The following is a 57,320-nucleotide window of genomic DNA, read 5'->3' on the forward strand; positions in this document are numbered from 1 at the left end:
CGAAATCCGAAAGGGCAAAAGTGGACGACTTTTACGCCGCCCGCGACAACACTATGCCGTCGCTACCGTGGCCGAGTATTGCTCCGCCGTTCACATGCAGAGCAAATCGCCAACTATGACGTTAACCGCAAGAAGTTGGCCCAGACAATGCAGGATTATCTCGTTGCGAATGGTCTCACACCCCATGAGGCGCTCAACGGTCTTCTGGCATGACCCTTTGAAATCGAGGTTTTGACAGTGGTTGAGGTCGGTAGGATGATCAGGTCATCAGAAGACGGGTTCAATTTAACGATGACCCGGACCCATCGACAGCATTTATGATCTGCACCAACCCAACGTCTGAACTACGTGTCATTGTTTTCTCACGCTTAACACAAAGCGTCCGAAACCTCCCCTCCAGCGTATCAGCGAGAGACCATCTGGCGGATTTTTCTTACGGGTGAGGTGAGCCGCCAGGATGTCGAGGTCAGAATCTCGATGATCTGGTGACGGAGACCTGCGTTTTCTTCAGTGAGGTCCGCGATCCGTTGTTGCAGGCTGTCGCGGTCTTTCTTGATCTGCGCAATCTCTGGTGTCAGCAGCATCTTGCTTGATTGCAAGCTCAGAGCCTGCTGTTCGGCGCGTTTCAGCCGCGCCTCCAGGTCCCGCGCACGTGCCTCGGCGTGCTGCGCCCGTGTCGTGGCCTCCCAGGCGGTGCTGCGCAGCAGTTCCAGCCAGCGCTCGCGCTCTGACACGGCACGCTCGCCCGTGCTCACACGCTCTTGCAGCGCGCGCGCCTGATCCAGCACCAAGACGAGATGCTGTGGTTGCAGGCAGGTCGGGGCCGCCTGCGTCACGCCAATCCGTTCCAGCGCGCTCTGAATCTCTGTCAGATCTTTGCTTTGCTGAAAAAGCGCTTGGGCAATGATCGCAGGCAATCCGATTTCAGGCGCGGAAGGGCGCAGAGACGGCACAGTATCGACATCGCCCAAAATGGTGGCAAGGATAGTCTTGGCCTCAGCCGTTGCATCCGTTTCAAGACATATCCGATGCTCAGGATTGACAGAGATCAGATCGACGATCCTTTGCCCCTCCGCGGCCCAAATCTCGGCTTCGACGTCGAGCGGCTTGCCCACTTGTACGGCACATTCAGTCAGGCGTCGCACAAGGCTGTCATAGAGAACGAGCACCTTGCTGTCCTGGTCAGGCATATCCTCGACCGGCACAAGTTTTATGGCTTGGCGCGGCAGCAGCGCCCCCGCCCAGCCCAGAACATCCTGATCTGTCACCGACGACAGATTGACGAGCCTCACGAGATCCTGACCCATATCACATATCCCTTGGCCGCATCATTTCTCCGTGCCACATTCCGTTCCAGTCAAAGATCACAATATGCACAGCTTTGTTCCATAGTTAATCGCAGTGGATCGAGCAATACCAAGCCTCGGAAACTTGGACGCCCATACCCCGACGGCTGGCTTAACCCTTTGGGTATTGCAGGGATCAAAAAATATCAGGATCTCGCGTAGATATCTTCATATCTTATGATGTCATCCTCGCCGAGATAACTTCCGGTTTGCACTTCGATCAGGACCATCGGCACCTTGCCCGGGTTCTCCATACGGTGAACGGCGCCTAGCGGGATATAGACCGATTGGTTTTCACTCACCAGCTTGACCTCGTCATCAACGGTGACGCGGGCGGTTCCCTCGACCACGATCCAATGTTCCGAACGATGATGATGGCTCTGCAGGCTGAGCGCCGCGCCGGGGTGGACATGGATGCGCTTGACCTGAAACCGTGTGCCCACCACGAGGCTCTCGAACCAGCCCCAAGGGCGGTAGTCGCGCGGTAGGATCTCCGCTTGGACCGCACCCTTGGCCTTGAGAGCGGCCACAGCCCGTTTCACATCCTGCGCGCGATCCTTATGCGCGACCAAGACTGCATCGGGCATGGCCACCGCAATGATATCCGTCAGGCCGATCCCGACCAAGGCCTGCTGACCGTCCTCGGCCCGTAACAGGGTGTCGGTGCATTCGAGCGCCGTTGCCGGACCCGAGGTCACAACGCCATCCGCGTCCGGCCCGCCCTCGCGCCAGACCGCGTCCCAGCCCCCCAGATCAGACCATCCGCCGCCATAGGGCACCACGGTCAGATTGGCGGCCTTTTCCATGACCGCATAGTCAATCGAGATATCGGCGCAATCCCTCCAAGGCTTTGCCGCCAAACGCAGAAAACCGAGGTCCTTTTCTGCACCATCAAGCGATGCCTGCACCGACGCCAACAGCGTTGGCTGATGGGTCTCAAAGGCGGCCAGAATTGCATCGGTCGAGAATAGGAAAATCCCGGCATTCCAGAGATGCATCCCCCCTGAAAGCAGCTTTTGCGCAGTGACCGTATCCGGCTTTTCAACAAAACCCTGCAAAGGTTGCGGCACAGGCGCAAAGGCCGCCCCCGGCGCACTTGACAGGGCCAGCCAGCCATAGCCCGTCTCGGCGCGCTCCGGACGGATGCCAAAGGTCACAAGCTGCCCCGCTTCCGCCGCCGGAACTGCCGCCAACACAGCCGCGCGAAAGGCCTCGGCATCGGGGATGACGTGATCCGACGGTGCCACCAGCATAAGCGCTCCGGGCGCGCGCGCGTGCAGTTCCAGCGCTCCTGCCAGAACAGCAGGTGCAGTATTGCGCCCCTCCGGCTCAATCAGCGTGGTGGCAGCCGCGATTTCGACACCGGCCAGTTGCTCCAACACCACAAAACGGTAGTCCGAGGCTGTTATGACCATCGGCGCGGCAAAACCCGCCCCCGATAGCCGCCGAGCCGAGGCCTGAAACAAGCTCTCTTCGCCGGTCAGCTTGGTGAATTGCTTGGGATAGCTCTTGCGAGACAAGGGCCAGAGCCGGGTGCCAGAACCGCCGCAGAGCAAGAGCGGGTAAATATCCTGTGGCATGGTCAAAACCTCCCTTAATCCGCGTCAACCGCGAAAATCACCCTGATGCTCCAGAAACCAATGATAAGTGTCTGTGAGTCCCGCTTCCAGCCCTATCCGTGCCCGCCAGCCCATCTGTGCCAGACGGCTGACATCCATCAGTTTGCGCATCGTTCCATCCGGTTTGCTCGGGTCAGTGACGATCCGGCCCTGATAACCCGTGACGCGCGCCACCATCTGCGCCAGTTCCAAGATGCTCACATCGCTGCCGGTTCCCACGTTGATATGGCTCAGCATCGGCTCCGTGTTGGCGTCATAGGTCGGCTTGTCGAGGTCCAGCACGAAAAGCGCGGCCTCAGCCATGTCATCGACATGCAGCAACTCTCGCATCGGCTTGCCTGATCCCCAGATCGTGACCTCCTCGCGCCTCTCTTGCGTCGCCTCATGAAAGCGGCGGATGAGGGCAGGCAGGACATGGCTATTCTCGGGATGAAAATTATCGCCCGGACCATAAAGATTGGTGGGCATGACCGAGCGGTAATCGGTGCCATGCTGGCGATTGTAGCTCTCACAGAGCTTGATGCCCGCGATCTTGGCGATGGCATAGGGCTCGTTGGTGGGTTCGAGCACGCCTGTCAAGAGCGCATCCTCGCGCATCGGCTGCGGCACCGCCTTGGGGTAAATGCAGCTCGATCCGAGCTGCAACAGCCGTCGCACCCCGGCGGCAAAGGCCTGATGGATCACGTTGCATTCGATCATCAGGTTGTCATAGATAAAATCCGCCGGATAACTGTTGTTGGCATGAATCCCGCCAACCCGAGCAGCCGCCAGAACCACCACATCTGGGCGTTCCCTTTGCATGAAATTCTGCACTGCCGCCTGATTGGTCAGGTCCAATTCGGCATGGGTGGCGGTCACTAGGGTCAGGTCTTCTCCCGTCTCCTGCCGCAGCTTGAGGCGCCTCAGGATCGCGCCGCCCACCATGCCCCTATGCCCTGCCACATAGACACGCATGGCGCTCATCCGTTCTCGAAGCTGACCGGAAGGTCCATGCCATGCTCTTTCAAGAGCGCATGCCGTCGTGCGGTCCTCAGATCCTCCGCTACCATTTCGGCACACATTTGTTGTGCGGTGATTTCGGGCACCCAGCCCAGTTTTTCCTTGGCTTTGCTTGGGTCGCCAAGCAGCGTTTCGACCTCTGCCGGTCGGAAATAGCGCGGGTCGATCCGCATGATCACATCGCCCGGTTTGATCGCTGGGGCCATAGCACCTGTTATCGCCGTGACAGTGGCGGTCTCGGTCACGCCCTCACCGGTAAACTCGAGTTCAATGCCCAATTCCCGCGCACTCCAGATGATGAACTCGCGCACCGAATATTGCACGCCCGTCGCGATCACGAAGTCGTCTGGCGCCTCTTGTTGCAGCATCATCCACTGCATACGCACGTAATCCTTGGCATGGCCCCAATCGCGCAAACTGTCGATATTGCCCATATATAGACAATCCTCGAGGCCCTGCGCTATATTTGCCAATCCACGGGTAATCTTGCGGGTCACAAAGGTCTCGCCGCGCCGGGGGCTCTCGTGGTTGAAGAGGATGCCGTTGCAGGCATAGATGCCATAGGCTTCACGGTAATTGACCGTAATCCAATAGGCATACATCTTGGCCACCGCATAGGGGCTGCGCGGGTGGAATGGGGTTGTCTCACGTTGTGGAATCTCTTGCACTAACCCGTAAAGTTCCGAGGTTGACGCTTGATAGAACCGCGTTTTTTGCTCGAGCCCCAGAAATCGGATTGCTTCCAACAAGCGCAAAGCGCCCATGGCATCCACATCCGCTGTATACTCGGGTGCCTCGAAGCTGACCGCGACATGGCTCTGCGCGCCGAGGTTGTAAACCTCGTCTGGCTGCACCTCGCTCAGGATGCGGGTCAGGTTGGAACTATCTGTCAAGTCACCGTAATGTAAGCGAAAATTACCGTTCCCAACATGCGGATCCTGATAGATATGGTCCAGACGCTGGGTGTTAAACAGGGAGGCGCGGCGTTTGATGCCGTGGACTTCGTAGCCTTTTTCCAGCAAAAACTCTGCCAGATAGGAGCCATCCTGACCCGTCACTCCGGTGATGAGCGCTCTCTTCATCCCGTCATCTCTCCGCTTTCCAGACAACCAAACCTGCTTTGGACAGGGACCTTACAGCATATAGAGCAGGCCACATCAAGCGCCCAATGCGGCGGGATTGGACACCTTAAGGTTCGTACGTTGTGTACGTGGATTCCTTACAAGAGTTGCGTACCATCCGCGCCAAGGACCGTGCCCGGAGAAGCCGACCCCCCTGATGCCCTCCGTCACGACCAGAAATTGCCGCGCTCGATGCGGATTTTTCGCGTTGCGGCAGACACACGAATTTGCGAGGTTCTGACGGATTGAATTCGGAAGGGAACTCGAAGATGACCGAACGTCCGAGAATAATCCTACACGCTGGCCTACCGAAATGTGCCACATCCAGCTTGCAAAGATTATTTTGTGTGGATGGTCACAAGATCGCTAGGTCTTTGGACGTTGTCTGGATTGGTCGAGGGATTAAGTTGTGGTCGAATGGCGCGCCCGCGACAGAAATAATGTACGATCAAGAGGGCTCTCTAGCGAACCTTGAGCAGTTAGGTCTTGAGGTAAATAGAACCTACTTCATGTCGTCCGAAGCACTGAGTCGATATACGTACATGCTTGAAGCCTTGTCGCGTCGATTTGAGATCAGTCATATAGTTTTGACGGTAAGAATGCCGGTGCCGATGACGCTATCAGCCTATTGTTGGAGCGGGTGGCTATATCGCCCACCGAGTAAGGTCCGACACACAGACCGAAGCGATATAATGGCGCGAACTATTGAAAGCTTACAGACTTTTGCACCGGTAACGCTTTGTCCAATCGAGGCACCGCATCTCGCAACCCGTTTTTGTGAGGCGGTAGCAGGCAAGAGATTAATTGAGGTCGAACAAATTGCGAAGTATTCTGGCGACGTTAACGTGTCTATTCCTCCTTCACTTGCGGAAGCGCTGAATGACGTCCTATTGCAATTTTCAACCGAGGCAGTTCCGGGACCAATGCGGCGTTACTTCGTGAATACGGCGATGGAAAACCGTGGGGCCGAAGAGTTCAAGAACTATATGCCACTCGCCTTTCATAACGTGTACAACGACACGCAGTTCGTTGAATCTGAAATGAAAAAATACAGTGACCTCCTTTTGCAGTCCGGACTAATGTCAGACGTTCGAGAAGAGGCAATTGATGCTAGCAGAGCGCGGTTAAAGGATTTGGCGAATATTCCGGTTGTAGATGACAAAATAAAGAAGCCTTTGAGAGATCATGCAACGTACATTCTTAAGAAGGTGCGTGAATTGCACCCAGACGCATTGCCCGGATAGTGCGTCGACTGGGCCCGTTATGTTTGTTCTTATGAGAATAGAAGTTTGAACTTGCTAACAATTTCAGATTGATAGTGAGGGCGCTGAGAAAGGAGTATGCCTAGTCGTAGTTCCTCATTCCAACCGCAAACTGCTTTACACAAGTTTCCATATGGTTCATCCCGTTCCAGCGAGATTAATGAAGAGAATGGCAACCCGGAGTAGATACATGAAAAGCATCATGGCCCTTTCCATGCACAAAGCGGGCAGCACAGTTGCCAATTACATCTTTGTCGAGTTCTTGAAGGAGAAGGGCTACGCCGTAGATGAGATATCCAAGCAGGTCTTGGGATCACCCCTGCCAGAAGCGCAAATCTACGTGGACTATCAGAGTAAAATGTCCCTTGAGGGCACATATTACGGCATGGCACGCTCGCCGGGCGCTCACAAGATGGATATCCTCAAAGACATGCGCCTGATTTTACAAGTCAGAGACCCGCGCGATTGCATCACGTCCTCTTATTTTTCAATGGCCGCAAGCCACAGACTTCCAGATGATCCTGAGAAAAAGAAAGCCTTTTTGGAGCAACGCAGCAAGGCTGCGGAAACCAAGATCGACGACTATGCATTGGCTGCCGTCTCTGGATACGTCGAGCGGCTAAAGATACTCCAAGAGATCGTGGATGTTCATGGAGACTTTCTGTTGTTGAAGTACGAGGATATGGTCGAAGATACGCCAAAATGGCTGAACGATGTCGCAACCTTTGTCGATCAGGACATAACCCCGGCGCTGCGAGAGCAGATCAAGCGCTTTATAAATTTCAACGTGCCGAATGAGGATGCCAACCGGCACAAGCGGCAGGTGAAACCCGGAGACCATCTGCGCAAGTTGCAACCGGACACCATTGCGGCGATGAACGCCAAGTTTGGCGATCTGTTGGGTACCTTTGGTTACGCCGCCTAGGCGACACTCTGCATTCAGCGCCCTCCGGCGTTGATCCTCACAGCCCGGATCGGTATGGCTAGGCTCAGGCTATCGGGAGCCGGAGGGGTGGGGTTGATGATCAAGGTTCATGCCTTCGGGGAGTATGCGCACCGCCAGCCCCTGGCCTATGCGCCGATCCGCGAGGCCGTTGCGGCGACGGTTCAGGTCTGCGAGGCCTTTGACGAGGCCGATATCATCCTCTTGGCCCATAGCAAGGATCTGAGCCGATATGCCGAAACGCTGGGGGCACGGATGGGGGTGGGTCAGCGCCTGGTTCTGCTCTCGGAAGAGCCATTCTGGGACAGTGTCTGGGCTGACGACCCTCTGACGCGCGAGCAGAGCGTCGAGACCGCATTGGGGTCTTTGCCGTTCGTGTTTCTCAACCATGTCACGTCAGACATTTATGCGTTTGAGCGGATTCCCTATTTCCTGCTGACAGATTACGCCTATGCGACCCGCTTTGCCTGTTGGTTCAAGGACAATGCCCGGCTCTCGGCCGGGGACTGGGCGCGGCGGTTTGCGGCCGCAGAGTGGGATCTGGCGTTTGTCGCGGAATATCGCAATGAGCCGCGGTTCGATGTGGCCTATCCAGAGGCGGGGCTGACTGGTCTGGGGCGGTGGCGGACCCGTCTGGCACTGGGCTGCAATGACGGCAGGGTGCTGCGCATGGGGGCGGGGTGGAACACGCTGCCGCGCAGGCAGACCCTGCCCGACTGGCATCTGGAGAAATATCTCGATCTCAACGGTCGCTGCGCCGTGCTCTCGGCCGTCGAGAACACCTATCATCGCTGCTACATCACGGAAAAGGTGTTCGACAGCCTCGCGATCGGTGCGATGCCGCTCTATGTGGCCGGGCCGGACCACAGGATCCGGGAGCTGGTGCCGGAGGGGGCCTTTTTCGATCTGCACGGCATGACGCCGGAGGATGCGGCGGCGCGGGTCAGCGGCTACCGCGCCGACACGGCGGATCTCTCTGCCTATTGCGAGGCGCAGGCGCGGATGTCGGGCCTGTTCAACGCACCGTCAATCTTGCGTGCGGAATATGACCGTTTGGCGCAGGCGCTGACGCGCAACCTTGCGGCTCTTGTCTAAGGGTCGCGCCTATCTGAGACGTTCGAGCAGGCGGCGCAGCGGCGTGGTCAGTCGCCAACTGCGCGAGGTGAGGATCGCCGTGAGCTGCGCCTGAGCATCGGCCAATTGCAGTTCGAGCGTTTCGAGGCGTGTGGCATAAGCCGCGACATCCGCCTCCTGCTTGTGGCGGGCGGCATATTGCGCCTCGAGCGCGCGCTGGACCTGATGCAATTGCGCGAGCAACAGGCGCTCATTGGGGGTGGCGTGAGCGGACTGCGCCACATCTTCGGTCGTTTTGTGCATGCCCTCTCCTGTCCGTCACGCCCGACTTTAGCCCGCGGCACAAGTGGCTGTCCATTGGCATGATCACGGGTGGGTCATGCGGGTCGCAGAGGGCGAGATTGGCCGCCGGTTACTCTGTGATCCCATAGCCCAGAAACCGGATCATCGTGTCGCCATAGCGCCGCTCTTCCAGCAAGCGCACTCCGTCTGGAGGGGTGATTGCGGCGCTTTCCTCCCAGAGGATCAGCGCACCCTTGGCGATCCATCCCCCCGCGCAGGCCGCCGTCAGCGCCTCTTCTCCCAAGCCCTTGGCATAGGGCGGATCGAGAAAGACCAGGTCATGCGGGGGGCCGGGATTCTTGCCGGGTTTGCGGGCATCCAAGGGGAAAATCCGCGTCTCTCCCTCTGCCCGGCAGAGCCCGATATTCTGCCGGAGCAGCGACAGCGCCTTGCGCCCGCTTTCGATGAAGCTGACCGCCTCTGCGCCACGCGACAGCGCCTCGAGCCCGAGCGCGCCGGTACCGGCGAAGATGTCGAGCACCCGGACGCCTGTGACGGGATCGCCGTAGCCACCCGCCAAGACGTTGAAGAGGCTCTCGCGCACCCGGTCGGAGGTGGGACGCAGATGGGCTGCCACATCCCCCTTGCCGAGACTGGCGAGCGCTCGCCCGCGATGCGTGCCGCCAATGATCCTCACGGTTTCAGCAGCGGCTTCAGATCGGTGCCCGCATCCGCCACGAGGACGGGGTCGGCGGATTTGCCCGCATCAATCAGCCGCTTGCCTACCATATAGGCGCGTGGGTCGTTCATGGCGTCCACGGCCAAGAGGTGATCCCCCTTGTAATACCAGAATGACACGGCCTCGCCCCCGTCGCGGGTCACGATCCGGTCATAGCCGGTGCTGAGCCCGGCGATTTGCAGTTTGACATCGTATTGATCCGACCAGAACCACGGTTTGGGCACATAGGGCGTCTGCGCCCCCATGATATTGCCCGCCACACATTCGGCCATGTCGATGGCATTCGGCACGCTCTCAAGGCGCAGACGATCCGCCTGATGCGGAAAGGAGGCACAATCGCCCACTGCCCAGATCGCCGGATCGGAGGTGCGCCCCTGGGCATCCACGGCGATTCCGTTGTCGAGCGCCAGCCCTGCGGCTTGGGCCAGAGTGGTATCCGGCACGATGCCCACGCCGACGATGACCATATCGATGGCCAGATCGGTCCCATCGGTCAGCCGCGCACCGCGCACCTGTTCATCCCCCAAGAGCCGCTCCAGACCGACGCCCTCACGGATATCGACCCCGTGTCGGCGATGCAGGGCGCGGAAGTAATCCGAGGTTTCCTTGGCCGCCACCCGTTGCAATATCCGCTCTGCCATCTCGACCAACACCACCTGCAGGCCACGCGACGCCGCCACCGCCGCCGCCTCGAGCCCGATATAACCGCCGCCGACGATGAGTACCCTCGCCCCCTGCTGAAATCCCGGCGCCATGGCATCGACATCCGCCAGCGTGCGCACCACATGCACGCCGTCCAAATCGCCGCCAATCGCCGCAGGCAGGCGACGTGGCACCGATCCGGTGGCCAGCACAAGATGCGTATAGGGCAGACGCTCTTGATCCATCACCACCTCCTGGGCGGCCCGGTCGATCGCGGTCACACGGGTATCGAGGCGCAGATCAATCCCGGCCTCTGCATAATAGCTCTCGGGGCGCAGATAGAGCCGCTCCAGAGCCATTTCGCCCAAAAGGTATTTCTTGGACAGGGGCGGGCGTTGATAGGGGGGGGCCGGCTCTTCGCCGATCAGCGTGACTGAACCCTCGTAGTTCTCATTGCGCAGCTTTGCCACCAGCGACGCGCCTGCCTGTCCGGCCCCGATCACCACAACCCCTGTCATCTCGTTCTCCTGACTTTCCCGTGGTCACTTGCCTATCATCCGCCTATACCTACATCCATCTCGAAACCACCTGATAGACAAGGAACGACCATGACCCTTTCCACTGGCGACAAACTGCCCGATGCGACCCTGCTGCGCATGGGTGAAAAAGGCCCCGAAGGTGTAAATCTCAAGAGCCTCACCGCTGGCCGCAAAGTCGTGATCTTTGCCGTGCCCGGTGCTTATACGCCGACATGCTCTTCGGCACATGTCCCGAGTTTTGTGCGGACCAAGGCAGAGTTCGACGCCAAGGGCGTGGATGAGATCGTCTGTCTCAGCGTGAATGACCCCTTTGTGATGAAGGCCTGGGGCGAGGCGACCGGAGCGACAGAGGCGGGTCTGACCATGCTGGCCGACCCGGAAAGTGTCTTCACCAAGTCCATCGGCATGGAGTTTGACGCGCCCCCCGCTGGCCTTCTGGGGCGGTCCAAGCGGTATGCGATGGTTGTCGAAGACGGCACTGTTACAGTGTTGCATGCCGAGGCAAGCCCCGGCACCTGCGAGATCACAGCCGGCGAGTCCCTGCTCGCGGCGATGTAAGACGTGATACCGGATGCGAGGGGCAAGCCCCCTCGCGTTCCGCACTGAATTGGGCCAGTTCGACCCCGACACGGCCCACCGGCATCGGATCAGGCGCTTTGCGGCGTCAGGATGTGCCGCAAGAGCGCCAGTGGATGACTGCGCAGGCTGAGCCGCAGGGCGATATAATCCTCAACCACCTCCTCTCCGAGGCTCATGCGGGGCAAATGCGCCGCAGGTTCCGCGATCATCTCACCATCCATATCCTGTGCAAAGAGCGGTAGCGGGGTGTCGGCCTGCATGGCCCGCGCCTGCCAGAGCGCATCGCGGCGGGAGAGGCCAAGTGCGGCAAAGGCATCCGCCTCTGCCAGCCGGGTCAGCGCCGCAGAGGGCACGCCCGCGCGGCGCCAGACCTCCTCTGGGCCGGTATAGCCGTTGCCACGCGCCGCAGCGATCCAGTCTGCCTCATCCTGCGCGATGCCCTTGATCTGTCGAAATCCGAGGCGCAAGGCCAAGCGACCCTGACGGTCCGGCTCTATTGTATTGTCCCAGTAGGAGGCATTGATGCACACAGGCTGCACGGTCACGCCATGGTCGCGCGCATCCCGCACGATCTGGGCGGGGGCATAGAACCCCATCGGCTGCGAGTTCAGCAGCGCGCAGGCGAAAATCGCCGGGTGATGGCATTTGATCCATGCGCTCGCATAGACCAGATGCGCGAAACTGGCGGCGTGGCTCTCGGGAAAGCCATAGCTTCCGAACCCCTCGATCTGGGAAAAACAGCGCTCGGCAAACTCCGCATCATAGCCATTGGCCCGCATGCCGCACAGAAAGCGGTTGCGAAACTCGCTGACATTGCCGTGTTTCTTGAAGGTGGCGAGCGACCGGCGCAGGCGGTCCGCCTCTTCGGGGGTGAACCCCGCGCCGATGATGGCGATCTGCATCGCCTGTTCCTGAAACAGCGGCACGCCGAGGGTCTTGCCCAGCACCCGGCCCAGATCGTCGGAGGGAAAGCTGACCGCCTCTTCGCCATTCCGGCGGCGAATGAACGGATGCACCATGTCACCCTGAATGGGACCGGGGCGGATGATCGCCACCTGAATCACCAGATCGTAAAAGGTGCGCGGGCGCATGCGTGGCAGGAAATTCATCTGCGCCCGGCTCTCGACCTGAAAGACGCCGAGACTGTCGGCGCGGCAGAGCATGGTATAAACCTCCGGATCTTCGGGCGGCAGGGTGGCCAGCGAATAGCGGGTGCCACGATACTGAACCAAGAGGTCAAAGGCCTTGCGGATACAGGTGAGCATACCAAGCGCCAGCACATCGACCTTGAGAATGCCCAGCGTGTCGATATCGTCCTTGTCCCAGCAGATGACCGTGCGCTCCGCCATGCTGGCATTCTCGATGGGTACCAATTCATCCAGCCGCCCCTCGGTGATGACGAAGCCCCCAACATGCTGGCTCAGATGGCGAGGAAAGCCGATGATCTCGCGGATCAACCCCAAGGTCATCGCAAGGCGGCGATTGCGCGGATCAAGACCGATCTCGCGCAGGCGCAGAGGGTCCAAGACCCCCTCGCCGCCATGCCCCCAGATCTGCGAGGCCATCGCGGCCAGAATATCCTCTGTCAGACCCATTGCGCGGCCCACCTCCCGGATGGCGCGCTTGGTCCGGTAATGGATTACCGTGGCGCAGAGTCCGGCGCGGTGCCGCCCGTAGCGCTCATAGATCCACTGGATCACCTCCTCGCGGCGCTCATGCTCGAAATCCACGTCGATATCGGGCGGCTCGTCGCGCGCCTCGGAGACAAACCGCTCGAACACCATCGTGCCGATCTCGGGGCTGACAGAGGTCACGCCAAGGCAATAGCAGACCACCGAATTGGCCGCCGACCCGCGCCCCTGACACAGAATGCCGCGCGACCGGGCAAAGGCCACCACATCATTCACGGTCAGAAAATAAGGCTCGTAGCGCAGTTTGGCGATGAGGGTCAGCTCATGCTCAAGCATCCCGCGTACCCGGTCAGAGGCACCATCCGGATAGCGCCAATCGAGACCCTCATGGGCAAGACGACGCAGCCTCTGGCTGGGGGTTTCGCCATTGGTCCCCTCGCTCGGATAGTCATAGCGCAACGCATCCAGCGAAAAGCCGAGCCGCGCGGCGAGGTCGGAGGCGCGCTCCACCGCCGCCTCGTGTCCCCGGTAGAGGTGACGCATTTCGGTCTCCGAGCGCAGGCGCTGCTCGGCGTTGCACAGAGCATGGCGACCAAGGGCATCAACCGTCACCCCAAGGCGGATCGCGCTCAGCACATCAGCCAGACGGCGGCGGTGGCCGCGATGCATGAGCGGGGCAGCAGCGGCGATGGTCGGCAGACCCAACCGCGCCGCCAGCTCCGCCAGCCGGTCAAACCGCGCCGGATCACGCCCGTCATAGTGTGGGCTGAGCACGAGATGCAGGTGATCCGCAAACCTTGCCACCAGAGGGCGCACCTGTGACACCCACGCGCGCGCCGGGTCCGGATGCAGCAAAAGATGCAGCCCCTCTGCCCCTGCCAGCACATCCGCAAGGCCGAGATCACACGCGCCCTTGGGTGCGCGCTGTCGTCCCAGGCTGATCAGGCGGCAGAGGCTGGCCCAACCAACGCGATTCTCGGGCAGGGCCGTGATCTCGATCCCCTCGCGCAGCACCAGCCGGGCGGCGGGGATGAGGCGCGGGCAATTGGCCCAGTCAGGCGGTGCAAGTCGGGGTGCAGACCGGGGTGCAGGCGGCCCGATCAAACCCTGCCGCGTCTCGAGCGCCTGACGTTCGGCCACCTCGCGCGTGATCTCGCGGGCCGCCGCATGGGCGCGCACGATCCCCGCCACCGAATTCACATCGGCAATCGCCACGCCCGAGAGACCAAGCGCCGCGGCATGACGGATATACTCCTCCGGATGCGACGCCCCGGTGAGAAAGGTGAAATTCGACGTGGCAGAAAGTTCGGCAAAGGGCATGGCGGCACTGATTCCCAGGTCCAGCCAGTATGTTCTAGTTTTGTTCTGTTTTCCACCCCTCCTGAGACAGTGCTCAGGGGCGTTTGGGCGTGCAGGGGCCGCCTTGCAGGCAGGTCAGCACCTGGTCCAGCATCGCGGGTGTCGGCTCTGGATGGGCCATGCCGCCGCAGGGATCAACCGCCAGCACATAGCCCCCATCGCGCCGCTCAAGAAAACCAAGATACTCGGTGCCGGGCACCGCCGAGGCGCACCACGGGCCAAAGCATTGCACATCCAGCGTGATGGCGCGGTCAAACGCCTGATCGAACCCGCTGCGGGTCAGTGCCTGCCCGGTGAGGCGCGCGGGGATCAGGGTGTGAGCCGGCTTTCTCTGCGGGATCATATCGGTGCTGGGCAGGCGCGCCGGATCAAAGCTGAGCTGACCGCGCACGACGATATAGGGTTCAGTCGCCTCAGCCGCGCGGATGTAGCTCTGTGCCACATCCGGCGGCAGGCAACTCAACGCGAATGCGGGAGCACAGAAGGCCACGCCAAGGACAAAAAGCAGCGCCCGGATCATAGCAAGGCTCCGAATTCGTCCAGCACGCGGGAATAGACCGCCCGCTTGAAGGGCACGATATTGGCCTCAAGATCACTGGGCGGCAACCAGCGCCATTCCGAAAACTCCGGGTGATCCGTGGCGATGTTCACATCCGCGTCGCAGCCCAGAAACCGCAGCAAGACCCATTTCTGCTCTTGCCCCCGGTACCGCCCCTTCCAGATGCGCGGCACGATGTCATGCGGCAAATCATAGGTCAGCCACCCCGGCGTTTCCGCCTCGATCCGCACCTTGTCAGAGGTTATGCCGGTTTCCTCCCACAACTCGCGCAACGCTGCGTCTTGTGGGGTCTCGCCCGGATCAATGCCGCCCTGCGGCATCTGCCAGGCGGGCGTCTCATTGTCGATCCGCTGGCCGACAAAGACATGGCCCGCTGGATCGGCCAGCATAACGCCCACGCAACGACGATAGGGGAGTTTGGCGATATCCTCGGGTGTCATGGTCGGGCCTCTGGTTGAATGTTGTCAACAAGCTTGAGACGATACCTCGGGCGCGTCAAGCCTTGCGCCGACGTGTTCTCACACCTCGCGCGCGCCGACCATGCCCATGATCTCATAGGTCTGGCGCAGGATCGGCGCGGCAATGGCGCGCGCCCGCGCCGCACCATCCGCCAGAATCCGGTCAATCTCGGAGAGATCCTGCATCAGCCGCGCCATTTCCGTGGAAATTGGCGCGATCCGGTCCACCGCCAGATCGGCCAGCATCGGCTTGAACTCGGAGAACGGCTTGCCGCCCGCCTCTGCCATCACCTGATCGACCGTCATATCGGCCAGCGCGGCATAGATATTCACCAGATTGCGCGCCTCTGGCCGCCCCTCCAGCCCCGCCACCTCTGAGGGCAGCGGCTCGGGGTCGGTCTTGGCCTTGCGGATCTTTTTGGCGATGGCGTCGGCATCGTCGGTCAGGTTGATGCGGGACATGTCCGAGGGATCGGATTTCGACATCTTGTTCGACCCGTCGCGCAGGGACATCACCCGCGTCCCGCTCCCTTCGATCACCGGCTCAGGGATCGGAAAAAAATCCACGCCGTAATCATGGTTGAATTTCATCGCGATGTCGCGCGTCAGCTCCAGATGTTGCTTTTGATCCTCGCCTACCGGCACATGGGTGGCATGGTAGGTCAGGATATCGGCGGCCATCAACGCAGGATAGGCAAAGAGACCGAGCGAGGCGTTTTGCGCATTCTTGCCCGCCTTGTCCTTGAACTGCGTCATCCGCTGCATCCAGCCCATGCGCGCCACGCAGTTGAACACCCACGCCATCTGGCTGTGTTCCGCCACCTGAGATTGGTTGAAGAGAATGGATTTCGCCGGATCAAGGCCAGAGGCAATGAACCCCGCCGCCAGTTCGCGCGTTGCACGGGCGAGATCGGCAGGCTCTTGCCAGACGGTGACGGCATGCAGGTCAACCATGCAATAGAGCGTCTGGATGCCCTTGTTCTGCGCCTCGGCAAAGCGTTTCAATGCACCCAGGTAATTGCCCAGATGCAGGTTGCCCGAGGGCTGGATTCCCGAAAACACGCGGGGGGTAAAGGCCGCCTCGGTCATGGCGCAACTCCGTGGTGGATTTCTCTGCCCGCCTCGCTTACCCATGCGCCGTAGCCCCGTCAAGGAGAGGTGCCATGTCTGACCAGAGACCCCCTGCCCCCGTGAACCCCCTGCCCCCGTTTGTGATCGCCCTTTTTCTGGTGATTGTCGGCGTCGAAGCGGCATTTACGCTTGGCGCGCGCGGGCTGATCGGTGGTCCTGATGCCGTCGGATGGCGCTCTGCCGCCATTCAGGATTACGGCTTCAACGGCGAAATCATGGCCTGGATGCTGGAAAACCGGACATGGCCGATGGAGCATCTGCGCCGGTTCGTGACCTATGCCTTTGTGCATGGCAGTTTCACCCATGCTCTGTTTGCCGGGGTATTGCTCTTGGCGATGGGCAAATTCGTCTCGGACGTGTTCCGTCACTGGGCCGTTCTGGTGCTGTTTTTGGTCAGCACGGTCGCGGGGGCCCTTGTTTACGGACTGGTCGTGCGGGACTCCCCTTGGCTCATCGGGGCTTTTCCGGGGGTCTACGGCCTCATTGGCGGATTCACCTATATCATGTGGCTGCGCCTCGGGCAGATGGGCACCAATCAGGCACGGGCCTTTACGCTCATTGGCGTGCTGATGGGGCTGCAACTGGTATTTGGCCTGCTGTTTGGCGGCAGCGCTACATGGGTCGCGGATGTGAGTGGGTTTGCCACCGGGTTTCTGGCCTCCTTTGTACTCAGTCCCGGCGGGTGGTCACGTGTGCGCGCAAAGCTGAGACACGACTAGCGGCGCAGGCGGCTGCGGATTTCCTGCATGCGGAATGCGCCCAGCATCTGACCAAAGAGTCCGTAGGCCAAGGTGCCGATGGCGATCAGAATGAGAAGTGCCAGCCACCGCCAGCCACCGATTGCAAAGAGTGGCCCCATCAGCGCTCCTGCCCCCCAGAGGACCGCGCCCATGAGGGCAGAGGCCAGACAGATCCGCCAGAAGCGGCGGTGAAACTGTGCGTCAAACCGCGCCACTTCACCAAACTTCCTCGCGCCGCCAGAGAGTTGCGCAACCATGACCCAAGCGGCAATAGAGGTGGCGATGGCGGCAGCAATCCAGCCAATGAGATAGGCCAAGCCTACGGCCAGCGCGGCATTCACCACCATCGCCATCAGGGCATAGCGAAATGGGCTGCGGGTGTCTTCGCGGGCAAAAAAGATCGGTTGCAGGATCTTTTGCAGAACAAAGGCTGGGAGGCCGAGGCCATAGATAGCCACGGCGAGGGCCGTGGCGGCGCTGTCGTCGGCACCGAATGCGCCGCGTTCAAAGAGCACGGACACCAGTTGAATCGGGATCACGGTGAGGGCAACGGCACAGGGAATGGTGAGGGCCAAAGCGATTTCACCAGCCCGCGACAAGGCGAGGCGTGCGCCGGTATCGTCCTGTGCCTTGAGGCGGCGGGAGAGGTCCGGGAGCAGGACAATACCCACCGCAATGCCCACAACCCCGAGCGGCAATTGGTAGAGACGATCGGCGGAATAGAGCCAGCTTACGGCCTTTTCTGTATTAGACGCAACGACTTGGCCGACCAAAAGGTTGACCTGCACCACCCCGCCAGCCAGTGCCGCAGGCACAGCGATGCGCACCAGCTGTGCCATTTCTGGGGTCCAGCGGGGGCGCACCAGTGGCAGGTGCATTCCGGCCCGGCGAGAGGCGTGCCAGACGAGAGCGAGTTGCGCGAGGCCGGCGATGGGGATGGTCCAGACGAGGGCCTGAGCGACTGGACCGCCGGTCATAGCGGCAAATGTCATGGCCGACACCAAAAATACGTTCAAAATCAATGGCGCCGCCGCGGCAGCCGCAAAGTGACCTGATGCATTGAGCATGCCGGAAAAAAGCGCCGCGAGCGAGATAAAGAAGATGTAGGGAAAGACGATGCGGCCAAATTCCACTGTGATGTCAAAGCGTTCATCACCAACAAAGCCCTCGGCCGTGGCATAGACCAGAGCGGGCATGAAGATCATGCAAAGGCCGGTCAGGGCCAATAGGATAAGGCTGAGGCCGGAACAGGCGAGAGCCGCGAATCCCAAGGGGTTGTCGTTTGATTCCAATCGCTTGGCAAACATCGGAACGAAGGCGGCGTTGAACGCGCCCTCGGCGAAGAAGCGGCGAAACATATTGGGCAGGCGGAAGGCCGCGACAAAGGCATCCATGACCACGCCGGGGCCAATGTAGCTGGCGATCAGCACGTCACGCACAAAGCCGAGGAGGCGACTGAGCAACGTCCAGCCACCGACGGTGAGGATTCCGGAGAGGAGGCGGATCGGTTTCATGTGTGGCCTTTTGCCTGTGCTTGACGCCGAGAGTTAGACGATCGGCAGGCCGGGGGGAAGGGTCTGCGCCCTACGGGTATGCGGCCTGAGCCTAGAGGCGCGCCGGGCATTAATCGCTTGGCAAGACCTGCCTGTCAGGGTCGGTCCAATGAGCCAAGGATGCGCGAGGCGCATGCCAAAGACCGACCTCAGCCTGATACCAATGCTTCCCGTGACGGCGCTACGCGATCATGTTGCGGACCACGCACCCTCACCTTCGTCCCAGCACACATAGGCCTGACACTCGCCGCGTCCGCATTCGGCGGGCATTTCCACGCCGTCCTCGGGGTTGGGTATGTCGAGTGACAATAGTTGTTCAAAGGGGTGTAAAGTGAAAGTTGGAAATGGTCGGTTCACTCCCGCGCTTTCTCAAAATCGCCTTGCCGGACGTTAGTGCCTGTTGTGAATAAAGCTGCGGTCAAATATGGCCAGCTACACATGGAGTTTCTCTGGCCGGTTTGAAAAGTTTCCCGGCTTTTGGACGCTGTTATTCCGCTGGAACTGAGGCCAGGGTTAGAACTTCGCGAATTTCAGCTTGGGACATATGACCCTCTTCAATAGCGATATCGGCCATAGTTCTGCCCTCGCAGAGCGCACGTTTGGCCATGGCCGAAACACGCGCATACCCCAGCTTTTTCAGGAAAACGGTCGAGACGCCAAACGATTGCGCAAGGTTGAGATAGCTGCGCACCTCGTCCACCTCCAGCCCGGCGATGCAGCGCGCGGCAAAGCTATGGGCGGCGGCGGTAATCAACGCCATCTGTTCGAAGAGAGACAGGGCGATCAGCGGTTCGAAATGGTTGATCTCCATCTGGCCGGACTGCGCAGCGATGGCAATAGCCGCATCATGGCCATGAACGCGCATCCAGACCTGCTGGACCGTCATGGGGATCACCGGATTAACCTTGCCTGCCATGATGGATGAACCGGGTTGCACAGGCGGCAATCGCACTTCGCCCAAACCCGACGCCCCGTCGCTGCCAAGGATCACCAGATCGGCGGCCAGCTTGGCCATGATGGCAGAAAGATTGCGAAGCTCTGCCGACAAGCGCAGAAACCCGTCGGCGGCATGCATGGCATCGAATGCATCATCCGCCAACCGTATCTCCATGCCAAACACCTCAGAAAGAGCGGGAGCAATGGCGCGGCGATAGCCCTGAAATGCCCCAAGACCTGTTCCGATTGCGGTCCCGCCCATCGGAACCGTGCGCAGGGCATCAACCGCCGCCCGCACCGCCAACAACGCGCGCGACAGGGCGCTGGCGTGACCCGTGAAATACTGGCCCCATGTCATCGGCTGCGCCGCCTGCATGCAGGTTCGTCCGGTGCGCAGCATGTCCTTGGTTTCACCGGCCTTGACGCGCAGCGCCGAAATCAAGGTCTCTATTTCTCTGGTCAGGGACGGTTCGGTCAGAACACAGGCCAGCTTGACCGCTGTCGGCAGGGCGTCATTGGTGGACTGGCTACAATTGACATGATCGTTGGGATTGACCCGCGCATAGCATCCCGGCCTATCGCCGAGGATTTGCCCCGCACGGTTTGCGATCACCTCGTTGAAATTCATGTTGGTGGATGTGCCACCAGACCCCTCCAAAAGGGGTGTGGGGAAATGCTCAATGTGACCGCCAGCCGCGATCTCGTCACAGGCGGTGATGATGGCGCTTGCCACATCTGAGGCCAAAGCCCCCACCTCGCGATTGGCCATCGCGGCCGCGCGTTTGACCAGCGCCATGGCGCGCATGAAGTCGGGATAGGCCGAGAGAGGCAGGCCCATGCCGGCAAAGTTTTCCAATGCGCGTGCGGTATTGGACCCATAGAGCGTGCCATCAGGCAATTGGACGGCACCAAGGCTGTCGGATTCAGTGCGATACGTCATGAGCGCCTACAGGATTTGAGCAAGGAATTGCTGGGTGCGGGGGTCTTGAGCGTTGTCAAAGAAGGTCGCGGGCGGACCGGACTCTACGATCACCCCGCGATCCGTGAAGTAAATGCAATCTGCGATCTCGCGGGCAAAGCCCATTTCATGCGTGACAAGGATGCAGGTCATGCCATCCGCCGCAAGGTCCTTGATCGTCATCAGAACCTCTTTGACGGTCTCGGGGTCAAGGGCCGCTGTCACCTCGTCAAACAGCATCACGTCGGGGTTCATGGCCAGCGAGCGCGCAATTGCAACGCGCTGTTGTTGGCCTCCGGACAACTCGCCGGGGTAGGCGTCTTCCTTGCCGTTCAGACGGACCTTGGCGATTAGAGCGCGCGCACGCTTTTCCACCTCTTCACGGTCCTGGCCGAGCACCTTGATGGGTGCCATCATCACGTTCTGTAAGGCTGTCTTGTGCGGGAACAGGTTGTATTGCTGGAACACCATCCCGACCTTCTTTCGCAGGGCGAGTTTGTCCAGCTTTGGGTCGTTGACTTCCAATCCCTCAACGGTGATCGAACCTGCCTGAATGTCGTTCAGCGCATTGATGCAGCGGATCAGGGTCGACTTGCCCGAACCCGACGGCCCGATGATGCAGATCACCTCCCCTTTCATCACGTCGAGCGAGATACCTCTGAGCACTTCTACGGGGCCAAAGGACTTGTGCACGTCTTTTAACGACACGATTGGCTGTTGGGGGGTCCAGGTCATGGAAGCCTCGCTCATAGTTTCACCGAGTATTTTCGTTCCAGAACACGCGTCAATGAGCTGATCGGATAGCAATAGAGGAAGAACCAGGACAGAATATAAAGGTACATCGGGATCAGGAGATCAACACGTCCCTCGGCGCTCAACGCCGCGCGGGTCAAGGCCATGACATCATCGACCCCGATGATGGACACCAGCGGCGTCGCCATCGTCAGGACCGCGTAGAGATTCATCCAGGAGGGCAGCACGCGTTTGACGGTCTGTGGAAGGATGATGTTCGTCAGGGTCATTCGGCGGCTGAACCCCAAGGATTCAGCAGATTCCCATTGTCCCGTCGGGATGGACAGGATCGCGCCACGCATGAATTCCGACGTATAGGCCATGACCGGCAACGACAGACCAATCACAGCCTTGATCCAGCCGGGGAACGGGATGTTCACGCCGAATATCTCGAACTGGAATGGGATAAGCAGGATGCAATAGAACAGAAGGACAAGCCAAGGCGAGTTGCGAAAGAACTGAGTGACGAGCCATGCAGACTGCCGTATCGGGCGGGTCTGCGACACTTGCAGAACCCCCAGAAACACCCCCATGACCGTCCCGATCAGCATCGACAGCACGGAAATCAGGACATTAAAGCCAAACCCTTTGGCCAAGGTGGGGGTCCATTCCAACAGGATCGTGATGGTCGTGCGTTCGTCCGGCGTTGCAAGCTGGGCAAAGGCAGGACCGATCAGCACGGCGGCCAAGGCCAGCACAAGCGCCGTGAGCGTCCAGAGATTGAAGAGCCGATCCGCAAGCGGCAAACCATCGGCGCGCAGGCGCATGGGCAGCATCACGGGCATATGGCCGCGAACCTTGGGTTTCAGATGGGGGGAATACATGGTCATTCTCCATATCCGGGGATGCGCAGCGCCTTTTCCCAGCGATGCAGAACCCAGACCAGAATGGCGACCAGACCCACATAGGACACCAGCAGAACGTTCATCATCTCGCGCACGTTCAGATCCTCGGACCAGATTTGCGCCGAGACATAGAGCAGTTCCGGCACGGCAATCGCATAGGCGAGCGTTGTGGTCTTTACCAGATTGACCAGATTTGTCCCCAGCGCCGGCAAAGAGACACGCACTGCCAGCGGCAGCACGATATCGGTATAGATTTGCAGGCGCGTATAGCCCAAGGCTTCGGCGGCCTCGACGGTTGAGCGCGGCACGGCCTCGACCCCTGCGCGAAAGATTTCCACGTTCAACGCGCCAGCGAACAGCGAGAGCGAAATGATGGCCCAGCCGAAATTGCTGATCAAAGGCTGCGGCAGACCATTGTCGCCCGTGATCCGGAGCACCGTGCCGATGGCGAAGTAAAAGAAGTAGAGCTGGACCAATGGAGGTGTATTGCGAAAGAACGCGACAAAGATCCCGACCGCCACCCGCAATGTCCGTGACGGCGCACCTTGGACAGCAGCCCCCAGAACCCCGACGATGAGCGACAAGAAGATCGACACGACCGACAGCTTGATCGTCATCCAGAGACCCGCGACATAGCGACCGCGATTGTAATCGTCGCTGACCACGGCAAGGTTCAAGAACCAGTCGGGGCGCAGCCAGTCGATAAATGTGTTAACGAAGTCCATCGGCTCGGATCACCTTTGTCGCAGCGCAAAGAGATGCCCGGCAGAGGCGTGCGCTGCCGGGCAGTTCAGCAAGGACGGGTTATTTCAACCTGTCGTGCTCTGCCTGAAGGAACGGGCTCGGCGCGATGCCGTTTGCCGCGTTCCGTTCGATCAGATAGCCGGATTTGTGCCAATCCGTGACGATCTCGCTCATCAATTTACCATAGGGCTGGTCGAGTTCCTCCAGCGGGACGGCGATGGACCAGGCCTGCGGGTCTTCGGTCGGGAAAGGCATTTCAAACTCGGCCCATTGCGCGTCAGAGGCCAGTTGCGATTCGATCCAAGTATTGTCGTAGAGAAAGGCGATGCAGCTTCCGTTCGAGAGCGCCGCAGTCGCCTCTGGGATACCGGCAAAAGCGACCAGATTGGGACCATAGAGTTGCGTGACGCGCTTGTTGTAATAAGAGCCTTGCAGCGCGCAGACGTCTGTGCCCTTCAGGTCTTCCCAATTTTTGAGACCCGCAGCCTTGGGAGCCAGAACATTGGTGCCACCAGCGTAGTAGTTGGGCTCGATCATGCCGATCACCTCACGCCGCTGTGGGTTGTCCCCCATCGTCGCGATGATCAGGTTGATCCGCCCTTGTTGCAGGAATTCCATGCGGTTGGATGCGACCACCGGAACCAGTTCGACCTCGACCCCCAGCCGCTCAGCGACGTCCTTGGCCAAGTCGATCTCAAGGCCCTGCAGTTGGCCGTCCGAGGTCAGATAACCCCATGGCTTGTAGTCCTGCTTGACGCCAACGACGATCTTTCCGGCATCCTTGATATCTTGCAGCGCATCGGCCATGGCGGCGGTGCTGGTCAAGGTGGCCACAACGGCGGTCAGTGCAGCTTTGATAAACGTCCTCATTCCACTCTCCTGTTGTCTGGTGACAACACGTCTTGCGTGCTGCTTCGGAAGTGATGAGGTTTTGACTCTTACGAGTCCAGAAAAAAAATCGCATTTGTTATTTTTTCTCTAGAAAAATTACACTTGCGCCAATGCAATCTCCGCATGACACTGATGGTGCCTAAGTGAAAAGTGTGCCGGTTATGAAAATAGACGAAAAGTTAACCCAAGCGTTGCCAAACCTGCCTCGCAAGTTGGCCGTTGCGGCCCGCTATGTGCTTGATAACCCGGAGCGAATTGCAGTGGATTCCATGCGCTCTGTGGCTCAGGCCTGCGGTGTGGCCGCGCCGACAATGCAACGACTTGCGCAACATATGGGATATGAGGGCTATGATGGGTTTCGACAGGACTTTCAGAAACTGTTGATGGGGCGCGGCTTTGGGGCAAGGGTAGACGCACTGCGTAATAACTTTCAGAGCGACTCGCTGTCGAAACTGATCGCGCATATGACAGAGGCCGCCCAGAATAATATCGCAGAGGTTGCCGCTCATCTTGATCCAAAGGAAGTTGCGGCCTTTGTTGCCGCTGTCCGTCGGAGCGGGCGTACATATGTGATTGGCGCAGGCTCAATGTATTGGGCAGCGGGTATGATCGAGGCAACCGGACGTCTAGCTTTGCCCGATCTGGTCACGCTGCCAGCCGGGACCGTGGCCGCCAGCGAGCGGATTTCGACAATCTCCAGTAGCGATACTGTGCTCGCACTCGGAATCGCTCCGTATTGCGCGCAGACAATTGACGCCATGCAATATGCACGTCGCGCGAGTGCGTCAGTTTATGCCATCACCGACAGACCCAGTTCGCCACTGGCCCCCTATGCTGACGGGGTCTTTCTGGCACCGACTGCCAGTCCGCATTACTTCCCTTCAGCGATCGCCGTGCAACTTGTCGCAGAAATTCTGTTGGCGGCCTGCGCCGCAGCCAGCGGTAACGCCACGCGCCACAGACTGCGGCAGTTGGATGAGATCCGCCGCGCAAGCGGCGTTTATCTGGACGATTAGGGGCTATTCACGTTCAGAATTGAACGGACACTCTGATCCGGGAACGTGGTCACTATTGGCGCGAATATCCTCTTAGCGGTTCGGTTTGGTTGCTGAGGTTAACCTTTGATCAGGAGACCATCACCCATGGCTGATGCCACATCAGAGGTAAGCCTGCCGTGCCCTTAGAGGTTTGCAGATTTTCGTCATCTCAATCCCCGAGTTGATAAAATGAGCCGGAAACCCTCCGTTCGGCAATATGCTTAAACTGTGCCATGCACGCTGACGTCAAACAGCGCTGTACAACGGACGGGCGGCGTGCGGTGAAATCGGTATCATTTCCGAACGCCTGCGGATATTTCTCTACCAAGGTCGGCCAGTTGCGACCAAGGTAGAGCGTATGGACAGCGGCCAATGCCGGTCCATGCAAGAGGATAAAGCCGAAATGACGACGAACAACATCCGAGAATGGCTCCAGGAGCGGCCGGAAATCGAATCTGTGTTTGCCTGTGTCTGTGACCTCAATGGCGCGATGCGGGGCAAGCGCCTGCCCATTGAGAAGGCCAAGGCGATCATGGATGACGGGCTGCGCCTGCCGCTGTCGGTGCTGAGTGTGGATATCTGGGGCGAGGATATCGAGAATAACGAACTGGTGTTCGAGACTGGCGATTCCGATGGTATTTGCGATTACACCGGGCGTCCGATTGTCATGGTGAACTGGACCAGCCGCCCCTCGGCGCTGGTCATGTTCTGGATGAGCACCGAGGATGGCGGGCCGTTTCCGGGCGACCCGCGCCATGCCCTGTCCAATATCGTGCAGCGCTACAAGGCACTGGGGCTGACGCCGGTGGTGGCGACTGAGTTGGAATTCTACCTCTGTGACCCGCGCGAGGCGCAACCGCGTCCGCCCTGTTCGCCGGTGACGGGCAAGCGGCTGGATTCCGATGGGGCGCTGTCACTGGACGAATTGCAGCATTTCGATGAATTCCTGAATGACGTCTACGATGCCTGCCACGAGCAGGGCATTCCCGCCGATGCCGCGATTTCCGAGAACGGCGCGGGGCAGTTTGAAATCAACATGGTGCATGTCGCGGACCCGTTGCAGGCCGCCGATGATGCGGTGCTTTTCAAGCGGCTGGTGCGTGGCATCGCGCGCAAACATGGCATGGCGGCCACGTTCATGGCCAAGCCCTATGGCGACAGATCAGGCAGCGGATTTCATGTGCATTTCAGTCTGGTGGATGAGAACGGGGTCAACCTGTTTGACAATGGCGGCGAAGAAGGCACGCCCTTGATGCTGAATGCCGTGGCGGGCCTGCTGGAGACGATGCAGGAGAACACGCTGACCTTTGCGCCGCATCAGAACTCTTACCGGCGGCTCTTGCCGGGGGCGCATGCGCCGACGGGCGTGGCCTGGGGCTATGAGAACCGCACTGCGGCCATTCGCATTCCGGGCGGCAGCCCCAAGGCGCGGCGGATCGAGCATCGCGTCGCGGGGGCCGACGCCAACCCCTATCTGGTGCTGGGCAGTATTCTAGGCGGCGCGCTGATCGGGATCGAACAGAAGATGGACCCCTGTGCGCCGATCGAGGGCGATGCCTATAGCCAAAAGCTCGATCACCTGCCGCTGGATTGGGCGACCGCGATTCAGGCGTTTCGCCGGGGCAAACATGTGCAGGATGTGTTTTCCCGACGGCTTCAGACCATGCTGGTCGAGTGCAAGATGCAGGAACTCAAGCGGTTCACGCGCTATGTGACCGATTTCGAGTATGATTCCTATCTGGAGAGCGTGTAGCGCAGTGTGCGTTTGCCGGTCACGGCGACCGGCAAACGCGATGTGCCCTCAGAGCGCGACGCAATCGGCGAAATAGCGCATCACGCCGTCCTCATCGACCTCATGCACCAGCCCGTGAATATCGGTTTCAAAGCCCGGACATTCCTTGGCAAAGGCGCGGTTGAACCTGAGGTATTGCACGATGGTCTTGTTGAAGACTTCGCCGGGGATCAGCAGGGGGATGCCCGGCGGATATGGCGTGACGAGGCTGGTGGTGATGCGCCCCTCAAGATCATCGATGGCGACACGTTCCGTGGTGCGGCGCGCGATATGGGCAAAGGCATCGCTGGGCGTCATGGCGGGGGTGAGGTCGCTCAGATACATATCGGTCGAGAGGATCGCGACATCGTATTTGGCGTAGAGCGCATGCACATGCTGGCAGAGATCCTGCAACCCCATGCTTTCATAGCGGGGCTGTTTGGCGCAAAACTCGGGCATCGCACGCCACATCGGCTGGTTCTTGGCGTAATCGTCCTTGAACTGTTGCAGCGCGGTCAACAGGGTATTCCAGCGCCCCTTGGTGATGCCGATGGTGAACATGATGAAGAAACTGTAGAGACCGGTTTTCTCGACCACGACGCCATGCTCTGCCAGATATTTAGTGACGATGGACGCGGGAATCCCGGTCGTTTCGAAGCGACCATCAAGGTTGAGACCCGGCGTGATGATCGTGGCCTTGATCGGATCGAGCATGTTGAAGCCGGGGGCCATTTCGCCGAAATCATGCCATGAATCCTCGCCATCGGAGGGTTGCACGCCATCGGCGTCGGTCCGTTCCAGCACCCAATCGTCTGCATCGCCGATGCCCTCGTCACCGAGCACATCCGGCCCCCAGACCTGAAACCACCAATCGTCCTCGCCAAACTCTGCATCGACCTTTTGCATGGCGCGGCGGAAATCGAGCGCCTCGGCGATACTCTCCTCGACCAGCGCGGTGCCGGCGGGCGGCTCCATCATCGCGGCGGCGACATCGCAGCTTGCGATGATGCTGTATTGCGGGCTGGTGCTGATGTGCATGAGATACGCCTCGTTGAAGAGATGGCGATCCAGTTTGGTTTTCTGGCTGTCCTGCACGAGAATATGGCTGGCCTGACTGATGCCGGCCAAGAGTTTGTGGATGGATTGGGTGACATAGGTCACGGAATGTTCGGGGCGGGCGCGGTTGCGGCCCATCGCGTGGAAGTTGCTGTAGAACGGATGAAAGCTGGCGTGGGGCAGCCAAGCCTCGTCAAAGTGGAAATTCTCCACATAGCCGTCGAGCAGATCCTTGATGGTTTCGGTGTTGTAGAGAACGCCGTCATAGGTGGATTGCGTGAGGGTGAGGATACGCGGCTGCACGGTGTCGGGATCAACCCCGGTCAAAAGCGGGTTGGCGCGGATCTTGGCCTTGATCGAGTCGATCTCGAATTCGCCGCGCGGGATCGGGCCGATGATGCCGAAATGGTTGCGGGTGGGGCGCAGAAAGACCGGGATTGCGCCGGTCATGATGATGCTGTGCAGGATCGACTTGTGGCAGTTGCGGTCAACCACGACCACATCGCCGGGGGCGACGGTGTGATGCCAGACCATCTTGTTGGAGGTGCTGGTGCCGTTGGTCACGAAAAAGCAGTGATCGGCGTTGAAAATGCGCGCGGCGTTGCGCTCGGACGCGCCGATGGCGCCGTCATGGTCGAGCAGTTGGCCGAGCTCCTCGACCGAATTGCAGACATCGGCGCGCAGCATGTTTTCGCCGTAGAACTGGTGATACATCTGGCCAATCGGGCTTTTGAGAAAGGCAACGCCGCCGGAATGGCCGGGACAGTGCCACGAATAAGAGCCGTCTTCGGCATAATCGAGCAGCGCCTTGAAGAACGGCGGCTGGATGCCTTCGAGATAGATCTTGGCCTCTCGGATGATGTGGCGGGCGACGAATTCCGGCGTGTCTTCGAACATGTGGATAAAGCCGTGCAACTCGCGCAGGACATCGTTGGGCAGGTGGCGGCTGGTCTTGGTCTCGCCATAGACATAGATCGGCACGTCGGAATTCTTGCGCCGGACCTCTTGAACGAAATTGCGCAGATTGGTGACAACCGGGTCGATGTCGGGGCCGGGGCTGAATTCTTCATCGTCGATCGACAGGACAAAGGCGCTGGCGCGCGATTGTTGCTGGGCGAATTGCGAGAGATCCCCATAGCTTGTGACACCCAAAACCTCGAATCCCTCGTCCTCTATGGCCTTGGCCATGGCGCGGATACCAAGACCCGAAGAGTTCTCGGACCTAAAATCCTCGTCGATGATCACGATGGGAAAGTGGAATTTCATAGACTTCTCCTTTCGGGAGACAGCGGGTGGACAGGCGCGCCAAGCAGAGCGGGAAACCCCAATGCCCGGAGGTTTCCGACTCTTGCGTGTTTCTTTCTGTTGCGTGGGGTGAGGTCAAGCCCTGTGACCAAGCGGCGTGGCCGCTTTGCGCCGATGTGGCACCGTTGGGCGGCGGGCCTTGGGGTCAGAGCCCCAAGGCGCGGCGGCGGCTGTCGGCCATGCGATTGAGCAGGTGATCGGCCATCAGCCCGATGAAGGCCACGGCAAAGCCCAGAACAAGCCCCTTGCCCACATCGGTGGAACTGAGGGCACGTTGCATTTCCTGCCCGAGATCCTGCGTGCCTATAAAGGCCGCGATGATCACCATGAAAAGCGAAAACATCAGCGATTGGTTCACACCGACCATGATGGTTGGAAAGGCCAGCGGCAGGCGGACGTGGCGCAGGCATTGGGCACGGGTGGCCCCCGACATATCCGCCGCCTCGATCATCGCCTCGGGCACGCCGCGCAACCCCTCGATGGTGTAGCGGATCAGTGGCACGGCAGCAAAGAGCACCACCGCCCCCACCACCGCCACGTCATTGACCCCAAAGAGCATGATCACCGGAATGAGGTAGATAAAGCTGGGAAAGGTCTGAAGACTGTCGCAGAGGAGAAGCACGCGTTTGGCCCGCGTCTCATACCGTGCGGCCCAGATGCCAAGCGGAAAGCCGAAGCTGGTCGCGACCGCAACGGCCACAAGCACGGTGTAGACCGTGATCATGGCACGATCCCACCAGCCGGTGAGGGCGATGTAGCCGAAGAACCCAAGGCAGATCAGCGCCGAGCGCCATCCGCCCACGGCAAAGCCCGCCGCCGCCACAAGTGCCAGAACCGCCGTATAGGGCAACCACAAGAGCGCGTCGCGCACGGGGATGAGAACCCAGGTGATCAGGAACCAGCGCAGCCATTGGGTGACGGGATCAACCGTCACGATCACCCATGTCATCATCGCATCGAGCGGGTCCGCCACCGAGAGCGATTGCCCGCGCCCGACCTCTGCAAAGAAGGGCACCAATGCGGAGAGGGCAAAGCCCGCGACCATCAGCCCGGCCCAGGTGGTCAGCACGCGGTGTCGCGTCCCCCAGGCGATTCCCGGTTCGTGGTGGGTGGGCTGACGCTCGGCCCAAGCCTTGGAACAGCGGTCGAGGGTTACTGCGAGCAAGACGATGGTGATGCCGATTTCAATGGATCGCCCGATCTTGAGCGCCTGCAACAGTTGCAGGAGTTTCTGACCCAGCCCCGGCATGCCGATAAAGCTGGCCAGAACGACCATCGCCAGACATTGCATGATGACCTGATTGACGCCCACCAGAATTTCGGTGCGGGCGGTCGGGATGCGCACGCGCGTCATCAATTGCCAGCCGGTGCTGCCGCACATCTTGCCGCTCTCGATCACCTCGGGCGGCACCTTGCGCAGACCCAGCAGGGTCATGCGGATCATCGGAGGCACTGAAAAGATGATGGTGACGATTGCCCCCGCCTTGGGTCCGACGCCGATGAACACCACCACGGGGATCATATAGGCGAAATGCGGCAGCGATTGCGCGATGTTGAGGATCGGGTTCATCACCGCCTCGACCCTGTGCCACCGCCATGCCGCGATCCCCATCAAAAGGCCCACCAGCACCGAAAACGGGGCGGCCACAACGATGACCGACAGGGTTTCCATGGCCCAGGTCCATTGCCCCATGAGGGCGATCCAGACAAAGGTGCCCCCCGCCAGCAGCGCCAGACGCCGGCCGCCCAGCCAATAACCGAGACAGGCGGCGGTGATCGCCACGACCGACCACGGCAGCGGGCCAAGTCGCGGCCAGCGGTTCTTGCCGTAGAGGATGTTGGCGGTGACATCGAGCAGCCATTCAATGCAATCGGCAAAGGCGCGGGTGACATGGATCAGCCCGAGATCATCGCGCAGCCATGTGAAAAACGCATTGATCCAATCCGCCAGCGGCAGGATCAGGATTTCGGCGGGACGCATGAGCGCGTCGGGGAGTATCGGACGGGCAAGGACAAGACAGACCGCGACGGCCAGGATTGCCCAAGCGGGGTTGAGCCGCGGTTTGGCGGGAGACGGAAGGGGAAGCGCGCTTTCGCTCATGTGTGGCCCCCGAGCAGGATGTCGAGCGCCTCTTGTCGGTTGAGGGTTCCCGTAATGCGACCTGTGTCATCGGCGACGGGCAGGATTTCACGAGGATCGTTGATCAGAAGGCGCGCAAGGGCGCGGATTGTGGATTTTCCGGCGACGGGCAGACCCTCGGGCCGGGTGCCATTGATCGGGCGGGCAAGGCCAGAGGCATGCACGACGCGCGCCTTTTCGATCTCTTCGGTGAATTTGCGGACATAATCGGTCGCCGGGTTCAGGACGATCTGATCGGGCGTGTCGCATTGCTCGACCGCGCCATCCTTCATGATGGCGATGCGGTCAGCCAAGCGGAGCGCCTCGTCGAAATCATGGGTGATAAAGACGATGGTCTTGCCCAGCAACTCTTGCAGGCGCAGGAATTCGTCCTGCATCTCGCGGCGAATGAGCGGATCAAGCGCCGAAAACGGTTCGTCCAGAAACCAGATATCCGGCTCGATGGCGAGAGAGCGGGCGATGCCGACGCGCTGTTGCTGGCCACCGGACAATTCGCGCGGAAAGTAATCCTCGCGCCCGCCGAGCCCCACCAATTCGATCACCTCCAGCGCGCGTTTGCGGCGGGTGGCGCGGTCCTGCCCGCGCATTTCCAGCGGAAAGGCCACATTTTCCAGCACTGTGCGATGCGGCAAGAGGCCAAAACTCTGGAACACCATACCCATCTTGTTGCGCCGCAGGTCGATCAGCTGTTTCTCAGAGAGCGCGCCGATGTCCTGCCCCTCCACTGACACAGTGCCGCCGGTGATCTCGATCAGGCGCGACAGGCAGCGCACAAGGGTAGATTTGCCGGAGCCGGACAGGCCCATGATCACCAGCATCTCGCCGCGCGCGATATCGAGCGAGACATCACGCACCGCCGAGATATAGCCCGCCTGACGAATGGTCTCGAAGCCGGGGTCGGTGTTGAGACCCTTGAGATAGGTCTCGGGCGACGGGCCGAAGAGTTTCCAGACATTGCGGCATGAGATCACGGGTTCAGAGACCGGCACGCGACACTCCCTTGTTACTAATGGAGAATCCTCACCCGTGGTGGGCCACGAGTGAGGCGGGTTTCAAGGCAGGATCAGTTGGTCCAGACCTTCCAGACGTCGCCGTTGTCTTCCAGCCAATGCGTTGCGGCCTCTTCTGGCTCCATCTCGTCGATGTCTACCAGCTTGGCCATTTCCGCGATTTGCGGGTTGGTAAAGCTGATCTTGGTCAGCATCGTGTAGGCATCCGGCCATTTGTCCTTCATCCCATCCCAAGCGGCCTTTTTCAGATAGCCATTGGCGGGATTGCCGCAATCATAGGTCTTGTCCGGGTTGGGACCAACGGCGGGGTCTTTGTCGCAGCCTTCGACCCATTCCGGGAACTCGACGAATTCGCCGGGCCAGACAGCTTCGGCGAAATTGGGTGTCCAGTTGAAGAGGACGATCGGCGTCTTGGTCTTTTCGGCAGAGCCCAGTTCGGCCCAGAGTGCTGCGGCAGAGCCTGCGTTGACGACCTTGAAGTTCATGCCCAGCCCATCGACACGTTCCTGATCATGCTTGAGCCAGTCCACCGGACCGCCAAGGAAGCGCCCGGACTCGCCGGTTTCCGGTGTGGCAAAGGCGGCGGCACAGGCGTTCAGCGCCTCCCAATCGGGCAGGCCGGGACAGGCGTCTTTGGTCCACATCGGATACCACCAATCCTCGCGGGTGACGGCATCGTGATCGCCCGCATCGTGCAAGCCGCCCTTTTCCAGCGCGGCGCGGAAGGAGGCGCCAAACGCGCCTTCCCAGACTTCCATTTCGAGGGCGACATCGCCCAGACGGACGGATTCGTAAACCGACTGGCTGTCGGTCGAGACATATTCGACACTGTTGCCCATGGATTCAAAGATCTGGCCGACCACATGGCTCATCACGATCTGGCTGGACCAGTTGTGGATGGGGATGACGATCGGATCTTCGGAATCCGCCAAGGCGCCCGTTGCGGCCATCGCGAGTGCTGCAACCCCGCCGGCCATTCGCAAACGTACTCTCATTCTGAAAACTCCCTGTGTTGGTTTTTCCCGCCCGTTTTTCGGGCTTTGGTAAGAGAAGTTTACGGATGGGATATGAACACGTCAGACCACGGGCATGAACGAACTGGACTTAATTGTGAAAAAATATTAACAGGAAGAAACCGCACAGAGGGCTCACAGGTGGCAAGAGCGGCGCATATCGTGATCATCGAGGATGAACCCGTCACCCGCACGACGCTGGCGGAGTATCTCATGTCGCATGGCTACACGGTCACCGCCTTTGACAGTGCCGAGAAGGCCGATCCGATGCTGGCCAGCGACCGCGCCGACCTTTTGCTGGTGGATATTACACTGGATGGCAAGGACGGGTTGCAGATCACCCGTGAGCAACGCGCGCGCTCGGATATCGGCATCATCCTGACCACCAGCCTCAGCGATGATGTGGATCGGATTGTCGGGCTGGAACTGGGGGCGGATGATTACGTCTGCAAGCCGTTCAATCGGCGCGAATTGTTGGCCCGGATCAAGAACCTGTTGCGGCGTACCGAGGCGCAGCGCCGCTTTTCACGTCAGAACGTGCGGTTTCACGGCTATGCCTTTGCCTTTGCCACCCGCCAGTTGATCGCCCCGGATGGCGAACCGATCCGGATTACGCGGGCCGAATTCGAGGTGCTGGCGGAGTTGGTGCGCCATCCCGGCGAAGTTCTGGGCCGCGAGCGGCTGATGACGGTGATCACCCATCGCCAGCAGCACCCCGACACGCGCACCGTCGATGTCATCATCCGCCGCCTGCGCACCAAACTGGAAGAAGACGCCAGCGCGCCTCGGTTCATCACCACCGCCCATGGCGAGGGTTATGTGTTCACCGCCACTTTGGACTGAGGGGCGGCTGTCAGGTCATCAAGCGCTTGTATGACTGTGCTGCGCGCCTGTTCAATTTCCTTGGGAAAAGCGGTGAGCGCCGTGGCCACGGGGATCAAATCGCCCGACCGGGCGGCGGCTTCGATCTGTTTCAAACACGCAGAGAGACCGGGCAGGCTGAAATTGCCCGCCGCCCCTTTCATCCGGTGTGCGACCTTGGCGGCGCGGGTGGTGTCACGGGTGTCCACGGCCTCTTGCAGGGCGGTCGCATCCGAGGTGAGGCCGTCGAGATAGAGGTGAATCGCCTCGACGGTCTGCTCCCGACCGAGATCGGCAACCATGCTGCCCAGAACATCGCGCGGTCCGCTCGCGAGCCAGGAGAGCGACCGGGACGAGAGGAACACGCCGCGCCGCTGTCCGCCTGTGACCTGTTCCAACGCCGCAACCAGCCGTTCGGGCGAAACCGGCTTGGCCACAAAGCAATCCATTCCGGCGTCAAGCTGTTCCTCGACCTCGTCGTCCTGAACATGGGCGGAGATGCCGATGATCGGCAGGCTGCGCCCGACGGGCATGGCGCGGATGCGGCGCGTCGCCTCTGTGCCGGAAAGACCCGGCAGGTTGACATCCATCAGCACCAGATCGAAGCGCTCGGCAGTGAGCAGCGCGAGCGCCGCCTCGGCGCTGTCGACGCAGACCGCTGTGTGGCCCATCCGTTCGAGATAGCTGCGCGCGACCATCTGGTTGACCTTGTGATCCTCGACGATGAGCGCATGCAGGCTGCGGTCGTCGCGCACCGGGGTCCAATCTGGCGGAGTTTCGGCCAGTCCGGCGGCATCGGCCAGGTCGAAATCAGCCATGAAGGTAAAGACCGAACCGACGTTCGGCGTGCTCTCGACGCGGAGAGCACCCCCCATCACCTCGGCGAATTTACGGCAGATCGCGAGGCCAAGACCGGTGCCACCATAGCGCCGTGCGGTCAGCCCGTCCTCTTGCTCGAACGCCTCGAAGATGCGCTGGCGCGCCTGTGCCGAAATGCCCTTGCCGGTGTCACTGACCTCAAGGATCAGGGTGACACGCCCGGCCCCGGCGGGTCGCACGCGCAGCCGCAGCACAACCTCGCCCTCTTCGGTGAACTTGACCGCGTTCGAGACGAGATTGAACAGGATCTGGCGCAGCTTGGCCATGTCGCCCAGCACGGCGGCGGGGGCATCCTCGGGCAGGTCGAGCCAGAGCACGATGCCCTTTTCCCGCGCGCCGGGGTCCAGCAGGGTCACGATCAGCTGCATCACCTCGGTGATGGAAAAGACCGCGCGTTCCTCATGGGCGCCGCTGAGTTCGGTTTTGGAATAGTTGAGGATGTCGTTGAGGATGGTCAGCAGGCTCTCACCCGAGGCGCGGGCGGCACGCAGCTGTTCGAGTTGCGCCTCACACAGACCATCCGCCGAAAGATTGCGCAGCATCCCCAGAACCCCATTCATCGGCGTGCGGATTTCATGGCTCATCATCGCGAGGAATTCGGATTTGGCGCGGTCCGCGGCCTCGGCCTTTTGGCGGGCCACGGCATGCGCCTCGACTTCGCCGCGCAGTTGTTCGGTTTTCTCGGCCACCAGTTCTTGCAGGGCGGTGCGGTGGCGGTTGAGTTCTTCTTCGTTGCGGCGGCGGGCCTCTTCGAGATTGCGGTTGGCGATGGCCTGACGGCGAAACACCTCGACCGCGCGTTCCATGCCGGCGATCTCGTCGCTGCCACGGGGGGCCACGCGCATGTCCAGCTGACCGGCGGCCAATCGGGTCATCATGTCCGAGAGATTGTCGAGACGCCGCGAGATATTGCCGCGCACGTAGAACCAGAGCACGCCCAGCGACAGCAAGAGCGCGAGCCCCGCCGCCCCGGCGCTGCGCAACCGGGTGGCGCGGATCACCTCCATCGACGTGGTTCCAGCAAAGAGCGCATCCGCCTGCACGCGCGTGGCAAGATCCGTCACCGCGCCATGCAATCGTGTGGCGGAGACCCGGAGCGCCGCCTGTTCGCTGTCGATCTGACGTTCCAATTGCAAGATGCCATCGGTCAGCCCCAGCAGCCCCTGCCCGCCTGCGGGATCGCTGAGCGGCAGGATAGTGGCCAGCAGGGTCTGCGCCTGCGCGGCACGGCCCGGATCACGGATCGCCGCCACGCGGCGCGCGACGATTTCGGTGCGTTCCCGCAGATTGGCGCTGATCGAGGCGAGATCGGTCGGTTCGGTCAAGGTCGCGATGCGGTTGAAGAGAAGCCCGATTTCGGCAGTCCGCGAGCGCAATTCGAACATCAGACCGAGTTGGAAGAGATCGACCTCGATCAGCTTGTCCAGCGTGGCAAGGCGCGACGAGGTGCCGGGCGCGCCGGTGTCGTATTCATAGAGGTTCGAAATCACTGCCGCGGTGCCCATTTCGGCGTTGGCGACCAGCGTGTCAGCCATGTTCAGGAGCGCGGAGGTCGCTCCGAGGGCGCGGTTCAGACCCTCCTCCCGCGCCTGCACCAGCGAGAGGCGCTGTTTCACCAAGCGGTCCAGTTCGGCGATACCGTCCTTCATGGCCGCGACGGCGCGGGTCATATCGCCGCCAGTGCCGCCATGTTCGGATTGAAACCGGGTGAGGTGATCCGAGAGCGCCGCCACCCGCGCGCTGAGATAGGCCGCACGGTCACGGCGTGCGGCCTCGTCATCGACCGCTGCCAGTTCCGGGGCGACGGTGATGATGGCCGAGCTTTCTTCGGTAAATCGGCGCATGTCAGACAGGACCGGGATCGAGTTTTCATAGAGCTGTTGTTGGGCGCGGGTGACATCGCGCAGTTCAAACCAGCCGAAAAACCCCGCAAGCGCCGGCAGCCCGGCGATCACGAGAAATGCCGCGAGCAGTCGCGCGCCCAATCCGGTTCTGGTTCTCATCCGGTCCGTTCCTGATCCGCCAGCTTTCTTGCAGTCCTGTCCGGACAGATTATAGTAATTTTCTGCGGAGGAGTGAGATTTTCATGCAAAGAATAATAGCCTGTGTGCTGATGCTCTTGCCGCTGCCGCTCTGGGCCGAGAGTGCAGAAGAGGTTTGGCCGCTGCAAACCCATGTGGTGCCATTCGATTATGAGAGTGCCGCACAGCCCTTGGCCTATCGGCCCCTGCTCAGGGCGGCCTCACCCTGGACGATCTGCGTGTCCTATCCGCATCTCAAGGACGCCTATTGGCTGTCGGTGAATTACGGAATGGTCCAAGAGGCCGAGCGTCTGGGGGTCGGCTTTCGTCTGGTCGAGGCGGGCGGCTATCCCAATCTTGCGCGGCAGATCGAGCAGATCACGGAGTGTGTGGCGCAGGGGGCCGATGCGCTGATTGTGGGCACCGTGTCGTTTGACGGGTTGACGCCGACGGTGCAGACGCTGTCGGAAAAGGTGCCGGTGATCGCCGCCGTCAATGACATTGCCGATCCGGGGATCGCGGCCAAGGCGGCGGTGTCGTGGTACGAGATGGGGGCAACGGCCGGCCGCTTTATCGCCGCGCGGCATCCTAAGGGCAGCGCGCCGGTGCGGCTGGCGTGGTTTCCGGGGCCGGAGGGGGCGGGCTGGGTCGGCTTTGTCGAGGCCGGATTCCGCGCGGCCATTACAGAGAGTTCGGCCAGCATCGCGCTCACCAAATATGGCGACACTGGGCGCGAGATACAGGTGACGCTGGTTGAGGAAACGCTCGATAGCGGGATTGAGATCGACTATCTGGTGGGCAGCGCCCCCACCGCCGAGGTGGCGGTGTCGATCCTGCGCGCGCGCGGACTACAGGACCGGATCAGCATCGTGTCGGATTACATGAGCCATGCGGTGTTTCGCGGCATCCGGCGGGGACGGATTCTGGCGGCCCCCACGGATTTCCCGATCATGCAGGGCAAACTGGCCATTGAAATGGCGGTCCGGGCGATTGAGGGCACACTGGAGGTCCGCCACGCGGGACCAAAGATCCAGTTGGTGACCTCTGACATGGTGGACAACACCGATCTGGCCGAGACCCTCGCCCCGGCCAGCTTCATCCCGGTGTTCGAAATGGAGTGACGCGGGGTGTCGAGTTCTTGGGATCGAACCATTCGCAAACGATACCGCAAAGTTGAACAGAAATGGCGTGACATACGCAGAGCTTGTTGAAAGGCTGCTGGTCATTGGAATCAATCATACAGAGGTGAATGTTGCGAACGAGCTATTCCGAGGGGCGTTCAGCGCAGTGTTCATGTTGCGATGTTTAAAGATCGTTGGTTGATTGCACTTGGACTATTCGTCTTTTGTGCCGCGTTGTTGTATTCATTGGATATTTTATTAACGTATCAGGAAAGCCAAGCCATTGAACGCGTAGCCGCGTCCCAATATCAAGCTGAAGCCGCCGAGAATAACTCAGCCGCCTGCAGAGCCATACTGGATGAGGCTGGTTTCATCGACTGGCTTACTTGTCTTGCTGACAATATTAGCACTGAAGGGAGCATAAAGCAGGCTGAGTATGATCTGAAGGCTCAGCAAGACATGTCAGCGTGGGCGTTTGGAATGCTCATCGTCACTGTATGGCTTACTGTAATAACTCTTCTTGGTGTGTTCTTTGTTTGGAAAACTCTTAAAGCCACCCAAGCTATGGCCAAGGATACTGCTCGCATTGGTGAGGCCCAAGTTCGGGCTTATTTGAACGTTGAAGCGGTTGAGTACTATCGCGATGATGACGGCACCAACAAAGTGGAAATCTTAATTACAAACTCCGGGCAATCTCCTGCCCGCGCTGCAGTGGCGGAGGTGCACACAGATTTGGTCATATGTGGAGAATCTCGCGCCTGCGGCGAACGACAAGTAAAGTTCCACGTCGGGGACATTCGCGCAGCAGGTCAGGAAGTTGTTACAGTAAGAATTTCTGATCCAATTGATTCCATTGAAGCCTTCAACTGCACCTGCGAAGTTACCGTTTTCTACGCAACCGTTTTCCCCGATGTTCAAGTAACTCCAATTACTGCCAAAGCTCATTTGTATTGGTCTACCATAAAAAGTGGAAGTTTTAAGCGAACAAAAATGTCCCTCAGTAATGGTGAATAGTTGCAAAATTTACAAAGGCATCTCAATCATTGCACAGCCCTCGCGCGGTTCGATAATCCTACATTTCACGATCGATAGACCATCACGCCAAGTGCGTGCCGTTTATAAGCTGCGCACGTTCGGTACTACGGGCGCCCTAGAAATTGGGGCAACCGTTAAATCTGACCTCCCCCAATCCTCACCCAACACCCTACGCGCTTCTCGCGGCCTTGCGGCGCTCGACGCGGGCGCGGATGGCTGCGACATCGGTGACGGGCGTCGCCGCAAAGAGGGCGCGGGTGTAGGGGTGTTGCGGGTCGGCAAATAGCGCCTCGCGGCTGCCTTGCTCGACCGCCTCACCCTTGGAGATCACCATCACCTCATCGGCGATATAGCGCACGACAGATAGGTCATGGCTGACAAAGACATAGGTCAGCTCGAACTCGTCCTGCAAATCGGCCAAGAGGTTGAGCACCTGCGCCTGCACCGAGAGATCGAGCGCCGAGACCGGTTCATCCAGCACCAGCAGCGAAGGATTGAGCATCAGCGCGCGGGCAATCGCGATGCGCTGGCGCTGACCACCCGAGAACATATGCGGGTAGCGGTTGAAATGCTCTGGCTGCAAGCCGACCTTCTTGATCATCGCCTCGGCGCGGTCGCGGCGCTCGGAGCTCGGCATATCGGTGTTGATCACCAAGGGTTCCATCAGCACATTGCCGATTTTCTGGCGGGGATTGAGGCTGCCGTAGGGGTTCTGGAACACCATCTGCACCTTGGAGCGCAGGACGGGACCGGGGCGTTTGCGGGCAATATCGACCGCGTGGTCGTCAATCCGCAACTCGCCGCCCGACGCCGGGTCGATCAGGGCGATGATGCGCGCGAGGGTCGATTTGCCAGAGCCGCTTTCGCCGACAATCGCGAGGGTCTTGCCCTTGTCGACCTTGAAGTCGATGCCGTTGAGGGCGCGCACCGAGCCGGCGCGGGCAAAGAGGCTGCCGGGCACGGCATAATCCTGCACGATGCCGCGACCTTCGACAACGGGGGGGATGGCTGCGGCGGTCATCGGGCGGTCTCCTGCGCAAAGAAATCAGAGACCGTGGGCAGGCGGTCGCCGGTTGCATGTTCCGGCAGCGCCGAGAGCAACGCGCGGGCATAGGGGCTCTGAGGGTTTTCAAAGAGCGAGAGCACATCGGCCTCTTCCATCTTTTTCCCCTGATATTGCACCACCACCCTATCAGCGGTTTCAGCCACGACGCCCATGTCATGGGTGATCAGGATCAGCGCCATGCCGTAATCCTCTTGCAGTTTCATCAAGAGGTCGAGAATCTGTTTCTGGATGGTCACGTCGAGGGCCGTTGTCGGCTCATCCGCGATCAGAAGGCGCGGGTTCGAGGCGATGGCAATGGCGATCATCACCCGCTGGCATTGTCCGCCCGACATCTGATGCGGATAGGCGTTGATCTTGGCCTCGGGCTCGGGGATGCCCACGGCGCGGAAGAGGTCGAGCGCGCGGCTTTGGGCATCGCGCCGCGAGAGACCAAGGTTGAGGCGCAACACCTCTTCGATCTGAAATCCCACGGTGAAGGAGGGGTTGAGCGAGGCGACAGGCTCCTGAAAGATCATGGTGATCTCGCGGCCAATGAGGGTCCGCCGCTCTGACGCGGAGAGGTTCGAGATGTCGCGCCCGTCATAGGTCATTTCATCGGCGGTGATGGTGGCGGTATCGGGCAAGAGCCCCATGACCGCCAGCATCGAAACCGATTTGCCAGAGCCGCTCTCGCCCACAATGGCCAGCACCTCGCCGCGGTCGACATGCACGTCGATGCCGTCCACGGCCGTAAAGCTGCCGGTGGCGGTGGCGAATTTGACGGTCAGGTTCTTGATGTTCAAAAGCGCCATACCGTCAACTCCGCTTCAGCTTGGGGTCAAGCGCATCACGCAACCCGTCGCCCATGAGGTTGATCGCCAGCACCGAAATCAGGATGGCGAGGCCGGGGAATGTGACAACCCACCACGCGCGCAGGATGAATTCGCGCGCCTCGGCCAGCATGGTGCCCCATTCCGGCGAGGGCGGCTGTGCCCCCATGCCTAGAAAGCCCAAGGCGGCGGAATCGAGCACCGCCGAGGAGAAGGACAATGTTGCCTGCACGATCAGCGGCCCAAGGCAATTGGGCAGGATGGTCTTGAACATCAGGCGCAGATTGCCCGCGCCCGCCACGCGCGCGGCACTGACATATTCACGCTTCATCTCGGACATGACAGCGGCGCGGGTCAGGCGGGCGAAATGCGGCTGATAGACAATCGCGATGGCGATCATCGCATTGGTCAGCCCCGGCCCCAGCACCGCCACCAGCACGAGCGCCAGGAGGAGCGAGGGGAAGGCCAGGATCACATCCATCATCCGCATGATGACGCTGTCAATCCAGCCGCCAAAGAACCCGGCCAAAAGGCCGATGATGACGCCACCAAAAAGAGCGATGGAGACCACAACGATACCGATAAAGAGCGAATATTGCGCACCAAAGATCAGGCGCGAGAGCATGTCGCGCCCAACGGCATCGGTGCCCAGCAGGAACTGCGTGCTGCCGCCTTCGGCCCAGACGGGGGGCACGAGCAGCGCCTCGCGGTATTGCGTGGTGGGGTCATGCGGGGCCAGTGCAGCGGCAAAGACGGCCGTCAGCACCAAGCAGATAAAGACCGCCAGCCCGATGACCGCGCCGCGGTTCTGGCTGAAGTAGAACCAGAATTCAGCCAGCATGCGACGGCGGATTGCCGCGTCGGACAATTTCACCGGGGCGGCAAGATTGGATGTATCGCTCATTTCACACGAATCCTCGGGTTGATGAGGCCATAGGTCAGATCGACCAGCAGGTTGACGATCATCACGAGCGCCGCGATGAGCAGGAGGCCGGATTGCACCACCGGATAATCCCGGCGCGAGATGGAATCGATCATCCATTTGCCGATGCCGGGCCATGAAAAGATGGTTTCGGTCAGGATGGCACCGGCCATAAGCACCCCGATTTGCAGGCCAATGGTGGTAACCACCGGCACCATCGCATTGCGCAGGGCATGGATGCCGATGACGCGGTATTGCGGCATGCCCTTGGCGCGGGCGGTGCGAACGTAATCCTCGCCCATCACTTCGAGCATGGCAGATCGGGTCTGGCGGGCTATGACCGCAAGCGGGATGGTGGCCAGCACCAGCGACGGCAGGATGAGGTGGCTCAGCGCCGAGGTGAACGCCCCCTTTTGCCCCGAGAGCAGGCTGTCGATCAGCATGAACCCGGTTGCATCGGGGAAGTAATACAAGAGGCTTATGCGCCCCGACACCGGCGTCCAGCCCAGAATGCCCGAGAAAAAGATGATGAGCAGCAGCCCCCACCAGAAAATCGGCATGGAAAACCCGACGAGAGCGAGGGTCATGGAAATCTGGTCAAACCAGCTTCCGCGTCGGATGGCGGCAAGTACGCCGACGGTAACGCCGATCACCGTCGCGATGAGAATGGCGCAGAGGCCAAGTTCGACGGTCGCGGGAAAGAGGGTCAGGAATTCCTCCAGCACCGGCTTCTTGGTCACGAGCGAATTGCCCATGTCGCCCTGCAAGAGTCGTCCGAGGAACTCGAAATACTGCATCACGATGGGCTGATCATAGCCCAATTGTGCGCTCAGTTCGGCATGCCGTTCGGGCGTCACGCCACGCTCACCCGCCATCAGCAGCACCGGATCACCGGGCAGGATGCGCACAAAGCTGAAGGCGATGATGGTGATCCCGAGAAACGTCGGGATCAAGTAGAGGAGTTTGGACAGGATGAATCGGATCATGCGCCGTTTTCCTTTGAAAACGCGCGAGGGCCAAGCCCCCGCGCGTTCGGTTTCAGATCAGGACGATCCGGTTATTCGGCAATGTCGACGGTCTCGAAGGTGAAATCACCCAAGGGGCTCATTTTGAAGCCGGAGACCTTGGTCGACATCGGCACGTATTGGGTCGAGTGTGCGATGGTGAACCACGGGGCCTGATCCTTGAAGATCACCTGCGCCTGTTCGTAGAGCGCGGTCCGCTCTGCGGGGTCGGCGGTGATTTTGGCATCCTTGAGCAGCTTGGAAAACTCCTCGTTGCACCAGAAGGCGCGGTTGGCACCACCTTCACCAGCGGAATCGCAGGACAAGAGCACCGACAGGAAGTTGTCGGGATCGCCATTGTCGCCGGTCCAGCCCAGCATCACCGCACCGTCACGCCCTGCTTCCATCGACTTTTGCAGATACTCGCCCCATTCATAAGACACGATCTCGACCGTGACGCCCACCTTGGAGAGGTCTTCCTGCATCAGCTCTGCCGAGCGACGCGCGTTGGGCATATAGGGGCGCTGCACCGGCATGGCCCAGATTTTCATCGAGAGGTCGGTCACGCCCTCTTCCTCCAGCATCTTCTTGGAGGCTTCGGGATCGTAGGGATCATCCTCGATCGCATCGTTATAGGACCACATGGTTGGCGGAATCGGGTTCTTGGCGGGGGCAGCCGCCCCTTGGAACACCGCGTCAACGATGGCGTCCTTGTTGATCGCCATGTTCAGCGCCTTGCGGACGCGGGCGTTGTCAAATGGCGCAACGGTGGTGTTATAGGCCAGATAGCCCACATTCAGACCGGCCTGTTCGTCCAGTTTGAGGTTGGGATCTGCCTTGATCGTCTCGATATCAGCCGGGGCCGGATAGGGCATCAGGTGGCATTCGCCAGCCTTGAGCTTTTGCAGGCGCACGGCCGCGTCGGGCGTGATGGCAAAGACCAGATCATCAATGATCGCGCCCTCGCCCCAATAGTCGGCGTTCTTGGTGTAGCGGACAACGGCGTCCTTTTGATAGGCTACGAACTTGAACGGGCCGGTGCCGATGGGCAGGTTGTTGAGATCTTCCTTGGTGCCTGCGGCGTCAAGCGTATCGGCATATTCCTTGGACACGATCGAGGCAAAGGGCATCGCGATATTCGCAAGGAACGGTGCCTCGGGCTGGTTCAGGGTGAATTTGACGGTGTAGTCGTCGATTTTCTCGATGGATTTGATCAGCTCGGGCATCGCCATCGAGGTGTAATATTCATAAGTCACACCGGCGATATACTGGTGCCACGGATGATCGGCCGACCCCTGACGCTCGTAGGAAAAGATCACGTCATCGGCGTTAAAGTCACGGGTGGGCGTGAAGGTGTCGTTGGCGTGCCATTTGACACCCTCGCGCAGATGAAAGGTGTATTCGGTGCCGTCCTCGGACACGTCCCAGCTTGTCGCAAGGCCCGGCTCGACCTCGGTCGTGCCTTTCTTGAACTCGGTCAGGCGGTTGTAGATCGGATGCGCCGAGGCATCAAATGTGCCGCCTGCGGTAAAGGGCGCGGGATCAAAGCCCTCGGGCGAGGCTTCGGAGCAATAGACAAAGGTTTTGGCCTCGGACATCGTGGCGGTCAGCGCCAGAGCCGAAGCGCAGAGCAGTAGGTGTTTCACGCGTGTTCTCCTTGTTGGATTTGGTAAGATTGCGCCGGTTTGCCCGGCTGGTGCCAGAGCGACATACTGTGATGTCGCTCAGGGAATGTGGGATTTTGGAGTATCCGCGACAGCGCGCGGCACATAGGACGAGGGGGTTGCGCCATGCAGCATCTTGCCGGTCCAGAGCAGACGCGCCCAATGCGCGCTGACGTTGGACCAGGAATGCGGATGCTGGCCGAGATAATGCATACTGTCCCCGGCGCGCAGCAGGAACTGCTGACCATTGACCACTTGAAGGATCTCGCCGTCGAGCACAAAGATCAGCTCTTCGCCGGAATGTTGCACGGTCTCGGACTCATAGGCAGGCGGAACATTCAGGATGAACGACGTAAGCTCATGCCCCGGAAACTCGGCCCCGATCTGTTCATAGATGATCGAGGTGCCGGAAATGGAAAATTGCGGGCGTGTCTCCGCGCGGGTCACGCTATCCGCCTGTCTTGGAGTGGCGATGAAATGGTCGATACTCACATCAAGCGCCGCCGCGATTTCGGCCAGCGTGCCCAGGGTGGGCACGGCATTGTCGCGTTCGATCTGGCTGAGATAGCTCACCGACACTCCACATCCGTTGCTGAGATCCTGCAAGGTCATCGACATGAGTTGCCTGCGTTTTCGTATGCGGCGGCCCAAGGCGAGTGGCGCACCGGCAGGTGAATAGGTCATCGGCGTCCTTGGGTCAGCAGGCGTTTCTTGGCCATACCTCAGACGAAATGCAAAGCCATTGCAACAAAAATTTTTGCCTCTGGAAAATTTTTTGCCACCGAATCGGACCTATGGCGCAATACAGCCTTGGGTTGACGCCAATCGGATCAGCCAGGCACCGGGCGCACCAGCAGGTCGCGGGGCATGTCCGAGAATACCTCGGCACCCTCGGACCGCAGGATCACGATTTCCTCGAGCCGGAGACCAAAGCGGCCTTCTAGATAGATGCCCGGTTCGATGGAAAAGACATTGCCCTCTGAAAGAGGTGCATCCGAAGTTGCGGTGATATAGGGCGGCTCGTGGATGTCGATGCCAAGACCATGGCCGGTGCGGTGCAAGAAGCGGTCGCCATAACCTGCGGCGGTGATCACATCGCGCGCCGCCTTGTCGACATCGCGCGCCAATGCGCCGGGCCGCGCCGCAGCAATCGCGGCGCGAACGGCCTGATCAACCACGGTGAAAACCTCTGTATAGGTGGCGTCGGGCGTGCCGAAATAGCCGCAGCGCGTCATGTCGGAGGGATAGCCGCTCAGGCGGCAGCCGGTATCGAGCAATACGGGCATGTTTCGCTCCAGCCGCGTCATGCCGGGCGTATGGTGCGGAAAGGCCCCCGACGGGCCAAAGCAGACCGAACAGAATTCCAGCGTCGCGCCCTGCGCGCCATAGAAATCCTGAATGAACTGCACCAGATCGCGCTCGGTCATCCCCTCGCGGAGCGCGTCAAAGGCAGCCTGCACGGCTTGGTCATTGAGACGATGCGCGGCCTTGATCGCGTCGAACTCGGCGGCGTCCTTGCAGGCACGCAGCGCGCCGACCGTATCGTCGGTAAACCGGCGGGTCGGCGTGTCCAGATGGTCAAGCAGCAAAAGCGAAAAATCCGTGCGCATGGTCTCATCCAACACCACCGACAGGCCGGGGCGCGCAGCGTCACAGGTGCGCAAAATGTCGTCTAGCGCCGCCTGCGGACCTTCGTCATCGCGCCACATATGAAACGGCAGATCGGTCGATTGCCGCGCCGAGGCAGCATTGAGCGAGGGCATGAGAAACCCGGCATACGCGCGGCTGACCAAGAGCATAACGGGCCGCTCGTCGCCATGTGGATGCACGCCCGAGAGCCATGCCATATGGCTCGACGGCCCAAGAGCCACCAGATCAGTGCCGGTGGCCTCCATACGGGTGCGTAGGTCGGAGAGGCGGGATTGGGCGAGCGGAAAGGGGGTCATTGCGGCTCCTGCCGGATTGGATCGTGGGCGGGTGCGACGCGCAGCGCAGCGAATCAACCCGGATGCCGCGACAATAGAAGACAATCCGGGGCGTCACACGGCCCTTCTGAGCGCCGCGGACCGCGCCGCCTGATCTGGCTGCCGGAACAGGTCAGCCGCGGTTTTTGATCCGGTTCCGGCAGGAACGTGGCCGGGCTGTGTCATATGGCCTTGTCTGACGGGCCGAACGGGTAGATTTCTGTTGCAAGCGCCGGATCAATCGTAATTGGTAGGGCGAAAGAGGGCGAGATATGGCGAAAAGCGCAACGATCAAGACCGCACAACCACAAGAGGCTGCGGCCCCCGCGCCAGTTCTCAACCTGCCGATGTCACGCGGCAATCCCTATCAACGGTTGCTCTATTCCGCCGAACACGCCGCGTTTTGCGCTGAACCGTTCAACAAGACCGAGATTGTCGATCTGCCCAAGATGCTGGCAGCGGGGCAACGGCTGCTGCATCTGCATTGGGATGATCTGATTTTTGGCCGTTCCCGCGACAGCGAGGCCAATACCAATGACGCAGAGCGTGATCTGGCGGCGCTTGAGGCGTTCAAGGCCGGTGGCGGGCGTATCCTGTGGACGGTTCACAATCGCAGCCCGCACCGGGACGTGGACCCCGCGACCTTTCGCGCCGCGCGCGCCCGTGTCGTGGCGCTGGCAGATCTGGTGCATGTGCATACCCCCGATGCAGCCCTGCATATGCAGCGCGACTGGGGCGTAGAGGTGGCGCGCCTGCGGATCATCCCTCACCCGAGTTACCTTGGTCATTACGAGGCGGAAGAGACCAGCCTGACGCGCGATCTGCCCACCTGCGCCGCGCGGTCGTTTTTGTTCTTTGGCGCGTTCCGGGCCAACAAGGGACTTGATACGCTGGTCGATACCGCCAAGGTTCTGCTGCGGCGCGAGGTTCCGTTTCACCTGCATCTCTGTGGCCGGTCGGCGCGCAGTCACCAGAAACTGTTTCGCGATTTGCAGGGGCTGGACGCCATCAAGATCACGGATGAGGCTGTCCCCGATGAGGCCGTCGCCGGCATATTTGCGCGGGCGCAGGTTTTTGTTGCGCCGTTCAACACCCTGTTCACATCGGGGTCGGTGATGCTGGCACAGGGGTTTGGCCTGCCGGTGATCGGCCCGGCGACCGATGCGCTGCGCGACCATGTCGCCCCCGACAATCACGACCTGCTCTACGATCCGCAGGCACCGCGCGGCCTTTTGCGGATGATGACGCGCCTGGTCGAGATGCCGGACCAAGAGCTGCGCGTGCGGCGTCTGGCGGCATTTGATTTTGCGCAACGGCGCGCACCCGCGATCATCTCCGCACAGATGATGATGGTTCTGCAAGATCTGCACGACGGATCGGGGTCCAGCCTGCACGCGGTACAGGCGACGCCACTTGCCGCGCCCGCACGCGATGATGGCCCCCCGGCCGAGCGCGCCAGGACGCGGTTGGCGGATCTGGTCGAGACCTTGGGGTTGACCGAACCCCTGCGTATTCTCGACATCGGGGCCAACCCGATGAACCATGATGCGCCCTACAAAGAGCTGCTGGCCGCAGGCCATGCGCATGTAACCGGGTTCGAGCCGCAACCCGAGGCCCTTGCGTCGCTCAACGCGCAGAAATCCCTGAATGAGACCTATTTTCCAGATGTTGTGGGTGATGGCGAGACCCATCGGCTCAACCTCTATCGGGGGTCGGGGCTCGCCTCGTTGCTCGAAATCCGACAGGCGACGCTGGATCACCTGCTGGGCCTGCGCCGTGCCGCGCGGCCCACCGGACATATTGACCTGCCCAGCCGCAAGCTCGATGAGATCGAGGGCATTGGCCGGGTGGATTTCCTCAAGATCGACGTGCAGGGGGCCGAGGCGATGATCTTTGGCCATGCCAAGACGGCGCTGTCGCAGACGCTTGCAGTGCAGAGCGAGGTGAATTTCTTTCCGCTCTATGACAACCAGCCTTCCTTTGGCGAGATCGACCGCATCTTGCAACATCATGGGCTGGTGCCGCATTCGTTCCTGCATATCGAAAAGCGATTGGTGCGATCCAAGTGGTTGGGGCAGATGGAGGGGGCAACGCCACAGCAGATGCTGGATGGCGATATTCTCTATCTGCGCGACCTGTCGCGACCCGATGCGATTGCCAGCGGGGATCTGCGCAAGATCGCGCTCTTGTGTGACACCTGCTATGGGTTTTCCGACATCACCCTGCGCTGTCTCGAAATTCTGGTGCAGCGCGGCGAGATCAAGACCAAGGTGGCGGAACGGTTCATCGACAAGGTTTAACGGCGCCCTTCTGCCCGTCGCGACGGATGCTCACGACAGGCGGGCGCGTAGTTTGTCGGTGCAAATTTCCATCAGAAGAACAATCGCAAAGATCGCCAGAATGATCATCGAGGCGTTGCGGTACTGAAAGAGGTCAAAGGCGACCTTGAGTTCCTGACCGATCCCGCCCGCGCCGACCAATCCCAGAACGACCGAAGACCGCACCGCCTTTTCCAGCGCGAAGAGCGAGGAATTGATCAGCGAGGGCATGATATCGGGCAGTATCGCCCCGATGAGGATCGAAGGGCGATTGGCCCCAATGGCCGCCAACGCCTCTTGCGGTTCCTTTTCCGCGTCCTCCATCGCCTCGGCAAAGAAGCGGCCGCAAAAGCCGATGGTATCGACCATGATGGTCATCGTGCCCGCCACAGCCCCAAGCCCGATCGACGCCACGAAGAGCAGCGCCCAGACCAGATCCGGCACGGTGCGCAGAAAAGAAATGAACGCCTTGACCAGAATATTGCCACGCCCGAGCGGCGAGACTCCGCGTGCGGCACACCATGCAATCGGCAGGCTGATCACGATCCCAATGGCCGCACCCACGAGGGCGATTTGAAAGGTCTCGATCATGCGCAGTGCGACGCGGGCCAGAAAATCCGGCTCCAGGTTGGGTGGTAACATCCGGCCAATCAGGTTCGCCATGCCCGGCAATCCTTGGGCCAATTGCTGCGGAGAGGGGGCAACCTGACCCATGGAGACAAGGATGACGGCCCCGAGAGCGACCAGCAGGACGAAATTCACCGCTGAGACGCGGCGGAACCGGTCTGGTGCCTGAAGGCGCTGATCACCCATCGAATGTGTCTCTGAGATCGGCTGGCGTGACCCTGCTCACCGGGCGGTCAAAGAACACCCGCCCCCCCTTGAGCGCGACAATCCGGTCGGCGTAATCCATCGCATGCGCCATGTCATGCGAGGTGTAGAGCAGCGTGATACCCTGTGTCCGGCACAATTTGGTAAAGAGGTCCATGACATTAACGCCCGACACCGGATCAAGGCTCGCCGCCGGTTCATCGGCGATGAGCAGACGCGGACGCCGCACAAGCGCGCGAGCAATGGCGACGCGTTGTTGCTGCCCGCCCGAGAGCGCATCGGCGCGGTGCAGGGCCTTGTGCTCGAGATCGACATCACCGAGCGCCTGCATCGCGCGGTTGCGCCACGTAAGGGGGGCGAGGCTATGCGAAAACGCGCGCCAGCTTCCGGGCTCACCGAACATGCCGTGAATGACATTGGAGAGAACCGAGCGCCGACGCACAAGGCAATGTTTCTGAAAGACAAAGCCAGTCTGACGACGCATGCGCATCCGGTGCGCGTGCCCGGCCTCTGGGCCGACCGGATGGCCAAAGCAGGTCAGCGTGCCACCAGAAATCGGATGCAGGCCAATCAGGCTCTTGAGAAGGGTGGATTTGCCAGAGCCATTGGCCCCGATCAAGGCCACACGCTCGCCCCGGCGAATATCCAGGTCAATACGGTCGAGAACGATACTGCCCCGGCCATAGCCCTTGATCAGCCCGCGCGCCATGATCAACGGGGTTTGATCGGCCTCCCGTTGCTGCGGGTCACTCAGCGTCTCAACCTCAAGGTCAAGCATGGCCAATCTCCGGATTGCAAAAGACCGGGGGCGCTGCCCCCGGCCGGGTGGGGCTGTCCCCGTTCAGTTTCCGACGAAGGATTTGGTATCCACACCAATGGTCGCATACATCGAGCGGACATAGTCGTAATCGCTGTCCTCGACCTCGGTCAGAAAGAACCCCCCCTTGAATTTCTGGTTGTCCTCGCCGGTCAGGATCGCCGCCATCAATTCCGGCGCGTGATCGACAAAGGCGGATTTGACCGCAGCCACCGCATCGGTATCCGCGCCAGAGCGCGCCACGAGGATGTCATTGGGCAAGTCGCGGCCACGGGCGACAACGGTAAAGGATACCTCGGGAAAGGCTTCGCGAATACGGCCAAGGTGACTTTCGTTCATGCCGACGGCGGCAACATCGCCGCGAATGAGCGCCTCGATTGCGGTGTTGCGGGAAATGATCTGCGGCTGGTAGTCGGTGTTATAGACGAGACCGAAATCTGCCAGCACCTGCGCGGGCCCAAGATGCTGCGACGTCGAGCCGACAGAGCCAAAGGTCACGACCTTGCCCTTGAGATCCTGCACCGATTTGATCGGCCCATCCGACAGGGTGACGATCTGGGCGTAGTAATTGGGGCGCTGCCAGGCGGTCACGATCCGGGCGTCGGTCAATTCCTTGATCACGACATACTCCGCCGGGCCGGTCAGAACCAGATCAACCTGATCCTGATTGAGCGCCTCAACAGCGGCGGTGCGAGAGCTGACGGGGAAAAGCTTGATCTGCTGACCGGTCAGTTCTTCGAGTTTCGCCTCGAACGCCCCAAACTCTTGTTGCAGGGTTTCGAGGCCCTCAATGTCGGTGACGGCGAATTTCAGAGGCTCTGCAAATGCGGGCAGGCTGCTGGCAACGGATACCGCGGCGGCGGCGAGCAGGGAACGGATCATGGGTGTCTCCGGTGGGTTCGGGGCCAATTGAGCGTTGTTGTGTATACAGGAACGTCACACAACGCAGGGATAAGGGATTCGGTTGACACTTTCGTGACACGGGGACTTGCGACGACATGACGACAAACTGGACACTCACCGGCGGTCAAACCCTCTTGGGCGACCGCTTTGAGGCGGCACCGCTGCATATGGCCGACGGATGGATCACCGCAGAGGCCGCCGAGCGGGCCGAGACCTATGACGCCCGCGGGCGTCTGATCCTGCCGGGGATCATTGATCTGCACGGCGACGGGTTCGAGGCGCTGGTGCAGCCGCGTCCGGGCGTGCATTTCCCCTATGATCTGGCCTATCGCGAGGCGGATGCGCAACTCATCTCCAACGGGATCACGACCGCCTATCACGGATTGACCGTCTCGTGGGAGCCGGGTCTGCGCGACATTGCCATCACGCGCGCGCTGCTTGCGGCGCTGGAACGGGTTGCACCGATGCTGGCCTGCGATACGCGGCTGAACATCCGCTGGGAGACCTATGCCATCGACCATGTCGATGAGGTGCTGGGGTGGCTCGCGCGGCGACCGGGCGATATCCTCTCGCTCAACGATCACACCAGCGCCAATCACAAGCTGGGAGAGGACAGCGCCAAGCTCAAGCGGATGGCCGTGCGCATGGGCCTTGCGCCCGCTGATGCCAAGGCTGCGATTACGGCAATGCTGGCCCGCCGGGATGAGGTGCCGGGGGCGATGGACCGGATTTGTGCTGGGGCCATCGCACTTGGCCACCCTGTTCTATCCCATGACGACATGACCGCCGAGGACCGGCGCGCGGGGCGCGCGCGCGGCGTGACGGTGACCGAATTTCCGATGTCCGAAGAGGCCGCCGCCGAGGCGCGGGCGGCGAATGAGCCTGTGATCCTTGGCGGGCCCAATGCCCTGCGCGGCGAGAGCCACAATGGCGCGCTCTGCGCGACGGCGGCAATCCGGGCGGGGCTCTGCACCGTGCTTGCGTCGGATTATTACTATCCCGCGCCGTTTCATGCGGTGTGGCGGCTGCACGAGGCTGGCATCCTGCCGCTGTCAAAGGCTTGGGCGCTGGTGTCTGCCAATCCGGCGGCGGCGGCTGGGCTGGATGACAGGGGCGCGCTCCGGCCGGGCAAACGGGCGGATGTTCTTGTGGTGAACCCGGACACCCGCAAGATCGAGGCGGTGTTTGTCCAAGGCAGAAAGGTGCTGACCCGTGGCTGATCTGACAGAGCTATCGCAGGCGGAGACAGGTCTCGCCCGGCTGGGGGCGCTGGCCTATGACGCCCGCTCCGAGCGCCCGATCTGGTTGCAGATCTATGACCGCTTAGCGCGGGCAATCGATGGGGCCATGGTGACCCCCGGCAGCCGCCTGCCCGGCGAGGTGCAATTGGCCGAGATGTTCCGGGTCAGCCGTCTGACGATGCGCCGCGCGCTCGCCCTCTTGCAGAGCGAAGGCAAATTGCAGGCGCGCAAGGGTGTGGGCATTTTCGTGCGCCCCGCGCCGCGTGCCTTTGTAATCCGCAACGACATGCGCTTTGCCGACTCTCTCATTGGATGCGAGGCGCAGGTGACATCGCGCACCCTGCGGCTGGAACGGGCCACGCCGAGCCCCGAGGCGGCGCGTCTCTTTGATCTGGGGCCGGGGGATCTGGTGATCGTGCTGCACCGAATGCGTCTCTTGGACGGTGCGCCCATCTATTTCACGCGCAAGGAATTGCCCGCGCACCGCTTTCCCGAATTCGAACATATCTACACGATCGGTCAATCGGTAAGCGCGGTTTACAAGGCGGCGGGAATCCCATGGTTTCGGCGCGCCGAAACCCGCGTGAGCGGGGGCTTTGCGCAACCGGATGAGGCGGAAATCCTTTGCCTCAACGACAATACCCCGGTGCAATATGTCACCGCCATCAACCGCGATCCGAATGACGCGGCGATCGAATTCAACCGAGGCTGCTGGCCGATGACAGGCGTCGAATTCGTGTTCAAGTCACCGCCGAGATAGCCGGGTCCGGGATGCAGCTCATCGCCAAATCTTCGGCCTGCGCCCGCAACAGGAATTTCTGGATCTTGCCGGTCGACGTGCGCGGGATGGGCAAAAAGACAAAGTGGCCGGGAACCTTGTAGGCGGCCAGGTGGTCGCGGCACCATGCCCGCAGGGTTTCGGCATCCGCCACCTGCCCCTCGGTCAGTTCGACAAAGGCGCACGGCGTCTCGCCCCATTTCTCATGCGGCATGGCGACCACAGCCGTCACAGCCACTGCCGGATGACGATAGAGCGCCTCTTCCACCTCGATGGACGATATGTTCTCGCCGCCCGAGATGATCACATCCTTGGACCGGTCCTTGAGCTGGATATAGCCATCGGGATGTCGCACACCCAGATCGCCAGAGTGGAACCAGCCGCCAGCAAAGGCGTCTTGCGTGGCCTGCGGATTGCGGAAATAGCCCTTCATCACGACATTGCCGCGAAACATGACCTCGCCCATTGTCTGCCCGTCGCACGGCACGGGGGTCATGCTCTCGGGGTCCATCACATCCAGCCCCTCAAGCGCCAGATAGCGCACGCCCTGGCGCGCCTTGAGCTTGGCTTGCTGCGCGGCGGGCAGAGCCGACCACTCGCCATGCCAGTCGTTGACGACCGCCGGGCCATAAGTCTCGGTCAGCCCGTAAAGGTGGGTCACGTCAAAGCCCGCGTCTTTCATATCCGCGAGCAGTTTTTCGGGCGGCGGTGCGGCGGCGGTGAAAAATTGCACCCTGTGATCCAGGGGGCGCTTCACAGTCTCGGGGGCCGAGATCAAGAGCGACATGACAATGGGCGCACCGCAGAGATGTGTCACCCGCTCTTGCGCCAGCGCCTCCCAGATCGGGTCCGCCCGCACTTGGCGCAGACAGACATGCGTGCCGATGATGGCAGAAAGCGTCCAGGGGAAACACCAGCCGTTGCAGTGGAACATCGGCAGGGTCCAGAGATAGACCGCATGTTTGGCCATCGAGGTGGTCAGCGCGTTGCCCTGCGCCAAGAGATAGGCCCCTCGGTGATGCGACACCACGCCCTTGGGATCGCCCGTCGTTCCAGACGTGTAGTTGATCGAAATCGCGTCCCATTCATCCTCTGGCATCAGCCAGTCGAACGCCGGATCACCCGCTGACAGGAAAATCTCGTAGTCCTCGGCGTCGGTCGCGAATTCCGGACCGCTGAACTCCGGGTCGTCATATTGGATTAGAAGCGGGGTGACGTTCGCCTGCGACAGCGCGTCTTGCATCAGCGGCATGAATTCGCGGTCCACGATCACCACCCGTGACAGAGCATGGTCCAATTGAAACGCGATGATGGCCGCGTCGAGCCGCGTGTTGATCGAATGCAACACCGCGCCAGACATCGGCACGCCGTAATGACACTCCAGCATCGCGGGTGTGTTGGCGAGCATCACCGACACGGTATCACCGCGCCCCAATCTCCTTGCGCTCAGCGCCGAAGCCAATTGCCGCGAGCGCGCGTAGAAATCGGCGTAATTGCGCCGCAGCGCGCCGTGCACAATTGCCGTGTGATCGGGAAACACACTGGCGGCACGCTCCAGAAAACTGAGCGGTGTCAGCGGTTGGTAATTCGCGCGGGTGCGGTCAAGGCCGGTGTTATAGGGGTTCGGCGTCATGGGTCAGGCATCCTGCCACTGGGGGCTTCGTTTTTCGATAAAGGCACCAATGCCCTCTTCGGCATCCCGCGCGAGCATGTTGTCCACCATCACGGCAGAGGCATAGGCATAGGCATCGGACAGGCCCATCTCGCGTTGCGCATGGAACGCCCGCTTTCCCGTGGCCAAGGTCATGCTGGATTTTGACGCAATCCTGCGCGCCAGGGTCATCGTGGCGGCCTGCAAGTCTTCGGGCGCGACCACATGGTTGACCAGCCCGATTTCCGCCGCGCGCGCGGCGGCTGTCATATCGCCGGTCAATAACATCTCCATCGCATGCTTGCCCGCCACATTGCGCGACAGTGCCACCATCGGCGTCGAGCAGAACAACCCGATATGCACCCCCGGTGTGCTGAAGCGCGCCGTATCCGCCGCGAGTGCCAGATCACAGCTTGCCACCAACTGACAGCCTGCGGCGGTTGCAATGCCTGTGACTTCGGCGATCACCGGCTTGGGGCAATTCACGATGGATTGCATCACACCGGAACAGAGCGCCATGATCTTGGTGAAATAGGCCCGGCCCCGGTCCGCATCCGCCCGCCCGGCGGTCATTTCCTTGAGATCGTGACCCGCGCAAAACGCCGGACCGTTGGCTGCCAGAACCACCACCCGGACCGCAGGATTGTTCCCCGCTTCGGCCAAGGCCGCGTTCAGCTCTGCAAGCATTGCCTCAGACAGCGCATTACGCCGTCCCACGTCATTGAGTGTGAGGCGCAGGATGCCATCGCTGTCGAGGTCTCGCAGGAGGATGTCGTTCTTTTGCACGGGAACAGGCCCTTTCAGTCGTCAGAGAATGTTGATTTCCACGCTCTCGGCGAGCGTGTTGGCGATAAAGCAATAGCGGTGCGCCCGGTCCTGCATCTCTGCCAGCGTCGCATCCTCCATCGCAAAACCGGTGTCGAACCGCACCACCGGGTGCAGATCAATGCGTGTGACCGACATCTGCCCTTTGGCGTTCTTGCCCAAATGGGCCACGGCATAGTCGTGATAGCTCGCAACCGGCCACCCCGCCTTGGCCGCGAGCGCCAGAAAGGTCATCATGTGGCAACTCGACAGCGCCGAGGCGAGCGCCTGTTCGGGGTTGGTGTGGGCGGGATCACCGCCCCAATCCGGGGCGGCGTCCACTTGGACATCATGGCGGTTGTTGAACTGCACGGTATGGGCATTGGAATATTTGCCGGTGTGCAGCACAGGTTCGGCGCGCTGCCAATGCAGCTCGATTGCGAGGTCGGACATGGATCAAGTCTCGGTTCGGGCCAACGCTCAGGCGGCGGCGATTTTCTTGTTGGGGTCGTAGAAGGGACGCTCCACCATCACGGCGCGCACTGGCCCCTGACCGGTCACGACCTCGACCTCGGCACCGATATGGGCATGCTCTGCCGCGACCATGGCCAGTGCGATATTGCGCTCCAGACGCGGCGAATAGACGGCTGATGTGACCTTGCCCACGGGCGTGCCCGCAACATTGATCGCCCAAAACGTGGTGTTCGGTCCCTTGAGCGGTGCGCCATCAATGATCAGGCCGATCTGCTTGCGGCGCGGACCCGCGTCGCGAATGCGGCGCAGCGCGGCCTTGCCGATGAATTCGGCCTCGATCTCGAGATTGACCAGCCGGTCCAAACCCAGCTCATAGGGGTTGGTGTTGATGTCCGCATCGGCATGATAGGACAACATACCGCCCTCGATCCGGCGGATGGAGGAGGTGTGACCGGGCTTGAGACCAAACGGCATCCCCGCCGCCATGATCCGCTCCCAGAGCGCATCGCCATGGGCGCTGTCCCGCAGATAGATCTCATAGCCCAATTCGCTCGACCAGCCGGTGCGCGACACGAGCAGCGGAATGCCGTCAAGCTCAAGCTCGCGCAGCCAGTAGTATTTCAGATCAAGAATGCTCTCGCCAAAAAGCTCTTGCATGATCAGGCCCGATTTCGGCCCCTGCAATTGCAGCGGTGACACATCTGGTTCGCCGATGGTGACGTCCAGACCGGAATGCACCGCCACGCCCTGCGCCCAGAGCAGAATGTCGCTGTCAGCCAGCGAAATCCAGAAATGGTTTTCGGCCAGACGCAGCAGGATCGGATCGTTCAGGATGCCGCCCTCTGCATTGGTGATCAGGATGTATTTGCACTGGCCCACCGCCATCTTGGACAGATCGCGCGGGGTCAGCATCTGGACAAAGCGTGCGGCATCGGGGCCGGTGATCTCGACCTGACGCTCGACCGCCACGTCGCAGAGAATGGCCTCATTCACGAGGGTCCAGAAATTCTGCTCCGGATCGCCGAAATCGCGGGGGATATACATATGATTGTAAACCGAAAACCCCTTGGCACCCCAACGCAC

General features: G+C 60.6%; 50 protein-coding genes and 1 pseudogene (1 of these 51 running past the window's edge). 15 read left to right on the plus strand and 36 right to left on the minus strand.

Annotated elements, in window-relative coordinates; all coding sequences use genetic code 11:
• Positions 1-213, plus strand: a pseudogene (locus tag ACSSVY_RS16480) (hypothetical protein); the annotation flags it as partial.
• A gap of 191 nt (positions 214-404) precedes the next feature.
• Here ACSSVY_RS16480 and ACSSVY_RS16485 read toward each other — a convergent pair.
• The 4 genes from ACSSVY_RS16485 to gmd form a co-directional block, all read right to left on the minus strand.
• The gene (locus ACSSVY_RS16485) at positions 405-1,307 is read right to left on the minus strand and encodes a hypothetical protein (RefSeq protein WP_454270663.1); all 903 of its coding nucleotides are present in this window, start codon (positions 1,305-1,307) and stop codon (positions 405-407) included.
• Positions 1,308-1,492: 185 nt separating this feature from the next.
• Positions 1,493-2,926 (minus strand): mannose-1-phosphate guanylyltransferase/mannose-6-phosphate isomerase, encoded by a 1,434-nt coding sequence (locus ACSSVY_RS16490; protein ID WP_454270664.1) that lies wholly within the window; start codon positions 2,924-2,926, stop codon positions 1,493-1,495.
• A gap of 24 nt (positions 2,927-2,950) precedes the next feature.
• Positions 2,951-3,928, minus strand: coding sequence for a GDP-L-fucose synthase (gene fcl, locus ACSSVY_RS16495; protein WP_454270665.1), 978 nt, complete (start codon positions 3,926-3,928; stop codon positions 2,951-2,953).
• Positions 3,925-5,046: a GDP-mannose 4,6-dehydratase gene (gmd, locus tag ACSSVY_RS16500; RefSeq protein ID WP_454270666.1), complete on the minus strand. Its 1,122-nt coding sequence runs from the start codon at positions 5,044-5,046 to the stop codon at positions 3,925-3,927. Before gmd ends, fcl begins: the two co-directional genes overlap by 4 nt.
• Positions 5,047-5,777: 731 nt before the next feature.
• On the opposite strand from gmd, the gene ACSSVY_RS16505 reads away from it, so the two are divergent.
• The 3 genes from ACSSVY_RS16505 to ACSSVY_RS16515 all read left to right on the plus strand — a co-directional run bounded on the left by ACSSVY_RS16505 (position 5,778) and on the right by ACSSVY_RS16515 (position 8,385).
• Positions 5,778-6,329: a hypothetical protein gene (locus ACSSVY_RS16505; RefSeq protein ID WP_454270667.1), complete on the plus strand. Its 552-nt coding sequence runs from the start codon at positions 5,778-5,780 to the stop codon at positions 6,327-6,329.
• Positions 6,330-6,537: 208 nt separating this feature from the next.
• A complete protein-coding gene (locus ACSSVY_RS16510; RefSeq protein ID WP_454270668.1) occupies positions 6,538-7,272 on the plus strand; it encodes a sulfotransferase domain-containing protein in 735 nt (244 codons plus the stop codon).
• 96 nt (positions 7,273-7,368) lie between these two features.
• The gene (locus ACSSVY_RS16515; protein WP_454270669.1) at positions 7,369-8,385 is read left to right on the plus strand and encodes a glycosyltransferase family 10 domain-containing protein; all 1,017 of its coding nucleotides are present in this window, start codon (positions 7,369-7,371) and stop codon (positions 8,383-8,385) included.
• Positions 8,386-8,394: 9 nt separating this feature from the next.
• Here the strand turns inward: ACSSVY_RS16515 and ACSSVY_RS16520 are convergent, their stop codons facing one another.
• From ACSSVY_RS16520 to ACSSVY_RS16530, 3 genes are all read right to left on the minus strand, one after another.
• Positions 8,395-8,667, minus strand: coding sequence for a hypothetical protein (locus ACSSVY_RS16520; protein ID WP_454270670.1), 273 nt, complete (start codon positions 8,665-8,667; stop codon positions 8,395-8,397).
• 109 nt (positions 8,668-8,776) lie between these two features.
• Entirely contained in the window at positions 8,777-9,343 is a 567-nt protein-coding gene (gene rsmD / locus ACSSVY_RS16525) for a 16S rRNA (guanine(966)-N(2))-methyltransferase RsmD (protein ID WP_454270671.1), read from the minus strand.
• Positions 9,340-10,545: an NAD(P)/FAD-dependent oxidoreductase gene (locus ACSSVY_RS16530; protein ID WP_454270672.1), complete on the minus strand. Its 1,206-nt coding sequence runs from the start codon at positions 10,543-10,545 to the stop codon at positions 9,340-9,342. The genes rsmD and ACSSVY_RS16530 overlap by 4 nt, the downstream gene beginning before the upstream one ends.
• A gap of 90 nt (positions 10,546-10,635) precedes the next feature.
• Between ACSSVY_RS16530 and ACSSVY_RS16535 the strand changes: the two genes are divergently transcribed.
• Complete coding sequence (locus tag ACSSVY_RS16535; protein WP_454270673.1) at positions 10,636-11,124, plus strand: redoxin family protein; 489 nt, start codon at positions 10,636-10,638, stop codon at positions 11,122-11,124.
• 89 nt (positions 11,125-11,213) lie between these two features.
• Here the strand turns inward: ACSSVY_RS16535 and ACSSVY_RS16540 are convergent, their stop codons facing one another.
• From ACSSVY_RS16540 to trpS, 4 genes are all read right to left on the minus strand, one after another.
• The gene (locus ACSSVY_RS16540) at positions 11,214-14,096 is read right to left on the minus strand and encodes an error-prone DNA polymerase (protein WP_454270674.1); all 2,883 of its coding nucleotides are present in this window, start codon (positions 14,094-14,096) and stop codon (positions 11,214-11,216) included.
• 73 nt (positions 14,097-14,169) lie between these two features.
• On the minus strand, positions 14,170-14,655 hold the full coding sequence (locus ACSSVY_RS16545) for a hypothetical protein (RefSeq protein WP_454270675.1): 486 nt from the start codon (positions 14,653-14,655) through the stop codon (positions 14,170-14,172).
• The gene (locus ACSSVY_RS16550) at positions 14,652-15,134 is read right to left on the minus strand and encodes an RNA pyrophosphohydrolase (RefSeq protein ID WP_454270676.1); all 483 of its coding nucleotides are present in this window, start codon (positions 15,132-15,134) and stop codon (positions 14,652-14,654) included. Before ACSSVY_RS16550 ends, ACSSVY_RS16545 begins: the two co-directional genes overlap by 4 nt.
• 78 nt (positions 15,135-15,212) lie before the next feature.
• On the minus strand, positions 15,213-16,241 hold the full coding sequence (gene trpS / locus ACSSVY_RS16555; protein ID WP_454270677.1) for a tryptophan--tRNA ligase: 1,029 nt from the start codon (positions 16,239-16,241) through the stop codon (positions 15,213-15,215).
• 74 nt (positions 16,242-16,315) lie between these two features.
• Between trpS and ACSSVY_RS16560 the strand changes: the two genes are divergently transcribed.
• Positions 16,316-17,002, plus strand: coding sequence for a rhomboid family intramembrane serine protease (locus ACSSVY_RS16560; protein WP_040650296.1), 687 nt, complete (start codon positions 16,316-16,318; stop codon positions 17,000-17,002).
• Here ACSSVY_RS16560 and murJ read toward each other — a convergent pair.
• The 6 genes from murJ to ACSSVY_RS16590 form a co-directional block, all read right to left on the minus strand.
• The gene (murJ, locus tag ACSSVY_RS16565) at positions 16,999-18,537 is read right to left on the minus strand and encodes a murein biosynthesis integral membrane protein MurJ (RefSeq protein ID WP_454270678.1); all 1,539 of its coding nucleotides are present in this window, start codon (positions 18,535-18,537) and stop codon (positions 16,999-17,001) included. The two genes, ACSSVY_RS16560 and murJ, sit on opposite strands and share 4 nt — an antisense overlap.
• A 526-nt stretch (positions 18,538-19,063) precedes the next feature.
• Positions 19,064-20,452, minus strand: a complete 1,389-nt coding sequence (locus tag ACSSVY_RS16570) for an aspartate ammonia-lyase (protein ID WP_454270679.1) — start codon at positions 20,450-20,452, stop codon at positions 19,064-19,066.
• A 6-nt stretch (positions 20,453-20,458) separates the two neighbouring features.
• Positions 20,459-21,205 (minus strand): amino acid ABC transporter ATP-binding protein, encoded by a 747-nt coding sequence (locus ACSSVY_RS16575; RefSeq protein ID WP_454270680.1) that lies wholly within the window; start codon positions 21,203-21,205, stop codon positions 20,459-20,461.
• Positions 21,206-21,216: 11 nt separating this feature from the next.
• Positions 21,217-22,092, minus strand: a complete 876-nt coding sequence (locus ACSSVY_RS16580; protein ID WP_454270681.1) for an amino acid ABC transporter permease — start codon at positions 22,090-22,092, stop codon at positions 21,217-21,219.
• Complete coding sequence (locus ACSSVY_RS16585) at positions 22,089-22,832, minus strand: amino acid ABC transporter permease (protein WP_454270682.1); 744 nt, start codon at positions 22,830-22,832, stop codon at positions 22,089-22,091. Before ACSSVY_RS16585 ends, ACSSVY_RS16580 begins: the two co-directional genes overlap by 4 nt.
• A gap of 79 nt (positions 22,833-22,911) precedes the next feature.
• A complete protein-coding gene (locus ACSSVY_RS16590) occupies positions 22,912-23,721 on the minus strand; it encodes a transporter substrate-binding domain-containing protein (protein ID WP_454270683.1) in 810 nt (269 codons plus the stop codon).
• Between the two features lie 182 nt (positions 23,722-23,903).
• On the opposite strand from ACSSVY_RS16590, the gene ACSSVY_RS16595 reads away from it, so the two are divergent.
• Together ACSSVY_RS16595 and ACSSVY_RS16600 are read left to right on the plus strand one after the other, a co-directional pair.
• Positions 23,904-24,758 carry a MurR/RpiR family transcriptional regulator gene (locus tag ACSSVY_RS16595; RefSeq protein ID WP_454270684.1) on the plus strand — a complete coding sequence of 285 codons (855 nt, stop codon included), beginning with the start codon at positions 23,904-23,906 and terminating at the stop codon, positions 24,756-24,758.
• Positions 24,759-25,182: 424 nt separating this feature from the next.
• A complete protein-coding gene (locus tag ACSSVY_RS16600) occupies positions 25,183-26,532 on the plus strand; it encodes a glutamine synthetase family protein (protein WP_454270685.1) in 1,350 nt (449 codons plus the stop codon).
• Positions 26,533-26,580: 48 nt separating this feature from the next.
• On the opposite strand, the gene ACSSVY_RS16605 is transcribed toward ACSSVY_RS16600, so the two are convergent.
• From ACSSVY_RS16605 to ACSSVY_RS16620, 4 genes are all read right to left on the minus strand, one after another.
• Positions 26,581-28,872 carry an Orn/Lys/Arg family decarboxylase gene (locus ACSSVY_RS16605; RefSeq protein ID WP_454270686.1) on the minus strand — a complete coding sequence of 764 codons (2,292 nt, stop codon included), beginning with the start codon at positions 28,870-28,872 and terminating at the stop codon, positions 26,581-26,583.
• A 184-nt stretch (positions 28,873-29,056) separates the two neighbouring features.
• A complete protein-coding gene (locus ACSSVY_RS16610; protein WP_454270687.1) occupies positions 29,057-31,012 on the minus strand; it encodes an ABC transporter permease in 1,956 nt (651 codons plus the stop codon).
• Positions 31,009-32,040: a quaternary amine ABC transporter ATP-binding protein gene (locus ACSSVY_RS16615; protein ID WP_454270688.1), complete on the minus strand. Its 1,032-nt coding sequence runs from the start codon at positions 32,038-32,040 to the stop codon at positions 31,009-31,011. Before ACSSVY_RS16615 ends, ACSSVY_RS16610 begins: the two co-directional genes overlap by 4 nt.
• Positions 32,041-32,114: 74 nt before the next feature.
• On the minus strand, positions 32,115-33,056 hold the full coding sequence (locus ACSSVY_RS16620) for an ABC transporter substrate-binding protein (protein ID WP_454270689.1): 942 nt from the start codon (positions 33,054-33,056) through the stop codon (positions 32,115-32,117).
• A 159-nt stretch (positions 33,057-33,215) separates the two neighbouring features.
• On the opposite strand from ACSSVY_RS16620, the gene ACSSVY_RS16625 reads away from it, so the two are divergent.
• Positions 33,216-33,917, plus strand: a complete 702-nt coding sequence (locus ACSSVY_RS16625; protein WP_454270690.1) for a winged helix-turn-helix domain-containing protein — start codon at positions 33,216-33,218, stop codon at positions 33,915-33,917.
• On the opposite strand, the gene ACSSVY_RS16630 is transcribed toward ACSSVY_RS16625, so the two are convergent.
• Positions 33,890-36,817: an ATP-binding protein gene (locus ACSSVY_RS16630; protein WP_454270691.1), complete on the minus strand. Its 2,928-nt coding sequence runs from the start codon at positions 36,815-36,817 to the stop codon at positions 33,890-33,892. The two genes, ACSSVY_RS16625 and ACSSVY_RS16630, sit on opposite strands and share 28 nt — an antisense overlap.
• Positions 36,818-36,900: 83 nt before the next feature.
• Here ACSSVY_RS16630 and torT point away from each other — a divergent pair, with 83 nt between their 5' ends.
• The 3 genes from torT (at position 36,901) to ACSSVY_RS16645 (ending at position 38,970) form a co-directional block, all read left to right on the plus strand.
• Positions 36,901-37,956 carry a TMAO reductase system periplasmic protein TorT gene (gene torT / locus ACSSVY_RS16635; protein WP_454270692.1) on the plus strand — a complete coding sequence of 352 codons (1,056 nt, stop codon included), beginning with the start codon at positions 36,901-36,903 and terminating at the stop codon, positions 37,954-37,956.
• A 67-nt stretch (positions 37,957-38,023) separates the two neighbouring features.
• Entirely contained in the window at positions 38,024-38,158 is a 135-nt protein-coding gene (locus ACSSVY_RS16640; RefSeq protein ID WP_454270693.1) for a DUF6471 domain-containing protein, read from the plus strand.
• Positions 38,137-38,970, plus strand: a complete 834-nt coding sequence (locus ACSSVY_RS16645; protein WP_454270694.1) for a hypothetical protein — start codon at positions 38,137-38,139, stop codon at positions 38,968-38,970. The genes ACSSVY_RS16640 and ACSSVY_RS16645 overlap by 22 nt, the downstream gene beginning before the upstream one ends.
• 190 nt (positions 38,971-39,160) lie before the next feature.
• Here ACSSVY_RS16645 and ACSSVY_RS16650 read toward each other — a convergent pair whose 3' ends face one another.
• The 7 genes from ACSSVY_RS16650 to ACSSVY_RS16680 all read right to left on the minus strand — a co-directional run bounded on the left by ACSSVY_RS16650 (position 39,161) and on the right by ACSSVY_RS16680 (position 46,402).
• The gene (locus ACSSVY_RS16650) at positions 39,161-40,012 is read right to left on the minus strand and encodes an ATP-binding cassette domain-containing protein (protein WP_454270695.1); all 852 of its coding nucleotides are present in this window, start codon (positions 40,010-40,012) and stop codon (positions 39,161-39,163) included.
• The gene (locus ACSSVY_RS16655; protein WP_454270696.1) at positions 40,009-40,848 is read right to left on the minus strand and encodes an ABC transporter ATP-binding protein; all 840 of its coding nucleotides are present in this window, start codon (positions 40,846-40,848) and stop codon (positions 40,009-40,011) included. Before ACSSVY_RS16655 ends, ACSSVY_RS16650 begins: the two co-directional genes overlap by 4 nt.
• Positions 40,849-40,852: 4 nt before the next feature.
• Positions 40,853-41,770 carry an ABC transporter permease subunit gene (locus ACSSVY_RS16660; RefSeq protein WP_045686406.1) on the minus strand — a complete coding sequence of 306 codons (918 nt, stop codon included), beginning with the start codon at positions 41,768-41,770 and terminating at the stop codon, positions 40,853-40,855.
• Positions 41,767-42,774: an ABC transporter permease subunit gene (locus ACSSVY_RS16665; RefSeq protein ID WP_009816028.1), complete on the minus strand. Its 1,008-nt coding sequence runs from the start codon at positions 42,772-42,774 to the stop codon at positions 41,767-41,769. The genes ACSSVY_RS16660 and ACSSVY_RS16665 overlap by 4 nt, the downstream gene beginning before the upstream one ends.
• A 71-nt stretch (positions 42,775-42,845) precedes the next feature.
• Positions 42,846-44,390, minus strand: coding sequence for an ABC transporter substrate-binding protein (locus ACSSVY_RS16670; RefSeq protein ID WP_454270763.1), 1,545 nt, complete (start codon positions 44,388-44,390; stop codon positions 42,846-42,848).
• 126 nt (positions 44,391-44,516) lie between these two features.
• Positions 44,517-45,140 (minus strand): helix-turn-helix domain-containing protein, encoded by a 624-nt coding sequence (locus tag ACSSVY_RS16675; protein WP_454270697.1) that lies wholly within the window; start codon positions 45,138-45,140, stop codon positions 44,517-44,519.
• Between the two features lie 146 nt (positions 45,141-45,286).
• Positions 45,287-46,402 carry a M24 family metallopeptidase gene (locus ACSSVY_RS16680; protein ID WP_454270698.1) on the minus strand — a complete coding sequence of 372 codons (1,116 nt, stop codon included), beginning with the start codon at positions 46,400-46,402 and terminating at the stop codon, positions 45,287-45,289.
• 290 nt (positions 46,403-46,692) lie between these two features.
• Between ACSSVY_RS16680 and ACSSVY_RS16685 the strand changes: the two genes are divergently transcribed.
• Complete coding sequence (locus tag ACSSVY_RS16685) at positions 46,693-48,720, plus strand: FkbM family methyltransferase (RefSeq protein WP_454270699.1); 2,028 nt, start codon at positions 46,693-46,695, stop codon at positions 48,718-48,720.
• Positions 48,721-48,750: 30 nt separating this feature from the next.
• Here ACSSVY_RS16685 and phnE read toward each other — a convergent pair whose 3' ends face one another.
• From phnE to ACSSVY_RS16700, 3 genes are all read right to left on the minus strand, one after another.
• Positions 48,751-49,551 (minus strand): phosphonate ABC transporter, permease protein PhnE, encoded by an 801-nt coding sequence (gene phnE / locus ACSSVY_RS16690; protein WP_454270700.1) that lies wholly within the window; start codon positions 49,549-49,551, stop codon positions 48,751-48,753.
• Positions 49,544-50,347 (minus strand): phosphonate ABC transporter ATP-binding protein, encoded by an 804-nt coding sequence (locus ACSSVY_RS16695; protein WP_454270701.1) that lies wholly within the window; start codon positions 50,345-50,347, stop codon positions 49,544-49,546. The genes phnE and ACSSVY_RS16695 overlap by 8 nt, the downstream gene beginning before the upstream one ends.
• A 63-nt stretch (positions 50,348-50,410) precedes the next feature.
• Positions 50,411-51,268, minus strand: coding sequence for a PhnD/SsuA/transferrin family substrate-binding protein (locus tag ACSSVY_RS16700; protein WP_454270702.1), 858 nt, complete (start codon positions 51,266-51,268; stop codon positions 50,411-50,413).
• Positions 51,269-51,384: 116 nt separating this feature from the next.
• Here ACSSVY_RS16700 and ACSSVY_RS16705 point away from each other — a divergent pair, with 116 nt between their 5' ends.
• Entirely contained in the window at positions 51,385-52,509 is a 1,125-nt protein-coding gene (locus ACSSVY_RS16705) for an alpha-D-ribose 1-methylphosphonate 5-triphosphate diphosphatase (RefSeq protein ID WP_454270703.1), read from the plus strand.
• Positions 52,502-53,290, plus strand: coding sequence for a GntR family transcriptional regulator (locus ACSSVY_RS16710; RefSeq protein ID WP_454270704.1), 789 nt, complete (start codon positions 52,502-52,504; stop codon positions 53,288-53,290). The genes ACSSVY_RS16705 and ACSSVY_RS16710 overlap by 8 nt, the downstream gene beginning before the upstream one ends.
• Here the strand turns inward: ACSSVY_RS16710 and ACSSVY_RS16715 are convergent.
• The 4 genes in view from ACSSVY_RS16715 to ACSSVY_RS16730 are tightly spaced (at most 27 nt apart) and all read right to left on the minus strand, a layout consistent with a single transcriptional unit that may run on beyond the window.
• Positions 53,271-54,941 carry an acyl-CoA synthetase gene (locus tag ACSSVY_RS16715; protein ID WP_454270705.1) on the minus strand — a complete coding sequence of 557 codons (1,671 nt, stop codon included), beginning with the start codon at positions 54,939-54,941 and terminating at the stop codon, positions 53,271-53,273. The two genes, ACSSVY_RS16710 and ACSSVY_RS16715, sit on opposite strands and share 20 nt — an antisense overlap.
• Before the next feature lie 3 nt (positions 54,942-54,944).
• Positions 54,945-55,745 (minus strand): enoyl-CoA hydratase, encoded by an 801-nt coding sequence (locus ACSSVY_RS16720; RefSeq protein WP_454270706.1) that lies wholly within the window; start codon positions 55,743-55,745, stop codon positions 54,945-54,947.
• Between the two features lie 21 nt (positions 55,746-55,766).
• On the minus strand, positions 55,767-56,216 hold the full coding sequence (locus ACSSVY_RS16725; RefSeq protein WP_454270707.1) for an OsmC family protein: 450 nt from the start codon (positions 56,214-56,216) through the stop codon (positions 55,767-55,769).
• 27 nt (positions 56,217-56,243) lie between these two features.
• On the minus strand, positions 56,244-57,320 hold the 3' portion of the coding sequence (locus ACSSVY_RS16730) for a glycine cleavage T C-terminal barrel domain-containing protein (RefSeq protein ID WP_454270708.1). It continues 66 nt past the right edge of the window; only the last 1,077 of its 1,143 coding nucleotides appear in the window; its start codon lies beyond the right edge, outside the window; the stop codon is at positions 56,244-56,246.

The organism is Roseovarius sp. MBR-51 (assembly GCF_053628575.1).

Excerpts from the sequence above, each read along its gene's own strand:
- ACSSVY_RS16485 (WP_454270663.1), bottom strand. The coding sequence starts at position 1,307 with ATGGGTCAGGATCTCGTGAGGCTCGTCAATCTGTCGTCGGTGACAGAT.
- ACSSVY_RS16490 (WP_454270664.1), bottom strand. The coding sequence starts at position 2,926 with ATGCCACAGGATATTTACCCGCTCTTGCTCTGCGGCGGTTCTGGCACC.
- fcl (WP_454270665.1), bottom strand. The coding sequence starts at position 3,928 with ATGAGCGCCATGCGTGTCTATGTGGCAGGGCATAGGGGCATGGTGGGC.
- gmd (WP_454270666.1), bottom strand. The coding sequence starts at position 5,046 with ATGAAGAGAGCGCTCATCACCGGAGTGACGGGTCAGGATGGCTCCTAT.
- ACSSVY_RS16505 (WP_454270667.1), top strand. The coding sequence starts at position 5,778 with ATGGCGCGAACTATTGAAAGCTTACAGACTTTTGCACCGGTAACGCTT.
- ACSSVY_RS16510 (WP_454270668.1), top strand. The coding sequence starts at position 6,538 with ATGAAAAGCATCATGGCCCTTTCCATGCACAAAGCGGGCAGCACAGTT.
- ACSSVY_RS16515 (WP_454270669.1), top strand. The coding sequence starts at position 7,369 with ATGATCAAGGTTCATGCCTTCGGGGAGTATGCGCACCGCCAGCCCCTG.
- ACSSVY_RS16520 (WP_454270670.1), bottom strand. The coding sequence starts at position 8,667 with ATGCACAAAACGACCGAAGATGTGGCGCAGTCCGCTCACGCCACCCCC.
- ACSSVY_RS16530 (WP_454270672.1), bottom strand. The coding sequence starts at position 10,545 with ATGACAGGGGTTGTGGTGATCGGGGCCGGACAGGCAGGCGCGTCGCTG.
- ACSSVY_RS16535 (WP_454270673.1), top strand. The coding sequence starts at position 10,636 with ATGACCCTTTCCACTGGCGACAAACTGCCCGATGCGACCCTGCTGCGC.
- ACSSVY_RS16540 (WP_454270674.1), bottom strand. The coding sequence starts at position 14,096 with ATGCCCTTTGCCGAACTTTCTGCCACGTCGAATTTCACCTTTCTCACC.
- ACSSVY_RS16545 (WP_454270675.1), bottom strand. The coding sequence starts at position 14,655 with ATGATCCGGGCGCTGCTTTTTGTCCTTGGCGTGGCCTTCTGTGCTCCC.
- ACSSVY_RS16550 (WP_454270676.1), bottom strand. The coding sequence starts at position 15,134 with ATGACACCCGAGGATATCGCCAAACTCCCCTATCGTCGTTGCGTGGGC.
- trpS (WP_454270677.1), bottom strand. The coding sequence starts at position 16,241 with ATGACCGAGGCGGCCTTTACCCCCCGCGTGTTTTCGGGAATCCAGCCC.
- ACSSVY_RS16560 (WP_040650296.1), top strand. The coding sequence starts at position 16,316 with ATGTCTGACCAGAGACCCCCTGCCCCCGTGAACCCCCTGCCCCCGTTT.
- murJ (WP_454270678.1), bottom strand. The coding sequence starts at position 18,537 with ATGAAACCGATCCGCCTCCTCTCCGGAATCCTCACCGTCGGTGGCTGG.
- ACSSVY_RS16570 (WP_454270679.1), bottom strand. The coding sequence starts at position 20,452 with ATGACGTATCGCACTGAATCCGACAGCCTTGGTGCCGTCCAATTGCCT.
- ACSSVY_RS16575 (WP_454270680.1), bottom strand. The coding sequence starts at position 21,205 with ATGACCTGGACCCCCCAACAGCCAATCGTGTCGTTAAAAGACGTGCAC.
- ACSSVY_RS16580 (WP_454270681.1), bottom strand. The coding sequence starts at position 22,092 with ATGACCATGTATTCCCCCCATCTGAAACCCAAGGTTCGCGGCCATATG.
- ACSSVY_RS16585 (WP_454270682.1), bottom strand. The coding sequence starts at position 22,832 with ATGGACTTCGTTAACACATTTATCGACTGGCTGCGCCCCGACTGGTTC.
- ACSSVY_RS16590 (WP_454270683.1), bottom strand. The coding sequence starts at position 23,721 with ATGAGGACGTTTATCAAAGCTGCACTGACCGCCGTTGTGGCCACCTTG.
- ACSSVY_RS16595 (WP_454270684.1), top strand. The coding sequence starts at position 23,904 with ATGAAAATAGACGAAAAGTTAACCCAAGCGTTGCCAAACCTGCCTCGC.
- ACSSVY_RS16600 (WP_454270685.1), top strand. The coding sequence starts at position 25,183 with ATGACGACGAACAACATCCGAGAATGGCTCCAGGAGCGGCCGGAAATC.
- ACSSVY_RS16605 (WP_454270686.1), bottom strand. The coding sequence starts at position 28,872 with ATGAAATTCCACTTTCCCATCGTGATCATCGACGAGGATTTTAGGTCC.
- ACSSVY_RS16610 (WP_454270687.1), bottom strand. The coding sequence starts at position 31,012 with ATGAGCGAAAGCGCGCTTCCCCTTCCGTCTCCCGCCAAACCGCGGCTC.
- ACSSVY_RS16620 (WP_454270689.1), bottom strand. The coding sequence starts at position 33,056 with ATGAGAGTACGTTTGCGAATGGCCGGCGGGGTTGCAGCACTCGCGATG.
- ACSSVY_RS16630 (WP_454270691.1), bottom strand. The coding sequence starts at position 36,817 with ATGAGAACCAGAACCGGATTGGGCGCGCGACTGCTCGCGGCATTTCTC.
- torT (WP_454270692.1), top strand. The coding sequence starts at position 36,901 with ATGCAAAGAATAATAGCCTGTGTGCTGATGCTCTTGCCGCTGCCGCTC.
- ACSSVY_RS16645 (WP_454270694.1), top strand. The coding sequence starts at position 38,137 with ATGTTTAAAGATCGTTGGTTGATTGCACTTGGACTATTCGTCTTTTGT.
- ACSSVY_RS16650 (WP_454270695.1), bottom strand. The coding sequence starts at position 40,012 with ATGACCGCCGCAGCCATCCCCCCCGTTGTCGAAGGTCGCGGCATCGTG.
- ACSSVY_RS16655 (WP_454270696.1), bottom strand. The coding sequence starts at position 40,848 with ATGGCGCTTTTGAACATCAAGAACCTGACCGTCAAATTCGCCACCGCC.
- ACSSVY_RS16660 (WP_045686406.1), bottom strand. The coding sequence starts at position 41,770 with ATGAGCGATACATCCAATCTTGCCGCCCCGGTGAAATTGTCCGACGCG.
- ACSSVY_RS16665 (WP_009816028.1), bottom strand. The coding sequence starts at position 42,774 with ATGATCCGATTCATCCTGTCCAAACTCCTCTACTTGATCCCGACGTTT.
- ACSSVY_RS16670 (WP_454270763.1), bottom strand. The coding sequence starts at position 44,390 with ATGTCCGAGGCCAAAACCTTTGTCTATTGCTCCGAAGCCTCGCCCGAG.
- ACSSVY_RS16675 (WP_454270697.1), bottom strand. The coding sequence starts at position 45,140 with ATGACCTATTCACCTGCCGGTGCGCCACTCGCCTTGGGCCGCCGCATA.
- ACSSVY_RS16680 (WP_454270698.1), bottom strand. The coding sequence starts at position 46,402 with ATGACCCCCTTTCCGCTCGCCCAATCCCGCCTCTCCGACCTACGCACC.
- ACSSVY_RS16685 (WP_454270699.1), top strand. The coding sequence starts at position 46,693 with ATGGCGAAAAGCGCAACGATCAAGACCGCACAACCACAAGAGGCTGCG.
- phnE (WP_454270700.1), bottom strand. The coding sequence starts at position 49,551 with ATGGGTGATCAGCGCCTTCAGGCACCAGACCGGTTCCGCCGCGTCTCA.
- ACSSVY_RS16695 (WP_454270701.1), bottom strand. The coding sequence starts at position 50,347 with ATGCTTGACCTTGAGGTTGAGACGCTGAGTGACCCGCAGCAACGGGAG.
- ACSSVY_RS16700 (WP_454270702.1), bottom strand. The coding sequence starts at position 51,268 with ATGATCCGTTCCCTGCTCGCCGCCGCCGCGGTATCCGTTGCCAGCAGC.
- ACSSVY_RS16705 (WP_454270703.1), top strand. The coding sequence starts at position 51,385 with ATGACGACAAACTGGACACTCACCGGCGGTCAAACCCTCTTGGGCGAC.
- ACSSVY_RS16715 (WP_454270705.1), bottom strand. The coding sequence starts at position 54,941 with ATGACGCCGAACCCCTATAACACCGGCCTTGACCGCACCCGCGCGAAT.
- ACSSVY_RS16725 (WP_454270707.1), bottom strand. The coding sequence starts at position 56,216 with ATGTCCGACCTCGCAATCGAGCTGCATTGGCAGCGCGCCGAACCTGTG.